This is a genomic window from Duganella sp. CT11-25, from assembly GCF_047302815.1.
Lineage (GTDB): Bacteria > Pseudomonadota > Gammaproteobacteria > Burkholderiales > Burkholderiaceae_D > Rugamonas.
In genome coordinates this window covers 1,604,420-1,662,090 of sequence record NZ_JBKBFD010000001.1, presented here as the reverse complement: position 1 = coordinate 1,662,090, position 57,671 = coordinate 1,604,420, and the positions used below count along the sequence as shown (strand labels likewise).

General features: G+C 65.6%; 44 protein-coding genes (2 of these 44 running past the window's edge). 25 read left to right on the top strand and 19 right to left on the bottom strand.

Annotated features, from left to right (window positions below):
* Together ACEN9F_RS06780 and ACEN9F_RS06775 are read right to left on the bottom strand one after the other, a co-directional pair.
* Window positions 1-391 carry the 5' end (the start) of a TonB-dependent receptor gene (locus tag ACEN9F_RS06780; protein ID WP_413419106.1) on the bottom strand. Its footprint begins 2,660 nt before the window's first position, so the window shows 391 of its 3,051 coding nt (coding positions 1-391); it begins with the start codon at window positions 389-391; its stop codon lies off the left edge, out of view.
* Window positions 392-509: 118 nt separating this feature from the next.
* The gene (locus ACEN9F_RS06775) at window positions 510-2,657 is read right to left on the bottom strand and encodes an alpha-glucuronidase family glycosyl hydrolase (protein ID WP_413419104.1); all 2,148 of its coding nucleotides are present in this window, start codon (window positions 2,655-2,657) and stop codon (window positions 510-512) included.
* Window positions 2,658-2,747: 90 nt separating this feature from the next.
* Between ACEN9F_RS06775 and ACEN9F_RS06770 the strand changes: the two genes are divergently transcribed.
* Window positions 2,748-3,869: an endo-1,4-beta-xylanase gene (locus ACEN9F_RS06770; RefSeq protein ID WP_413419102.1), complete on the top strand. Its 1,122-nt coding sequence runs from the start codon at window positions 2,748-2,750 to the stop codon at window positions 3,867-3,869.
* A 22-nt stretch (window positions 3,870-3,891) separates the two neighbouring features.
* On the opposite strand, the gene ACEN9F_RS06765 is transcribed toward ACEN9F_RS06770, so the two are convergent.
* From ACEN9F_RS06765 to ACEN9F_RS06755, 3 genes are read right to left on the bottom strand one after another with little or no spacing between them, the layout of a single operon-like run.
* On the bottom strand, window positions 3,892-6,729 hold the full coding sequence (locus tag ACEN9F_RS06765; protein ID WP_413419100.1) for a glycosyl hydrolase 115 family protein: 2,838 nt from the start codon (window positions 6,727-6,729) through the stop codon (window positions 3,892-3,894).
* Between the two features lie 35 nt (window positions 6,730-6,764).
* On the bottom strand, window positions 6,765-8,381 hold the full coding sequence (locus ACEN9F_RS06760) for a glycoside hydrolase family 43 protein (protein ID WP_413419098.1): 1,617 nt from the start codon (window positions 8,379-8,381) through the stop codon (window positions 6,765-6,767).
* Window positions 8,378-9,382, bottom strand: coding sequence for an SGNH/GDSL hydrolase family protein (locus tag ACEN9F_RS06755; protein ID WP_413419096.1), 1,005 nt, complete (start codon window positions 9,380-9,382; stop codon window positions 8,378-8,380). The genes ACEN9F_RS06760 and ACEN9F_RS06755 overlap by 4 nt, the downstream gene beginning before the upstream one ends.
* A 342-nt stretch (window positions 9,383-9,724) precedes the next feature.
* Between ACEN9F_RS06755 and ACEN9F_RS06750 the strand changes: the two genes are divergently transcribed.
* The 10 genes from ACEN9F_RS06750 to ACEN9F_RS06705 all read left to right on the top strand — a co-directional run bounded on the left by ACEN9F_RS06750 (window position 9,725) and on the right by ACEN9F_RS06705 (window position 22,434).
* Window positions 9,725-11,098: an enolase C-terminal domain-like protein gene (locus tag ACEN9F_RS06750; protein WP_413419094.1), complete on the top strand. Its 1,374-nt coding sequence runs from the start codon at window positions 9,725-9,727 to the stop codon at window positions 11,096-11,098.
* 36 nt (window positions 11,099-11,134) lie between these two features.
* Window positions 11,135-12,328, top strand: coding sequence for a fumarylacetoacetate hydrolase family protein (locus tag ACEN9F_RS06745; protein ID WP_413419092.1), 1,194 nt, complete (start codon window positions 11,135-11,137; stop codon window positions 12,326-12,328).
* A gap of 73 nt (window positions 12,329-12,401) precedes the next feature.
* Complete coding sequence (locus ACEN9F_RS06740; protein WP_413426990.1) at window positions 12,402-13,169, top strand: SDR family NAD(P)-dependent oxidoreductase; 768 nt, start codon at window positions 12,402-12,404, stop codon at window positions 13,167-13,169.
* Window positions 13,166-14,050: an SMP-30/gluconolactonase/LRE family protein gene (locus ACEN9F_RS06735; RefSeq protein WP_413419090.1), complete on the top strand. Its 885-nt coding sequence runs from the start codon at window positions 13,166-13,168 to the stop codon at window positions 14,048-14,050. The genes ACEN9F_RS06740 and ACEN9F_RS06735 overlap by 4 nt, the downstream gene beginning before the upstream one ends.
* The gene (locus tag ACEN9F_RS06730; protein ID WP_413419088.1) at window positions 14,047-15,822 is read left to right on the top strand and encodes an IlvD/Edd family dehydratase; all 1,776 of its coding nucleotides are present in this window, start codon (window positions 14,047-14,049) and stop codon (window positions 15,820-15,822) included. Before ACEN9F_RS06735 ends, ACEN9F_RS06730 begins: the two co-directional genes overlap by 4 nt.
* Window positions 15,823-15,873: 51 nt before the next feature.
* Window positions 15,874-16,875, top strand: a complete 1,002-nt coding sequence (gene xylF / locus ACEN9F_RS06725) for a D-xylose ABC transporter substrate-binding protein (RefSeq protein ID WP_413419086.1) — start codon at window positions 15,874-15,876, stop codon at window positions 16,873-16,875.
* 9 nt (window positions 16,876-16,884) lie between these two features.
* Window positions 16,885-18,408 carry a D-xylose ABC transporter ATP-binding protein gene (xylG, locus tag ACEN9F_RS06720; protein ID WP_413419084.1) on the top strand — a complete coding sequence of 508 codons (1,524 nt, stop codon included), beginning with the start codon at window positions 16,885-16,887 and terminating at the stop codon, window positions 18,406-18,408.
* A gap of 18 nt (window positions 18,409-18,426) precedes the next feature.
* Window positions 18,427-19,569, top strand: coding sequence for a sugar ABC transporter permease (locus ACEN9F_RS06715; protein ID WP_413419082.1), 1,143 nt, complete (start codon window positions 18,427-18,429; stop codon window positions 19,567-19,569).
* A 28-nt stretch (window positions 19,570-19,597) separates the two neighbouring features.
* Window positions 19,598-21,982, top strand: coding sequence for a glycoside hydrolase family 3 N-terminal domain-containing protein (locus tag ACEN9F_RS06710; RefSeq protein ID WP_413419080.1), 2,385 nt, complete (start codon window positions 19,598-19,600; stop codon window positions 21,980-21,982).
* 83 nt (window positions 21,983-22,065) lie between these two features.
* Window positions 22,066-22,434, top strand: a complete 369-nt coding sequence (locus tag ACEN9F_RS06705; RefSeq protein WP_413419078.1) for a response regulator — start codon at window positions 22,066-22,068, stop codon at window positions 22,432-22,434.
* 3 nt (window positions 22,435-22,437) lie between these two features.
* Here the strand turns inward: ACEN9F_RS06705 and ACEN9F_RS06700 are convergent, their stop codons facing one another.
* The 6 genes from ACEN9F_RS06700 to ACEN9F_RS06675 form a co-directional block, all read right to left on the bottom strand.
* On the bottom strand, window positions 22,438-23,607 hold the full coding sequence (locus ACEN9F_RS06700; protein WP_413419076.1) for an MFS transporter: 1,170 nt from the start codon (window positions 23,605-23,607) through the stop codon (window positions 22,438-22,440).
* Window positions 23,608-23,695: 88 nt separating this feature from the next.
* On the bottom strand, window positions 23,696-25,399 hold the full coding sequence (locus ACEN9F_RS06695) for an alkaline phosphatase family protein (RefSeq protein ID WP_413419074.1): 1,704 nt from the start codon (window positions 25,397-25,399) through the stop codon (window positions 23,696-23,698).
* Window positions 25,400-25,503: 104 nt separating this feature from the next.
* Complete coding sequence (locus ACEN9F_RS06690) at window positions 25,504-27,876, bottom strand: hypothetical protein (protein ID WP_413419072.1); 2,373 nt, start codon at window positions 27,874-27,876, stop codon at window positions 25,504-25,506.
* Between the two features lie 27 nt (window positions 27,877-27,903).
* Entirely contained in the window at window positions 27,904-28,653 is a 750-nt protein-coding gene (locus ACEN9F_RS06685; protein ID WP_413419070.1) for an ABC transporter permease, read from the bottom strand.
* Window positions 28,653-29,645 carry an ABC transporter substrate-binding protein gene (locus tag ACEN9F_RS06680; protein WP_413419068.1) on the bottom strand — a complete coding sequence of 331 codons (993 nt, stop codon included), beginning with the start codon at window positions 29,643-29,645 and terminating at the stop codon, window positions 28,653-28,655. The genes ACEN9F_RS06685 and ACEN9F_RS06680 overlap by 1 nt, the downstream gene beginning before the upstream one ends.
* A gap of 22 nt (window positions 29,646-29,667) precedes the next feature.
* The gene (locus ACEN9F_RS06675) at window positions 29,668-30,489 is read right to left on the bottom strand and encodes an ABC transporter ATP-binding protein (RefSeq protein ID WP_413419066.1); all 822 of its coding nucleotides are present in this window, start codon (window positions 30,487-30,489) and stop codon (window positions 29,668-29,670) included.
* 109 nt (window positions 30,490-30,598) lie between these two features.
* Here ACEN9F_RS06675 and ACEN9F_RS06670 point away from each other — a divergent pair, with 109 nt between their 5' ends.
* Window positions 30,599-31,336, top strand: a complete 738-nt coding sequence (locus tag ACEN9F_RS06670) for a GntR family transcriptional regulator (protein ID WP_413419064.1) — start codon at window positions 30,599-30,601, stop codon at window positions 31,334-31,336.
* A 6-nt stretch (window positions 31,337-31,342) separates the two neighbouring features.
* Here the strand turns inward: ACEN9F_RS06670 and ACEN9F_RS06665 are convergent, their stop codons facing one another.
* Entirely contained in the window at window positions 31,343-32,257 is a 915-nt protein-coding gene (locus ACEN9F_RS06665; protein WP_413419062.1) for a LysR substrate-binding domain-containing protein, read from the bottom strand.
* Between the two features lie 101 nt (window positions 32,258-32,358).
* Here ACEN9F_RS06665 and ACEN9F_RS06660 point away from each other — a divergent pair, with 101 nt between their 5' ends.
* Genes ACEN9F_RS06660 through pcaD form a run of 8 tightly spaced genes read left to right on the top strand, consistent with a single transcriptional unit; the run spans window position 32,359 to window position 39,207 of the window.
* The gene (locus ACEN9F_RS06660; RefSeq protein WP_413419060.1) at window positions 32,359-33,468 is read left to right on the top strand and encodes a muconate/chloromuconate family cycloisomerase; all 1,110 of its coding nucleotides are present in this window, start codon (window positions 32,359-32,361) and stop codon (window positions 33,466-33,468) included.
* Between the two features lie 13 nt (window positions 33,469-33,481).
* Complete coding sequence (gene catC, locus ACEN9F_RS06655) at window positions 33,482-33,772, top strand: muconolactone Delta-isomerase (RefSeq protein WP_413419058.1); 291 nt, start codon at window positions 33,482-33,484, stop codon at window positions 33,770-33,772.
* Between the two features lie 25 nt (window positions 33,773-33,797).
* Window positions 33,798-34,718 carry a catechol 1,2-dioxygenase gene (gene catA / locus ACEN9F_RS06650; RefSeq protein ID WP_413419056.1) on the top strand — a complete coding sequence of 307 codons (921 nt, stop codon included), beginning with the start codon at window positions 33,798-33,800 and terminating at the stop codon, window positions 34,716-34,718.
* Window positions 34,719-34,732: 14 nt separating this feature from the next.
* Complete coding sequence (gene benA, locus ACEN9F_RS06645) at window positions 34,733-36,106, top strand: benzoate 1,2-dioxygenase large subunit (RefSeq protein ID WP_413419054.1); 1,374 nt, start codon at window positions 34,733-34,735, stop codon at window positions 36,104-36,106.
* Complete coding sequence (benB, locus tag ACEN9F_RS06640; RefSeq protein WP_413419052.1) at window positions 36,103-36,594, top strand: benzoate 1,2-dioxygenase small subunit; 492 nt, start codon at window positions 36,103-36,105, stop codon at window positions 36,592-36,594. The genes benA and benB overlap by 4 nt, the downstream gene beginning before the upstream one ends.
* Before the next feature lie 25 nt (window positions 36,595-36,619).
* Window positions 36,620-37,645, top strand: a complete 1,026-nt coding sequence (gene benC / locus ACEN9F_RS06635; protein WP_413419050.1) for a benzoate 1,2-dioxygenase electron transfer component BenC — start codon at window positions 36,620-36,622, stop codon at window positions 37,643-37,645.
* A complete protein-coding gene (gene benD, locus ACEN9F_RS06630; protein ID WP_413419048.1) occupies window positions 37,642-38,439 on the top strand; it encodes a benzoate diol dehydrogenase BenD in 798 nt (265 codons plus the stop codon). The genes benC and benD overlap by 4 nt, the downstream gene beginning before the upstream one ends.
* Before the next feature lie 3 nt (window positions 38,440-38,442).
* On the top strand, window positions 38,443-39,207 hold the full coding sequence (gene pcaD, locus ACEN9F_RS06625; protein ID WP_413419046.1) for a 3-oxoadipate enol-lactonase: 765 nt from the start codon (window positions 38,443-38,445) through the stop codon (window positions 39,205-39,207).
* Window position 39,208: 1 nt separating this feature from the next.
* Here pcaD and ACEN9F_RS06620 read toward each other — a convergent pair whose 3' ends face one another.
* Both ACEN9F_RS06620 and ACEN9F_RS06615 read right to left on the bottom strand, forming a co-directional pair.
* On the bottom strand, window positions 39,209-42,766 hold the full coding sequence (locus tag ACEN9F_RS06620) for a pectinesterase family protein (protein WP_413419044.1): 3,558 nt from the start codon (window positions 42,764-42,766) through the stop codon (window positions 39,209-39,211).
* 31 nt (window positions 42,767-42,797) lie between these two features.
* On the bottom strand, window positions 42,798-43,370 hold the full coding sequence (locus ACEN9F_RS06615; protein ID WP_413419042.1) for a hypothetical protein: 573 nt from the start codon (window positions 43,368-43,370) through the stop codon (window positions 42,798-42,800).
* Between the two features lie 560 nt (window positions 43,371-43,930).
* Between ACEN9F_RS06615 and ACEN9F_RS06610 the strand changes: the two genes are divergently transcribed.
* The 5 genes from ACEN9F_RS06610 (at window position 43,931) to ACEN9F_RS06590 (ending at window position 51,499) form a co-directional block, all read left to right on the top strand.
* Window positions 43,931-44,437, top strand: a complete 507-nt coding sequence (locus ACEN9F_RS06610; protein ID WP_413419040.1) for a hypothetical protein — start codon at window positions 43,931-43,933, stop codon at window positions 44,435-44,437.
* A gap of 186 nt (window positions 44,438-44,623) precedes the next feature.
* Window positions 44,624-46,165, top strand: a complete 1,542-nt coding sequence (locus ACEN9F_RS06605; RefSeq protein ID WP_413419038.1) for an efflux transporter outer membrane subunit — start codon at window positions 44,624-44,626, stop codon at window positions 46,163-46,165.
* 25 nt (window positions 46,166-46,190) lie between these two features.
* The gene (locus ACEN9F_RS06600) at window positions 46,191-47,336 is read left to right on the top strand and encodes an efflux RND transporter periplasmic adaptor subunit (RefSeq protein WP_413419036.1); all 1,146 of its coding nucleotides are present in this window, start codon (window positions 46,191-46,193) and stop codon (window positions 47,334-47,336) included.
* Between the two features lie 12 nt (window positions 47,337-47,348).
* On the top strand, window positions 47,349-50,435 hold the full coding sequence (locus ACEN9F_RS06595) for an efflux RND transporter permease subunit (RefSeq protein WP_413419034.1): 3,087 nt from the start codon (window positions 47,349-47,351) through the stop codon (window positions 50,433-50,435).
* A gap of 8 nt (window positions 50,436-50,443) precedes the next feature.
* A complete protein-coding gene (locus ACEN9F_RS06590) occupies window positions 50,444-51,499 on the top strand; it encodes a diguanylate cyclase (RefSeq protein WP_413419032.1) in 1,056 nt (351 codons plus the stop codon).
* Here ACEN9F_RS06590 and ACEN9F_RS06585 read toward each other — a convergent pair.
* From ACEN9F_RS06585 to ACEN9F_RS06565, 5 genes are all read right to left on the bottom strand, one after another.
* The gene (locus ACEN9F_RS06585) at window positions 51,476-53,011 is read right to left on the bottom strand and encodes a class I SAM-dependent methyltransferase (protein WP_413419030.1); all 1,536 of its coding nucleotides are present in this window, start codon (window positions 53,009-53,011) and stop codon (window positions 51,476-51,478) included. The genes ACEN9F_RS06590 and ACEN9F_RS06585 overlap by 24 nt on opposite strands.
* A gap of 105 nt (window positions 53,012-53,116) precedes the next feature.
* Entirely contained in the window at window positions 53,117-53,692 is a 576-nt protein-coding gene (locus ACEN9F_RS06580; protein ID WP_413419028.1) for an NnrU family protein, read from the bottom strand.
* A gap of 28 nt (window positions 53,693-53,720) precedes the next feature.
* Complete coding sequence (locus ACEN9F_RS06575; protein WP_413419026.1) at window positions 53,721-54,617, bottom strand: MaoC family dehydratase; 897 nt, start codon at window positions 54,615-54,617, stop codon at window positions 53,721-53,723.
* A complete protein-coding gene (locus ACEN9F_RS06570) occupies window positions 54,614-56,005 on the bottom strand; it encodes a serine hydrolase domain-containing protein (protein ID WP_413419024.1) in 1,392 nt (463 codons plus the stop codon). The genes ACEN9F_RS06575 and ACEN9F_RS06570 overlap by 4 nt, the downstream gene beginning before the upstream one ends.
* Window positions 56,005-57,671, bottom strand: partial view of a TonB-dependent receptor gene (locus tag ACEN9F_RS06565; protein WP_413419022.1) — the 3' portion only. It continues 727 nt past the right edge of the window; only the last 1,667 of its 2,394 coding nucleotides appear in the window; its start codon lies off the right edge, out of view — the gene reads right to left on this strand; it ends in the stop codon at window positions 56,005-56,007. The genes ACEN9F_RS06570 and ACEN9F_RS06565 overlap by 1 nt, the downstream gene beginning before the upstream one ends.

Below are 57,671 nucleotides of genomic sequence, written 5' to 3'. Positions count from 1 at the left end.
GGTTGTCGGTGCGGCCGGTGGAGGCCACGGCGACCGGCGCGCCGTTGAGGAGTATCTTGGTGAAGCTGGTGCCCAGGCCGCGGATCTGGATGTTCAGGCCTTCGCCGTCGATCTCGCGCGAGATCTGGATGCCGGGAATGCGGTTCAGGGATTCGGCGATATTCGTGTCCGGGAACTTGCCCAGGTCTTCGGCGAAGACCGAATCCTGGAAACCGACGGCTTCGCGCTTGTCGCGGGCCGAGGTTTCAAGACTGGCGCGGAAGCCGGTGACCTGGATCTGCGTGATCGGTTCGGCCGGCGCCTGCTGCGCGTATGCCTGCGAAACCAGGCTGGCCATCGCCGTCAGGCCGAACAGGAACCGTCCAGCCCTCGCGTGCTGAGTATGCTTCATCGTAGTATCTCCTCTAGTTTTTAATATTTTTAGGTTGCGTTTAACAATGAGTAACATTCAATGTTAACGCAACCATTTGAGTGTAGAACTAGCGATAAGGCAAGTCAAACGGGTTTTTTCATCCTCGTCCGGGTGCGTACGGGTAGTGCAGCGCTTTGTATTTCTCCAGCGGCAATGCCGGCGGCTTGACGCCGGGTGGCAGCGGCAAGCCCGAAACGGACTGGAAATACGCGATGCAGGCATCGCGCCATAGCACGGCGTTGGCGATCTGGCGTGTCAGCCGCGCTTCGGTTTCTGCGTAGCGCTGCGCATCGATCATCGGCTTCAAGGCCGCCCAGCGCGCATGCAAATCTTTTGCATCGGCGACGCCTTTGTCGTATCGGCCCAACAGTTCGGCCCACAAGGTGCGGCCGGACGGCATCTGGTAATCCCATGGCAGGTGATGGAACCACAGCAGGTACTGCTGCGGCGTGGTGTGCGGGTCGGCGTACTGGCGCGCGATCTCCGGCGCGTACTGCGCCAGCGCGTTGGTGCCGCCGGCGGTGCGGTCGAAACCGATGCCGTTGCGGTCGGCGCGATGGTAGTAGACCGGGTTCCAGTCCGGCCGCTCCAGGTTGTCGACCCACGGCGCCGGGCCGTGATGGTGGCTGGTGCCCATCATGTGGTGCAGGCCCAGCGGCGTCATGTAGTCGACCACCGTTTCACGCGACATCATCATCATGTCGACCACCGGCGCGACCACGCGCGGGTCCGGGCTGAATGTCTGCGCGGCCCATTCGGTGGCCACGGCGCGCGCCGATGCCTGCGGGTTCCAGGCCATGCGGCCGTAGGCGTACCAGTTGGCCTGGTCGAAGTGCGAGCCGGTCCAGTTACGGTCGCTGCCGATGTTGGCCACGCCCGCCATGCCGCTCAGCGTTTTCGCAACCGTCGCGCCTTGCGGCGCGGTCTTGGTGTCGCTTTGCAGCGTCTCTTCAAACATCGTGCCCAGGTAGGCCATGTCGGTCGAGAAGCCGAGGTACTCCTTGGTGATCTGGAATTCCATCATCAACGGCGTCTTCGGCATGGCGCCGAACAGCGGATGGAACGGCTCGCGCGGCTGGAAGTCGATGGCGCCGTTCTTGACCTGCACCAGCACGTTGGCGGCGAAGGTTCCGTCCAGCGGCTTGAACTCGTCCCAGGCCTGCTTGGCGCGGTCGGTGGCCGGATCGGCGCCATGGGCGTAGACGAAGGCGCGCCACATCACGATGCCCTTGTGCGGCGCGACGGCGGCGGCCAGCATGTTGGCGCCGTCGGCGTGGGTGCGGTGATAGTCCTGCGGGCCGGGCTGGCCCTCCGAATTGGCCTTGACCAGGAAGCCGCCGAAATCCGGAATAGCCTTGTAGACCTCGTCGGCCTTGCGCTGCCACCAGGCGCGCACGGCGGGATCGAGCGGATCGGCGGTGGATGTTTCACGCAGTTCCAGCGGCGTCGAGAAGCGCGCCGACAGGTAGACCTTGATGCCATAAGGGCGCAGCACGTCGGCCACGGCGGCGGCCTTGGCGATGAAGGGTGCGGTCAGCACTTCCGGCTTGGAATTGACGTTGTTGAGGACCGTGCCGTTGATGCCCAGCGAGGCGTTGGCGCGCGCGTAATCGGTATAGCGGCGGTCCTTGATGTCGGGCAGCGCCCACCAGTCCCAGATCGACTGGCCCGAGTAGCCGCGTTCCACGGTACGGTCCAGGTTATCCCAGTGATTGAGCACGCGCAGTTGCAGCTTGGGCGCGGACGAGGCTTCCGGCGCGGCGCCGGTGGTTGCTGCGCGCAGCCAGGCATAGGCGCCATACAGCAGGCCGACGTCGCTGTTGGCGGCGATCAGCGTGACGTTGTGGCCTTGCAGGCGCGTGCGGCGCAGCAGGTAGCCTTCGCCGCCCAGCGCGGCCAGTTCCGCGCGCAGCGGCGACGAAGCGGCGGCCAGCTCCGGCAGCGAGGCCGGCGTCGCCAGCACCAGGGCGTTGTCCGCCAGCCTGGCCGATTGCGCGGGCGCGCGGCCCAGCATGCCGGCCAGGCCTCTTTGCAGTTCGCCGACGGCCGCCTGCGTGGTGGGCGAGGGCGCTCCGGTCAGGACGATGCTGCGGGCTTGCGCCTGCAGGCGCGCTTGCGCGGCGTGTTCCAACGGCCGGTAGCGCAGCCACAGGTCGTAGCCGTCTTCGTCGGCGGCCGATGCCTGCATCGGCATGACGAGCGACAGCAGCACGGTCGCCAGTGCGGTGGTGAGGAAAATGCGCATTCTGTCTCCATTACTTTGATAATTTATGGTTGCGTTACCTTTTTTATTATGACACGATGTTAGCGAACATTTTCCACTTGGAGTGTAACAATGACGATTTCCCGCCGTAGCGCTTTATCGATGCTGGCCGCCGGCCTGCTGCCCTTGAATGGTTTTGCCGCGGCGGATACGCCGGAGTCCCTGAAAGCGCTGGGCAAGCGCAAAGGCCTGAACGTTGGCAACGCCATCGGCGGCGGCAAATTCCGCGATCCGGCCTACCGCGCGCTGATGGCGCGCGAGTGCAATATGCTGGTGGCGGAGAACGAGGGCAAGTGGCAGGCGCTGGAGCCGCGCCAGGGACAGTACAACTTCGCACCCGCCGACGAGATGTACGCGTGGGCGAAACAGCAGGGCATGCTGATACGCGGCCATAACCTGATCTGGCAGACCGCCAAGTGGCTGCCGAAGTGGGTCAATGAGTATGATTTTGGCGCGCAGCCGGCGCGGGCGGCGGAGCAGCTGCTGCGCAAGCATACGGCGGCCGTGTGTGGCCACTTCGGCAAGGATATCCACAGTTACGACGTGGTCAACGAGGCGGTCGATCCGGCCACCGGCGGCCTGCGCGCGAATGTCTTCACAGAGCGCCTGGGCGCGCTGGAGCAGATCGACCTGTCGTTCCGGCTGGCGAAGGAGTATGCGCCGCATGCGCAACTGGTCTACAACGACTACATGCGCGCCGACGAGGGCAGCGCCAAGCATCGCGCCGGCGTGCTGAAACTGCTGCACGACCTGAAATCGCGCGGCGCGCCGGTGCATGCGCTGGGACTGCAAAGCCATATCGGCTCATGGGATGAAGTCAGCAGCACGCAGGGCGCGAAACACCAGCAGGAGTGGCGCAAGTTCCTCGACGAAGTCACTGCAATGGGCCTGGACCTGCTGATCACGGAGTTCGACGTCAACGACCGCAAGCTGCCGGGCGATATCGCCGTGCGCGACGCCGGCGTGGCGGAGCTGGCCAAGGACTACCTGGACGTGACTTTCAGCTACCCGGGCTGCCGCGACTTCCTGATGTGGGGCATGGCCGACAATGCCAGCTGGCTGATAGGCTGGGACGAGGCGCCGCGCCTGGACGGCCTGAAGATGCGGCCGACGCCGTTCGACAACGAGTTGCACGCCAAGCCGCTGCGTACCGCCATCGCCGACGCCATCAAGGCGATGCCGCCACGGGCCTGACCCGCGGCGGCTTGCCCGCGCCTTATTGGCGCGGGCTCTCCGGCGGCCCCAGATAGCTGCTGCGCTGGCCGCCGGCATTCACCACCAGCTTTTGCAGCACCAGTCCCGAATCCACCACCCAGAACTTGAGCGTGTGCTTGCCCGCCGCAGCGATGCTGTGCTTCGAGGTCAGCACCGTGGCGCCGTCGGATACGGTGCGCTCCCAAGCCTTCTCGGTGGCGTCGGCGTGGATGTTGACGATCTGCGGCGTTTCGTCGTCGAACGATACGGCATAGCGCAGGCCTTCGCCCGGCTTGAACTTCTGTGTCGGCGCCAGCGTGGCCTGCACTTCAACCTTGCCTGCGCTGAACAGGTTCATCTCGTATTCCAGGCGCATGCGCGGCTTCTCGTCGGCCGGCGCATCGACCGGCAATGACGTCATGCCGGACAGCGTGCGGCCGTGGTCGGGAATGTTCAGCCATGTGCGGCCATCGGCAGCCACGGCGCGCGTATAGTGTTCCGCTTCCATCGCGACCATGCCCTCGGTCTCGATGAATCCGGTCAGCGCCGCATTGCCGGCAGGCTTGCGCAACGGGACCTTGAGCGTGGTCTTGCTGTTGTTCGGGCCGGAGACGGTCAGCGTCGCATGGTCGGCGCCGTCCGGAACGTCGGCCCAGCGGGCATTGACGATCACGCGCTGCTCGCGTTGCACCTTGCCCTTGGGCTTGTCCAGCGTGATCCACGGCTCGCTGGCGGTTACCGTGTAGTCGAACGGCTGCTGGCCGCGGTTGAAGATATCGATGAAGCGGGCGCGTTTCTCAAACACGTCCAGCACCGGTAAGGCCAGTGTATTGCCGTTGGGACCCGGCCATACCTGATCGCTGCCTTCGACCGCGACGCCCATATCGGCGGCTTTCGGAACCTGCATCTCGGTCACCGGCGGCATGACGTTGCGCGGCGGCTGGTTCCAATAGGTGTAGCCGAGGTGCGTCTGTGACATCATGTGATTCCATTTGCCGCCGCTGGTGTCCTCGTGGTAGCGGCGTACCAGCTCCGCATCCTGCGCGAACAGGGCGCGGGTGCGCGCCGCCAGGTCGTTGGTGGATGCGCGGCCCTGGTAGCCATACAGGCGGTTCATGCCGGCGGTGACATACAACTCGTTGACCACCGCGCTGGCCTTGACCGGGTACAGCACCAGCTGGAAAAAGGCGTCGCGCTTGGCGGCCGGCAGCGCGGCGGATATTTTCTCCGCGCGCGCCGTGATGGCCTTGTACTCGTCGACGATGCGTGCGGCCTCGTTGTAGTTCACCAGGCTGTAGGTGTCGGGTTCCAGCTGCTCCGGCTTGCGGCGGCCGTTGTACTTGGCGTACTTGCCGACGATGTCGGCGATATCGTCGGCATGCTCGGGGCCGAACTCGCGCGCCGCCCACAGCTTCAGGTAGTCCGGCAGGCGTTGTGCCGGCCATGCGTCCGGGTTCCAGGCGTAGGTCAGGAAGAACTCGATCGGCACTTCCATCGGCTTCAGGTCGCCGACGTTGACGATCCACATACGGTCGGCCTTGTACTCCTTGGCCAGGTTCATCTGCTCCCAGACTTTCGGCAGCGGCGTGACGTTGAGCCACTTGTACGAGCGCGGACCGCCGACATAGTCGAAGTGGTAGTACACGCCGGCGCCGCCGGCGCGCTTGCGTTCCTCGGGCGTCGGCAGGCGGCGGATATTGCCCCAGTTGTCGTCGCACCACAGCAGCATCACGTCGTCCGGTACGCGCATGCCTTTTTCGTAGTAGTCCTGGACTTCCTTGTACAGCGCCCAGGCCTGCGGCACCTTGGTGACATCAGGATTGATTTCCTTGGCGATGATGCCGCGCTGGTCGGCGACGATGCGCTCCAGCAGCGAGACGTTGGAATCGCGCGACATCGGCTCGTCGCCATCGCCGCGCATGCCCAGCGTGATCATCTTCTCGTAGCCCTGCGAAGTGCGCAGGCCTTGCGTCCAGAAGTCGCGCAGCGCTTCGGCGCTGCGGTTGTAGTCCCAAGGCTTGCCGTCGCCATAGCGGCGCCATTCGTCGTGCGCGCGCATCATCGGCTCGTGGTGCGAGGTGCCGATGACGACGCCGTATTCATCGGCGGTCTTGCCGTTCAGCTTATCGTCGTCGTAGAAGGCTTCGCCCCACATGGCCGGCCACAGGTAGTTGCCGCGCATGCGCAGTATCAGCTCAAATACTTTTTCGTAGAACTTGTGATTGAAATCGCCGTAGCGCTGCTTGACCCAGTTGGTCAGCGCGGGCGCTTCGTCATTGAGGAAGATGCCGCGGTACTGCACCTTGGGCGCGTCGCTGACGGCGGCTGCGGCGGATGCGTAGACGCTGGCGTGCTTCTCCGCCGGTACATCGGCCCACCAGTTCCACGGCGAGACGCCGATCTGCTCGGACATCTCGTAGATACCGAAGATAGTGCCGCGCTTGTCGCTGCCGGCGATCACCAGTGCGCGCTCGACGCCGGGCAGCGGCTTGGCCAGCGTCTGCACATGCCAGCCTTCCCATTTGCCCTTGATGGACGAGACGTCCAGCGCGCCCGACTTGATAAGCTGGTCGATCAGGGCGCTCTTGCCGATGGTGCCGATGATGACGATGTCGGCGCCGGCCGGCTTGCCGCCCTTGGCCAGCACCGGCTGCGCCGCGCTGACGCGGGCGATATCGGCCTGCAGGTCGCCGGCCGCGCGGATCACGCCCGGATAGTCGGACGGATCGACGTACAGCCTGGCGGCGCGGCCGTTCTGGGCCAGCGCCACCGCGCCGGCGGGCGGATGATCGAAGTAAGCGAGTTTTTTCTGGCCCAGTGCCTGTGCGGGCATGGCCTGCGATAGCAGGGCCAGTAGCATGGCTCCCGCTGCAAGATAGCGATGTCTCATGTGTTTTATTTTTCCAGTGGCTGGTAGTCGAACCATGCAAAGTCGGCGACCGGCATGGCTTTGTGGTTGGCGCCTTCGGCATACATGCCGATGAAGACGCCGGTAAATCCGCCCGCCGATTCTGATGTCAGCGGTGCTGTGGGTACGGTGCCGAGCAGCTTGGCCGGTGCGCCGCCGCTGCTGTAGCTGAATTCATAGCGGTTGGCATGGGACTCGACTTGCAGCGTGACGGGGCCGGCCGCCAGCACGGCGCTGGCCTGCAGCGATGTCACGCCGCCGGCGCGCGCCACCAGCTCCAGCCGCCGTTGCCGCCGGGAGCCGGTGATGCGCAGTTCGTAGTAGTTGTTTTCATTCTGGCGCAGCACCAGGCCGGCGGCTTGCGCGGCCGCCGTCGGCTGGAACTCGACCTGTGTGGCCGCGCGCATGCGCATATGCTCCTGGCGGCGCGCGATGAAAGCCGGTTGTGCGACGTCGTTCATGGTGACGCTGCTGCCTTTGAGGCGCAGGAAGCCAGGCCGCTCGCTCAGCGACCACAGGCCGTCGCCGGGACCGCGCAGCTGCGACCACTGCAGGCCGAGTGCCGGCGCGCTGAATTCGTCGCGTACCGGTTCGGTGGGCCATGGCGCGGCGGGCGGCAAGCCTTCGGTCGGCATCTCCAACGCCAGCGGCTTGCCGTTGTTCACGGTCAGCCAGCCCTGGTCGTTCCATGCGACCGGCGTGAGCAGCGTTTCGCGGCCCAGGTGGTGGCGGTTCGCCTGCGGACGGATGCCGAGCAGCGTCATCCACCATTTTCCGTCCGGCGTTTGCACCAGGTCGCCGTGGCCGGTCGCCTGCAGCGGCAGGTCGGGATGGCCGCGATGCGTCAATATCGGATTGGCGGGGTTGGCGATGAAGGGACCCGATGGCGAGGCCGAACGGGCCATCGTCAGGCTGTGGTTGTAGGACGTGCCGCCTTCGGAGATCATCAGGTAGTACCAGCCGTTCTCCTTGTACAGGTGCGGGCCTTCCGGCCAGACGCCGCCGGTGCCGGACCAGATCAGGCGCGGCTGCTCGAGCAGCTTGCCGGCCTTGAGGTCGATTTGCGCCTGATATACGCCACCGTGCTCGCCGCCGCCGTGGCGCGTGTAATACACCTTGCCGTCATCGTCGAAGAACAGCGATGGATCCATGCCCCAGGTCTGGTCGTTCAGCCATACCGGTTCGGACCACTGGCCCGCGGGATCTTTTGTATGCACGTAGAAGGCGCCGCCGCCCTCCATATTGGTCGTGACCATGTAGAACACGCCGTCGTGGCAGCGCAGGGTAGGGGCGTAGATGCCTTGCGAGCTGCGGGTGTGCGCCATCGGCAATTGGCTGGCGCGCGTCAGCGCGTGGCCGATCTGGCGCCAGTGGACCAGGTCCTTGCTATGATAGATAGGCACGCCGGGGAAGTACTCGAAGCTGCTGGTCGCCAGGTAGTAGTCGCCGCCGACGCGGCAAACGCTCGGGTCGGCGTGGAAACCGCTTAGTATCGGATTGCTGTAGGTGGCCGGCGGCGCGGCATGCGCGACGGGCGCCAGCGACACGGCGGCCATCAGCGCGGCCATGCCGGTACGGACCGCCAATGCGCGGGCGGCCGTCATTTGGCGCTCCCGCACTGGCGGCGCAAGGCGGCCAGCGGCACCGCCTCGGCGATGGCGCGATAGCCGGCCAGCGATGGATGCAGGCCGTCGCCCGAGTCGTAGGCCTTGCTCAGGCGCTGAGGCTGGGCCGGGTCGCGCAGCGCGGCGTCGAAGTCGGCCACCGCGTCGAACACGCCGGAATGGCGTATCCATTCGTTGAGCTCCTGGCGGTCCGCCTCGTTTTCCGGTTCGGGATGATAGTACTCGCTGCCCGCGTACGGCGTGACGGTCGCGCCGATCATGCAGATGCCGTGAGCGTGCGCGCGTTCGGCCAGCTGGCGGTGCGCCATTTTCAGGTCCGCCAGCAGTTGCTGGCGGTCGGCCGGCAGGTCCGGCGTGTTGCGGTGCTGGCTGCCAAAGTCGTTCACGCCGATCAGCACCAGCGCATGGGTGATGCCGGCGCGCGACAGCACGTCGCGGTCGAAACGTGCAGCCAGGTTGGTGCCCAGGCCATCGCGCAGCATGCGTCCGCCGCCGATGCCGGCGTTGACGACGCCTAGCGCCTGTCCATTCTGCCGCAGGCGTGCCGCCAGTACGTCGGTCCAGCGGTTGTTGCCGTCGGTGGTCACACCGTAGCCGTCGGTGATCGAATCGCCCACGGCCACCATCGCGCCGGCGCCGCGCGGCGCCTGCACCTCGACGTCGCTCAGCGCATACCAGCGCGTGACCTTGCCCGGTTCGGTCCATACCGCATCCATGACGCGGTTGCCTTGGGCGAGGAAGCTGTTGGTGCGCGCGCCGGGATGGCCGGTCTGGCGCGCCGGCTCGCCCTTGAAATAGAGCGACACGGCCAGGTCGGCGGCCGGTTTCAGCTCCATCGACACGGTATCGCTATAGTATTCGGCACCCGCCGGGATCATGACTGTGGTGCGGCCGTCGAAGGTCAGCGGGCGCAGGGTAGGGGCGTCGACGTCGGCCTTGCCGGGCGCCTGGGCCAGCGCGACGCTGGCTCCTTCGAGCAATAATGGTGCAGTGCCATATGCATTGCTGATGCGGACCCTGAATCGCTTGCCGCCCAGAGTGAGATGGACGACCTGGCGCAGGCTCGCATCGCGCCAATATTCGGCCGCCAGTTCGTTCGCAGGCTCGGGTAATTGTTGCGCCGCACCCCAAGAGGCCACCCAGTGGTGGTTCGATTGCAAACTGTTGGTCGTTTCCGCAGCGGCGGCATTGAATATGCAGGCTGCCAGCAGAACCTTAAAACAGGTGCACAACGCGTGTTGACTTGATCGCATAAATCCTTCACACTCATGAAATGTTAGCGCTATTCATTTTAGGGTAAAGAGATGGTACATGCAACAAAAATGCCGGAATCCGCAGGGCCGGTCGTTACTGAGATGCGCGTCATTCCGGTGGCGGGCCACGATAGCATGCTGCTCAACCTGTGCGGCGCGCATGCGCCTTACTTCACGCGCAATCTGGTGCTGCTGAAGGATAGCGCGGGCCATACCGGCATGGGCGAGGTACCCGGCGGCGCAGGCATCCTGCGCGCGCTGGAGAACGCCGTGCCGCTGGTGGTGGGCACGCCGATCGGCCGCTATAACCGCACCTTGAACGGTATCCGCGCGGCGATCGCCAACAAAGACGTCAGCGGCCAGCAGTATCAGGTCACCTCCGCCGCCGAGGCGGAAGTGCTGAAGCAGCCGCACGAAATCAACCTGCGCCTGGAGAATGTGGTCACCGCCGTGGAAGCGGCGCTGCTCGACCTGCTGGGCCAGCACCTGGACGTGCCGGTGTGCGAACTGCTCGGCGCCGGACAGCAGCGCGACAGCGTGCCGATGCTGGCCTATCTGTTCTACATCGGCGACCGCACCCGCACCGACCTGCCATACCTGACGGGCGAGGGCGCATCCGACTGGTACCACCAGCGCAACCAGGAGGCGATGACGCCGGCCGCCATCGTGGCGCAGGCCGAAGCCACCGTCGCCAAATACGGTTTCCGCGATTTCAAGCTGAAGGGCGGCGTGATGCACGGCGCCGAAGAAATGGAAGCCATCGCCGGCATCAAGGCCCGCTTCCCCGACTCGCGCGTGACGCTGGATCCGAACGGCGCATGGTCGCTGCGCGAGGCGATCGACCTTTGCCGAGGCCAGGGTCACATATTGGCGTATGCCGAAGACCCTTGCGGTCCTGAAAACGGCTATTCCGGCCGCGAGATCATGGCCGAGTTCCGCCGCGCCACCGGCATCCAGACCGCCACCAACATGATCGCCACCGACTGGCGCCAGATGGCCCATTCGCACCTGCTGGGCGCGGTCGACATCCCGCTGGCCGACCCGCATTTCTGGACCATGCAGGGTTCCGTGCGGCTGGCGCAGTTGTGCGATGATTGGGGCCTGACCTGGGGTTCGCACTCGAACAACCACTTCGACGTCTCGCTGGCCATGTTCACCCACGCCGCCGCCGCCGCGCCGGGCAAGATCACCGCCATCGACACCCACTGGATCTGGCAGGAAGGCCAGGAGCGCCTGACGCGCGAGCCGCTGCAGATCGTCGGCGGCGAAGTGCGGGTGCCGAAGAAACCGGGCCTGGGCATCGAGCCGGACATGGACCGCATCGCAGCTGCACACGAACTGTATAAGAAAGTCGCCACCACGGCGCGCGACGACGCGATGGCGATGCGCTACTTAGTACCTGGTTGGACGTATTCCCCGAAAAAACCGAGCCTGGGACGCTGACCCGTACCCCTGGCCTCATGAGACAAAGGAAAAACCGTGAGCAATAATCTGAAGCACGCGCCAACTGCGGCGCATCTGCCGTCCGACTTGAATGACTCCCTGCTGGTAGGCCGCGTATGGCGTGCCGGCGACATCAACGGTCCTTGCGTGGTCGTTGTGCGCAACGGCGAAGTATTCGACATCACCGCCCAGGCAGGCACCATGGCCGACCTGCTGGACCAGAATGACGTCGCAGCCTTTGCGCGTTCGGCGCCGGGCGAATCGCTGGGCCGCGTCGAAGCGCTGATTGAGAACGCATTGAACGGCAACGCGGACGCACAGGCACCGCACCTGCTGGCGCCTTGCGATGTGCAAGCCATCAAGGCTTGCGGCGTGACCTTCGCGGTCAGCCTGCTGGAGCGCGTGATCGAAGAGCAGGCCGGCGGCGACGCCAGCCGCGCCGACGAACTGCGCGCCGCGCTGCTGAAGGATATCGGCGCCGACCTGTCGTCCATCAAGCCGGGCTCCCCGGAAGCGGAAAAACTCAAGCAGCAGTTCATCGAACGCGGGGCCTGGTCGCAGTATATGGAAGTGGGTATCGGCCCGTACGCCGAAGTGTTCTCCAAATCGCAGCCGATGTCGGCGGTCGGTTTCGGCGCGGACGTCGGCCTGCATCCTGAATCGAAGTGGAACAACCCTGAGCCGGAGATCGTCCTGGCTGTGAACAGCCGCGCTGAAACGGTCGGCGCCACGCTGGGCAACGACGTCAACCTGCGCGACATCGAAGGCCGCAGCGCGCTCCTGCTGGGCAAGGCCAAGGACAACAACGCTTCCTGCGGCATCGGTCCGTTCATCCGCGTGTTCGACGGCCGCTTCACCATCGACACCGTGCGCAGCGCCGAGCTGCGCATGCTGATCGAAGGCGCGGACGACGACTTCCGCCTCGAAGGCGCAAGCTTCATGCGTGAAATCAGCCGCGACCCGCTGGACCTGGTGTCGCAGACCTGCGGCCCGCATCACCAATACCCGGACGGCTTCATGCTTTTCCTCGGCACCATGTTCTCGCCGATCAAGGACCGGGGCGCGCCGGGCGCCGGCTTCACCCACAAGCTGGGCGACCGCGTCACCATCAGCAGCCCGTCGCTGGGCGCGCTGGTCAATCACGTACAACTGAGCGATGCCATCACGCCGTGGACTTTCGGCGTGCGTGCACTGTATCGCAACCTGGCGCAGCGCGGTTTGCTGGGCTGATATCACATATATGACAACGAACCAACTAAAGGACAACAAGATGGTGCAAGCAACGGCCGGCGAGAAGAAACCCATGGTTTACGCCACCTATCCAAGCCTGGCTGAAAAGCGCGTGCTGATCACGGGCGGCGGTACCGGCATCGGCGCCGCCATCGTGGACGCTTTCGTCAAACAGGGTGCGCAGGTATTCTTCATCGACATCGTCGCGGAGGCCTCGCGCGAGCTGGCCGAGAGCCTGAGCGGCGCCAAGTATCCGCCGAAGTACTTCCATTGCGACCTGACCGACCTCGATGCGCTGGCGAAGGTGTTCGCGCAGATCGAAAGCGATCACGGCGCGGTGGAGATCCTGATCAACAACGCGGCCAACGACCATCGCCACAACGTCCAGGATGTCACGCCGAAGTACTGGGACGACAGCCTGGCCGTCAACCTGCGCCACCAGTTCTTCTGTGCCCAGGCCGTTGCGCCGGGCATGAAGAAGGCCGGCGGCGGCGTGATCCTGAATTTCGGTTCGATCTCGTGGCACCTCGCGCTGGGCAACCTGACGCTGTACGTGACCGCCAAGGCGGCCATCGAAGGCATGACGCGCGGCCTGGCGCGCGACCTGGGCGTCGACGGCATCCGCGTCAACTGCGTGATCCCGGGTTCGGTACGCACACCGCGCCAGATGGCGTTGTGGCATACGCCGGAAGGCGAGCAGGAGATCCTGAACGCGCAGTGCCTGCACGAGCGCGTCGAACCGGAAGACATCGCCGCGATGGCGCTGTTCCTGTCCTCTGACAATGCGGGCCGCTGCTCGGGCCGCGATTACTTCGTAGACGCCGGATGGTATGGTGCATGAACCTGTATCAGCCTGAATGCATATGGTCGCTGGGCGCGACCCTGGGCGAGGGGCCTGTCTGGCATGCCGAAGACAAGGCTCTGTACTTCGTCGACATCAAGCTGCGTAACATCCACCGCTGTGCGGAGGACGGCAGCCGCCGCCAAAGCTGGACGCTGCCGGACGAAGTGGGATTCGCGCTGCCGGTGGCCGGCGGCGACTTTATCTGCGGCCTGCCGGGGCGCCTGTCGCGCTTCTCGTTCGAGACCGGCGCGCTGACCACCATGCAGGAGCTGGAGTCGGACCTGCCGGGCAACCGCATGAACGACGGCCACGTCGACCGCCACGGCTGCCTGTGGTTCGGATCGATGGACAATGCCGAGGTGGCGCACAGCGGTTCGCTGTACCGCCTGTGCGGCGATTCCCGCCTGCTGCGCAAGGACAGCGGCTACGTGATCACCAACGGTCCGTGCACCAGCCCCGACGGCCGTACCTTCTACCACACGGACACGCTGGAAAAGACGCTGTACACCTACGATCTTGATGAAAAGGGCAACCTGTCCAACAAGCGCGTCTTCCTCCGCACCGAGGGCGACGGCTACCCGGACGGCACGGCGGTGGACGCCGACGGCGCGCTGTGGGTCGCCATGTTCGGCGGCGCCCGCATCGACCGCTATGCGGCGTCCGGAGAACTGCTGGACTCCATCCCGATGCCGTGTTCGAATATCACCAAGGTCGCATTCGGCGGCGCCGACCTGCGCACCGTGTTCGTGACCACGGCCCGCAAGGGCCTGACCGACGAAGAACTCAGCCGGCAACCGCTGGCGGGAGGCTTGTTCAGCTTCCGCGTGGCGTCGCCGGGACAACTGCAACATCACTATTCACCAGGACAGGCATTATGACCACTCAACCGCGCCGCTTCCGCTCGCAGGACTGGTTCGATAACCCAGACCACATTGACATGACCGCGCTGTATCTGGAGCGCTTCATGAACTACGGGATCACGCCGGAGGAACTGCGTTCCGGCCGTCCCATCATCGGCATCGCGCAATCGGGCAGCGACATCAGCCCGTGCAACCGCATCCACCTGGAACTGGCCAAGCGCGTACGCGACGGTATCCGCGACGCCGGCGGCATCGCCATGGAATTCCCGCTGCACCCGATCTTCGAGAACTGCCGCCGTCCGACCGCCGCCATCGACCGCAACCTGGCCTATATGGGCCTGGTCGAGATCCTGCACGGCTATCCGATCGACGCCGTGGTGCTGACCACCGGTTGCGACAAGACCACGCCATCGCAGCTGATGGCCGCCGCCACCATCGACATCCCGGCCATCGTGCTGTCCGGCGGACCGATGCTGGATGGCTGGCTGGACGGCGAGCTGGTAGGCTCGGGCGCCGCCATCTGGAAGGGCCGCAGGCAGCTGGCCGCCGGCGCCATCAACGAAGAGAAGTTCCTGCAGATCGCCGCCGCCTCGGCGCCGTCGGCGGGGCACTGCAACACGATGGGTACCGCATCGACCATGAACGCCATCGCCGAAGCGCTGGGCATGTCGCTGACCGGCTGCTCGGCGATCCCGGCGCCGTACCGCGAGCGCGGCCAGATGGCCTATGAAACCGGCAAGCGCATCGTCGAGATGGCGCACCAGGACCTGCGTCCGTCGGCCGTGCTGACGCGCGACGCCTTCCTCGATGCGATCGTGGTCAACGCCGCCATCGGCGGTTCCACCAACGCCCAGCAGCATATCGTGGCGATGGCGCGCCATGCCGGCGTCGAACTGAAGTCCAGCGACTGGATGGAATACGGCCACAAGGTGCCGCTGCTGCTGAACATGCAGCCATCCGGCAAATTCCTCGGCGAGCGTTTCCACCGCGCCGGCGGCGTGCCCGCCGTGATGTGGGAGCTGGAACAGCAGGGCCGCTTGCGCTCGAACCGGATGACCGTCACCGGCGCCACCATGAGCGAGAACCTGAAGGACCGCGAGACCAACGACCGCGAAGTGATCTATCCGTTCAACGCGCCGCTGAAGGAAGATGCCGGCTTCTTCGTCCTCAAGGGCAACCTGTTCGACTTCGCCATCATGAAGACCAGCGTGATCTCGCCGGCCTTCCGCGCGCGCTACCTGAGCAAGCCTGGCGCCGAGAATATCTTCGAATGCCGCGCCGTGGTGTTCGAGGGTTCCGGCGACTACCACGACCGCATCAACGACCCATCGCTGAATATCGACGAGGACAGCATCCTGGTGATCCGCGGCGCCGGCCCGGTGGGCTGGCCCGGCTCGGCCGAGGTGGTCAACATGCAACCGCCCGATGCGCTGATCAAGCGCGGCATCACGAACCTGCCGACGCTGGGCGACGGCCGCCAATCCGGCACCTCGGACAGCCCGTCGATCCTGAACGCCTCGCCCGAGAGCGCGGTGGGCGGCGGCCTGGCCTACATCCGCACCGGCGACATCGTACGCGTCGACCTCAACGCCGGCACCTGCGACATGCTGGTCGCCGACGACGAGCTGGCCGCCCGCAAGGCGCAGGGTATTCCGGCCTTCCCGCCGAGCCAGACGCCATGGCAGGAGCTGTACCGCTCCACCGTCGGCCAGATGGAAACGGGGGCCTGCATGGAGCTGGCCGTTGAGTATCGCGGAGTGGGGCATACGCTGGCGCGGCACAATCACTGACCCTGGTCCAAGAATAAAAAAATCAATCAATTCTTAACGGAGACAAATATCATGAAGAAGACCTTAGCCGCCGCAGTCCTGGGCGCCATGCTGGCACTGAGCGGCGGCGCCGCCCAGGCCGACGCCAAGAACCCGAAGATCGGTTTTTCCATCGACGACCTGCGCCTTGAGCGCTGGGTACGCGACCGCGATTACTTCACCGCGGAAGCGGAGAAGCTGGGCGCCAAGGTCTACGTGCAGTCGGCCGACGCCAGCGAACAGCGCCAGATCTCGCAGATCGAGAACCTGATCTCGCGCGGCGTCGACGTGCTGGTGATCGTTCCCTACAACGCCACGGTGCTGAACAACGCCGTGCGCGAAGCGAAGAAGGCCAAGATCAAGGTCGTGTCCTACGACCGCCTGATCCTCAACGCCGACATCGATGCCTACATCTCCTTCGACAACGCCAAGGTCGGCGAGCTGCAGGCTTCCAGCCTGGTCGCCATCAAGCCGAAGGGTAATTACTACCTGCTGGGCGGCGCGCCGACCGACAACAACGCCAAGGTGCTGCGCGAAGGCCAGCTGAAGGTGCTGCAACCGCTGATCGACAAGGGCGATATCAAGATCGTCGGCAAGCAGTGGACCAAGGACTGGAGCGCCTCCGAAGCGTTGTCCATCGTGGAAAATGCGCTGACCGCCAACGGCAACAAGATCGACGCCGTGGTCGCATCGAACGACGCCACCGCCGGCGGCGCCATCCAGGCGCTGGCCGCGCAAAAGCTGAGCGGCAAAGTGCCGGTGTCCGGCCAGGACGCCGACCTGGCGGCGGTCAAGCGCGTGATCGCCGGTACCCAGGCCATGACCGTCTACAAGCCGCTGAAAGTGATCGCCACCGAAGCGGCGCGCCTGTCGGTGCAACTGGTGCGCAACCAGGCGCCGGGCTTCAACGCCAGCTACCCGAACGGCATGAAGAACGTCAGCACGCTGCTGCTGGCGCCTGTGGCGCTGACCAAGGCCAACGTCAATGTATTGACCGACGACGGTTTCTACACCAAGGCCCAGCTGTCGAACTAAGGAAACAGCATGGCCGAATATCTGCTTGAAATGAAGAACATCGTTAAGGAATTTAGCGGTGTTCGCGCGCTCAACGGCATTGACATCAAGCTCAAGGCCGGCGAGTGCGCAGGCTTGTGCGGCGAGAACGGCGCCGGCAAGTCGACCTTGATGAAAGTGCTGTCGGCGGTCTACCCGCACGGCACCTGGGATGGCGAGATCCTGTGGGACGGCAAGCCGCTGCAGGCGCAGTCGATCCGCGAAACCGAAGCCGCAGGCATCGTCATCATCCACCAGGAACTGATGCTGGTGCCGGAGCTGTCGGTGGCGGAGAATATCTTCCTCGGCAACGAGATCACGCTGCCGGGCGGCCGCATGGACTATGCGGCCATGAACCGCCGCGCCGAAGAACTGCTGAAAGAGTTGAACATCAACGACGTCAACGTGGTGCTGCCGGTGAAGCAGTACGGTGGCGGCCACCAGCAGCTGATCGAGATCGCCAAGGCGCTGAACAAGAACGCGCGCCTGCTGATCCTGGACGAGCCTTCGTCGTCGCTGACGGCTTCCGAGATCAAGGTACTGCTGAATATCATCCATTCGCTGAAAGCCAAGGGCGTCACCTGCGTCTACATCTCGCACAAGCTGGATGAAGTGGCGGACATCTGCGACACCATCGTGGTCATCCGCGACGGCCAGCACATCGCCACCACGCCGATGACGGAGATGAATATCGACCGCATCATCGCGCAGATGGTCGGCCGCGAGATGAACCAGCTGTACCCGCAGCGCACGCATACGCCGGGAGAGGTGATTTTCGAGGCGCGCAACATCAGCTGCTACGACGCCGACAATCCCGAGCGCAAGCGCGTGGACGACATCTCCTTCAAGCTGCGCAAGGGCGAGATCCTCGGCATCGCGGGCCTGGTCGGAGCGGGGCGCACGGAACTGGTGTCGGCCATCTTCGGCGCCTATCCCGGCCCGTGCGAGGCGGACGTCTGGCTCAACGGCCAGAAGCTGGACACCAGCACGCCGCTCAAGGCAATCCGCGCCGGCCTGGCGATGGTGCCGGAAGACCGCAAGCACCATGGCATCGTGCCTGACCTGGGCGTCGGCCACAACATGACGCTGACGGTGCTGAACGACTTCGCGCGCGCCACCCGCATCGACCAGCAGGCGGAATTGGCGGCGATCCGCCAGGAGATCAAGAGCGTCAAGCTGAAGACCTCCAGCCCGTTCCTGCCGATCACCGGCCTCTCCGGCGGCAACCAGCAGAAGGCGGTGCTGTCGAAGATGCTGATGACCAAGCCGAAGATCCTGATCCTGGACGAGCCGACGCGCGGCGTCGATGTCGGCGCCAAGTTCGAGATCTACCAGCTGATGTTCGACCTGGCCAAGGAAGGCATGTCCATCATCATGGTGTCGTCGGAACTGGCGGAAGTGCTGGGCATCTCGGACCGCGTGCTGGTGATCGGCGAGGGCAAGCTGCGCGGCGATTTCGTCAACGACAACCTGAGCCAGGAAACCGTGCTGGCTGCCGCGCTGGATGCGCATTGAATCTAATCTGGATCATCTATGAAAAGTAACAATATCAAACAACTGTTCACCCAGTACAAAATGCTGGCCCTGCTGATCGCGGTGGCCTTGATCTGGGGCTTCTTCAGCTATCACACCGACGGCGGCTTCATGACGCCGCGTAACCTGTCCAACCTGATGCGCCAGATGGCCATCACCGGCATCGTCGCCTGCGGCATGTCGCTGGTGATCATCGCCGGCGAGATCGACCTCTCGGTCGGTTCGCTGCTTGGCCTGCTGGGCGGGATCGCGGCGGTGCTGGATGTGACGCACCACCTGCCGCTGCCGCTGACGCTGATCGTGGTGCTGGCGGTGGGCCTGGTCATCGGCCTGTTCAACGGCTACCTGACGGCTTACCTGAGCATCCCGTCCTTCATCGTCGGCCTGGGCGGCATGCTGGCCTATCGCGGCATCGTGCTGGGCGTGACCGGCGGCACCACCGTCGCTCCGGTGTCGGATGACCTGGTGTACATCGGCCAGGCCTACCTGTCGCCGCAGCTGGGCGTGGCGCTGGGCGTGGTGCTGTTCGCCGTGGCCGCGTACCTGGTCTGGCAGCAGCGCCGCAGCCGCGCTGCCTACGGCCTGGAAGTCGCGCCGGTCTGGCGCGACGGCGCCAAGATCGTCGCGCTGGGCGCGGTGCTGGCGGCTTTCGTCACCACCTTCAATTCCTACGAAGGCATTCCGCTGCCGGTGCTGCTGCTCCTGGCGCTGCTGGGCATCTTCAGCTACGTGACCACGCAGACCGTGTTCGGCCGCCGCGTGTACTCGGTCGGCAGCAATATGGAAGCGACGCGCCTGTCCGGCATCAACGTCAAGTCGATCAAGCTCTGGATCTTCGGCATCATGGGCCTGATGTGCGCACTGGCGGGCATCGTCAACACGGCTCGCCTGGCGGCCGGTTCGCCGTCGGCCGGTACCTCCGGCGAGCTGGATGCGATCGCGGCCTGCTTCATCGGCGGCACCTCGATGCGCGGCGGTTCGGGCACCGTGCACGGCGCGCTGATCGGCGCGCTGGTCATGGCCAGCCTGGATAACGGCATGTCGATGCTGGACGTGGACACCTATTGGCAGATGATCGTCAAGGGCTGCATTCTGACTCTCGCGGTATGGGTGGACGTCAGCACCCGCGCAGGCAAGCGGTAAAAATATAAAAAATTCAAGGAGACTTTGCATGACCAACAACCGTAGGCAGTTCCTTACTTCCATGACCGGCCTGGCCGGACTTTCCGTGCTGCCGGCGTCGATGGCGCTGGCCGCCACCGCGCAGGCGCCATACAAGGACGCCGCGCTGCCGGTGGACAAGCGCATCGACGACCTGCTGGGCCGCATGACGCTGGAAGAGAAGGTCATGCAGATGCAGTGCACCTGGCAGGCCAAGACCGAGATGCAGGACGCCAAGGGCGAGTTCTCGGCGGCCAAGGCGCAGAAGGCCTACCCGAACGGCCTGGGCATGATCGGCCGTCCGTCGGACCGTCAGCTGGGCCAGGCCGCCGGCGCCGGCGACACCGGCGCCAACAAGAATCGCAATGCGATCGACACCGCGAACTACGTGAACGCGATCCAGAAGTGGGCGGTCGAGCAGACCCGCCTCGGCATCCCGCTGTTCATGCATGAGGAAGCGCTGCACGGCTACGTTGCGCCGGATGCCACCAGCTTCCCGCAGTCGATCGGCCTGGCCTCGTCGTTCGACCCCGACATGACGCAAAAAATCTTCAGCGTTGCCGCTCGCGAGATGCGCGCACGCGGCGCCAACCTGGCGCTGGCGCCGGTGGTGGACGTGGCGCGTGAGCCGCGCTGGGGCCGCATTGAGGAAACCTACGGCGAAGACCCGTACCTGTGCGGCGAAATGGGCCGCGCGGCCGTGATCGGCTTCGCCGGCACGGACAAGAAGCTGGCCAAGGACAAGGTCTTCGTCACGCTCAAGCACATGACCGGCCACGGCCAGCCTGAGAGCGGCACCAACATCGGCCCTGCGGAAGTCAGCGAACGCACGCTGCGCGAGGAGTTCTTCCCGCCGTTCGAAAAGCTGATCAAGGAAACCAACGTCGGCTGCGTCATGCCGTCGTATAACGAGATCGGCGGCATCCCGTCGCACGCCAACCACTGGCTGCTGCACAAGGTACTGCGCGAGGAGTGGGGCTTCAAAGGCTTGACGGTGTCCGACTACTTCGGCATCAATGAGCTGATCACGCGCCACAAGCTGGCCGCCACGCCGAAGGAGGCCGCTTACCGCGCCTTCAAGGCCGGCGTCGATGTCGAGACCCCGGACGGCCTGGCCTACAAGACGCTGGGCGAACTGGTGAAGGAAAAGCGCATCGCCGAAAGCGAGATCGATGTCGTGGTGCGCCGCATCCTGGAGATGAAGTTCCAGGCCGGCCTGTTCGAGCAGCCATACGTCGACGCCAAGATCGCCGACCGCCTGACCGCCACGCCGGACGCCGTCGCGCTGGCGCGCCTGGCCGCAACCCGCACGCCGGTGCTGCTGAAGAACGACAAGGGCCTGCTGCCGCTGAACGCCAAGAAGGTCGGCAAGGTGCTGCTGCTCGGCACCCACGCCAAGGACTGCCCGATCGGCGGCTATTCGGACATCCCGCGCCACGTGGTGTCGATCTACGAAGGCCTGCAGGCCGAAGCCAAGGCGCAGGGCTTTGCGCTGTCCTATTCGGAAGGCGTGCGCATCACCGAGGCCCGCGTCTGGGGCGCGGACGAGATCAAGTTCACGCCGCCGGAAGTCAACGCCAAGCTGATCGCCGCCGCCGTGGAAGCGGCCAAGTCGGCCGACACCATCATCATGGTCCTGGGCGACAACGAGCAGACCAGCCGCGAAGCCTGGGCCGACAACCACCTGGGCGACCGTGAAAGCCTGGACCTGATGGGGCAGCAGAACGACCTGGCCAAGGCGATTTTCGCGCTCGGCAAGCCGACCGTGGTGTTCCTGCTGAACGGCCGTCCGCTGTCGGTCAACCTGTTGGCGGAGAAGGCCGACGCGCTGATCGAAGGCTGGTACATGGGCCAGGAAACCGGCTTCGCGGCCGCCGACCTGTTGTTCGGCCGCGCCAACCCGGGCGGCAAGCTGCCGGTGTCGATCGCCCGCAGCGTCGGCCAGCTGCCGGTGTTCTACAATCACAAGCCGTCGGCACGCCGCGGCTACATCGACGGTTCGACCAAGCCGCTGTATCCGTTCGGCTTCGGCTTGAGCTACACCACCTTCGCGATTTCCGAACCGCGCCTGGCCAAGGCCACCATCGCGGCCGGCGAATCGACCAAGGTGGAAGTCGATGTCACCAATACCGGCAAGGTGGCGGGCGACGAAGTGGTGCAGATCTACATCCGCGACGACGTCAGCTCCGTCACCCGTCCGGTGCTGGAGCTGAAGGCGTTCAAGCGCGTCACGCTGCAGCCGGGCGAGAAGCGCACGCTGTCGTTCGACATCAAGCCGTCCGACCTGTGGTTCTACAACACGGAGATGGTGCGCGTGGTGGAGCCGGGCAGCTTCACGATCCATGCCGGACCGGATAGCGTGAACCTGAAGTCGGCCAAGCTGATGGTCAGCTGATTTCTACAGGGTGCGCTAGCGAACATACGCTGCGCACCCGCCTTGCTAGGATGCCTTACCGATTAAATAAAGGTGAGGCATCCATGGCAAGCGCTCAACAAGTACTGGTGGTCGACGATAATGTCGACGTGATTGAATCTCTTTCCGCCTTATTGCAGTGCCACGGCTATGAAACGGCCGCCGCGCACAACGGCTACGAGGCTTGCGACTGGGTGCGTGACGCGATGCCGAAGGCGATCATCATGGACCTGGGCATGCCCTGGATGGACGGTTTTGGCGCGGTGCGCGCGATCCGCCGCATGCCGGGCGCGCAGTCCCTGCCCATCATCGCGCTGACCGGTTCCGCCGACAGCGACTCGGCACGCAAGGCGGTCGCCGCCGGCTTCACACAGCATTTCTCCAAGCCGCTGAACTTCGAGCATCTGAACCAGTACCTGAATAGCTTGAGTTAATCCCTATTCGGTTGCGGCCAGCGCGCCACTGGCTTGTCTGGCGCCGCCGGCAAACACCAGCAGCAGGCCGGCGGCGGCCAGCGCGGCGCCGGCGACCGGAATCGCCGCGTAGCCAAGGCCGGCCGAGATCACGCCGCTGCCGACCGCCGCACCCAGCGCATTGCCCAGATTGAAGGCGCCGACATTGACCGACGAGGCCAGTCCCGGCGCTTCCGCCGCCGCATGCATGACGCGGATCTGCACCGGCGGCACGATGGCGAATGCGGCCGCGCCCCACAGGACCACGCCAACCAGCGCGCCCCAGTGGCTGGCGAACAGCAGGGGCAAGGCCAGCATGATGACGGCCAGCGCGCCGAGGAATATCTTGGTGGCGCCGTCCAGCGACCAGTCGGCCAGCTTGCCGCCGATGCCGTTGCCGATGGTGAAACCGACGCCGATCAGCATCAGGGCCAGCGTGATGAACAGCGCCGAGGCGCCGGTCAGCGTGGTCAGCACCGGTGCGATGAAGGTGTACAAGGTGAACATCGAAGCGGAGCCCATGACCGTGGTGGCCATCGCCATCAGCACGGTGGGGCGGGTCAGCACGCGCAGTTCCTTGCGGATGTCCGGCATGGCGCCGGCTTCGCCGCGCGGCAGCGCGAGCACCAGCGCCGCCATCGCCAGCAGGCCGAGAACGGCGGTGCCGCCGAAGGCCATGCGCCAGCCGATCTGCTGGCCGATCCAGGTGGCGGCGGGCACACCGCCGATATTGGCGATGGTCAGGCCCATGAACATGGTGGCGACCGCGCTGGCACGCTTGTCCGGCGTGACCAGGTTGGCCGCGACCACCGAGCCGATGCCGAAGAAGGCACCGTGATTCAGGCTGGTGACGAGTCGCGAGGCGAGCAGCGTCCAGTAGCCGGGCGCCATCGCCGACAGCAGGTTGCCGACGACGAAAATGGAGAGCAGGGCGATCAGCGCATGCTTGGCGCGCAGGCGAGCCAGCAGCAGCGTCATGATAGGAGCCCCGATCATGACGCCGAGCGCGTAGGCGCTGATCAGCAGCCCCGCGCTGGGGATGGAGACGTTGATGCCGGTGGCGATCACCGGCAGCAGGCCCATGGGAGCGAACTCCGTGGTGCCGATGCCGAATGCGCCAACGGCAAGGGCCAGCAGTGCCCAGGTGGGCTTCATCGTCGTATCCTTCACGTCGTACTTTCAGTTAGCCAAAGAGGCTAACTATATTAGATTTCAGGATTTCCCGCTTTAGCCCTTTGGGGGATCAGCGCGGCGTCTGCACCAGCGATTCGACCAGCACGCGGCCTTCGGAGCCAGCCGGCGGACGCACGCGCAGCAGGTTGGCCAGCGTCGGCGCGATGTCGACCACTTCGGCGTACTGACCGTAGTAGCCTGGCTTGATCCAGCGTTTGCCCATGATCATCAGCGGTACGTTGGTGTCGTAGGCGTACGGCGAGCCGTGCGAGGTGCCGCTGTTGCCGGTGCCGAAGTACCAGAACGGCTTGGTGATCACCATCAGGTCGCCCGAGGCTTCGCGGTTCCAGGCGCGGCGCATCAGCGTGGCGATATGCGTGCCTTGCACCGCGCCGCTTTCGAACTGGGTGCGGGTGAAGGCGTCGGCGATGCCGTTCTGCGCCAGCAGGAAGCTGGCGGCGGCGTTTTCCACGTCGGTGCGTTTCACGCCCAGTTTATCGATCTGCGCGTAGTCCAGGTGGATGTTCGGCAGCGAGTAGGCCTGTACCAGTTTGGCGCCGCCGAATTTATCGGTCAGCTGCTTGTCCAGCGCGGCCATCAGCTTGGCGCCGTCCAGGCGCTGGGCGTCGAGGTGCTGCGTCTGCGCGAACTCCGGCGTATTCGGGAAACCGTGATCGGCGGTCAGCACCACCAGCACGTTGTCCATGCCGATGCGCTTGTCCAGGTAGTTGAAGAAGTCGGCCACCATGCGGTCCAGGCGCTGCAGATGGTCGTGCGACAGCTTGCTCTCCGGGCCGAAGGCGTGGTTGACGTAGTCGTGCGCCGACAGGCTGACACCCAGCAGGTCCGGCACGCCGGCCGGATTGCGGCCGAGGTTTTCGCCTTCGACGGCGGCGCGCGCGAAGTCCAGCGTCAGCTGGTCCAGGTACGGACCGGTCTTCAGCAGGTTGTAGTAGCCGGCGTCGATCTCGCCGCTCTCGCTGTAATAGGTGAACGGCAGACGGTTGTGCGAGCCTGGCTTCGGCGCGTTCAGGTCTTCGCTGGCGTCGGCGGCGTAGGCGGCTTCCGGCAGCAGCGGCGCCCAGCTCTTGCCGTAGTAGCGGTCCTGCGGCTTGGTTGCCTGGTACTTCCGCACCCATTCCGGATGGTTCTTCATGTAGTAGGTGCTGCTGGCGAAGTTGCCGGTCTTGTCCATGTACATATAGGCGGCGCCGGTTTTGCCCGCCAGCAGGATCGCGCCGCGGTCCTTGCCGGAGATGGCGACCACCTTGCTGCGGCTGCCGGTGGCGTAGCGCAGTTCATCGCCCAGCGTGTTGACCTTCAGGCGCATGGGCGAGGTGCCGTCGCTCGGCTGGGTCTCTTCGCCGATGTAGGTGTAATTGGTGTCTTCGGTGCAGTAGACCGATTTCTTGGTGACCGGGTCGATCCAGTTATTGCCGATGATGCCGTGCACATAAGGGTAGGCGCCGGTCAGGATGGCGCTGTGGCCGATGGCGGTGACGGTCACGCCGTGGGCCTGGTGCGCGTTGCCGAACGTCGCGCCCTGGTCCAGCATGCGGCGCAGGCCGCCCTGGCCGAACTGGTCGCGATAGCGCTGCACCTGCTCGTTCGGCAGGCCGTCCACCACCAGTACCACCACCAGTTTGGGCTGCGCGGCGGCGCTCGCGGCGGCGGCCGGCGTCGCGGCGTGCGCCCAGTCGGCGGCCAGGCAGAGGGCTAAACAGGTGGCCAGGAGCCGCAGCGCGGGCAGGCTTGCCGATACGTTCTTTGTCATAGTTGCTCGTGTCAGGTTGGTGGAGGAAGCCCCCGCATGGCGCGGGTGGCGACCATGATACCCGAGCTGTGTGACGATGCGATGACAAAAAATCCGATGCCAGGCTAGCGCGGCGTCAGGAACAAGGCCGAGGTCCAGACCCGCGACTGGTCGCGCTGCCGCGCCGTGATGAACAGCGGATGTTCGCGTCCCGGCTCCAGCTTCAACTCCGCCAGCGGGATGGCGCCGGCCACCTCGCGCGGCAGGGGGCCGGCGCTGATGCGTTCGACCGCCACGCTCAGTTCCGCGCCCGGCAGCTTGCGTTCCACGGCAGTGGCGCCCAGCAGCTCGTCGCTGGCGATCGACAGCGCGATCTCCGGCGCGTGGACGTAGGCCTGCGGCTCCAGCGGGTCGCCGACCTTGATGTAGCTGTCGATACGCGAATGGACCTCGATGCGCGCCCCGGCCAGCGTCGACAGATCGAGTTCGATGCTGTCGGTGTCGCCGCTGGTGCTGGTGCGGAAGGCGATGGTGGTGGCGTCCTGGCGCCATACGGTCTGCTCGGGGTGATCCAGGCCATGGGCGCTGAAATCGCGCACCACCGCGCCGGTCACGCGGATGGTGCCGCTCCAGTAGGCGCCGCGATAGCGCTCGTGGACGCGCGCGCCGCCCAGGCGCAGGCGGATGCGGCCCGCCGCCAGTCCGGCTTCCTGGTGCAGGTTGCGGCTCCAGACTTCCCGCGCGCCGTCGTACAGCGTGACCGATTCCCAGCCCTGGTCTCCCAGCAGGCGGTAGTCCAGCTGAGCGTCGGCGCCGGCGGTCAGCACTTCACCCATCCAGTGGGAGCCGAGGCGCAGGCTGGCGTAGCTGCGTTCCCCGGTGGTGGCGAAGGTGCGGCGTGCGCGCAATGCGACCCCGACGCTTTCGCGGTCGAAGCGTTCGGCGATCACGCCGGTCAGGCCGCCGCGCGATCCGAAGACTGCGGTGGCCGGCACGCCGCCGCCGCAACGGCCCTGGTGCTCGTCGCTATTGGCGGCGGCGCCCATGCGGTAGCCCTTTTGCAGCGCGCTGGCGTACACCCAGTGGAACTGGCCCCAGGCAGACGCCACTTCGATCAATCGCTCCAGCTGCGGATGGTGCCAGTCCAGGTTGCAGCGGCGGCCGCCGATGTGCGGCATCATCAAATGGCCTTCCGGATCGTCGGCGTAGGCGGCGTACAGTTCGTCGACCGGCCATGCGCCCGGCTTCAAGGTGCCGGCGGTGAACTCGTTCCATTCGAAGGAGCGGACCAGGCGGCCCTTGTCGTCGAAGGGGAAGCGCGGTTTGCCGTCGCGCAGGAAGACGATGTTGCGGTCGCCGCCGGCGCTGGAGTTGCCGCACCATTCGGTACCCGGGTAGCAGACGAAGCGTCCCGGCTCGTTGAGCTCATGGATCAGCTCCACCGCCTTGTTCCAGCGGCCTTCCGTGATATTGAAATCGTTGGCGGTGTAGCCCAGCACATCGAGGCCGGCGACGTCGCGGCCATAGCTCAGGTTATAGCTGGTGTCGTTGGTGCCGACGGTGTCGTCCGAGTGGACGTGCAGGTCGGCGTACAGCGCGCGCAGGGCGCCGTTGCTGTCCTCCACGTTGATCCAGGCGCGCGCCGGCGCCAGCAGCTGGTTGCCGAGCGAGGCTTCGATGCGCCACTCGCCGTTGCGCGCCAGGCGCAGGCCGGCGGCGCGCACCACCGCCCACCCGCTTTCCGCCAGCGTGTAGGTTTGCTCGCGCACTTCGCCCTCGGGGCCGTGCAGGCGCAGCGTGCCGGCCAGCGGCAGGTTGCGGCAGGTGTTGCCCCAGGCGTCGTCGGCGCGCACGATGATGTCGAACGCCTCCTCGTTGCCGACCAGGCGCGGCGCCACGATCTGCAGGCCGGCCGGCGCGCCGGGCACGATGTCGATCAGGCTGTCGCCCGGGACCTCGGCGAATTTGGAGCTGCCAAGCGGGTCGATGAACATGCGGAAGCGGAAGTCCTTCTCGACGAAGCTCTGCACCCGCGTGCCGCCGCCGCCCTGGCGCCGGTCGCCCAGGCGGATGACGATGCGGTCGCCCGGATTCAGGTAGCCGTCGACGATGTCGATGATGACCGCCTTCTGGAATGGGCGCTCGTGGCCCTTCTGGTCGAAGCGTACCTTGAGCTGCTGCACCGTGGCCGCGCTCTGGCCCGGTACCAGTTCGCCGGCGTGGTATTCGGCCGAGACGAAATTGGCGGCGGAGGGATCGCTGGTCTGGAACAACGCCCAGTCGGAATAGAATTTGAAGGCCAGCTTGAGCCAGGCGCCGTCGGCCAGGCCGGAGCCGCCGACGGTGTAGACCAGTTGCAGCTCGGTCCATTCCCCGGCCACCAGTTCGGTGCGGGCGCAGGACAGGCTGCCGAGGAAGGGCAGGTTCTTGTTGCGTTCATACAGGCCGATGGGAGCGGTGTAGTCGCCGGCCTCGGTCTTCGGATCAAAATGTGGCAAAGCTATTCTCCTTGGGGTCTTCTTTATTTATGCGGTGCGCCAGTTTTCGTAGTGGCGCTCTATGCGGCGGAACACCAGCGTCTCCATCAGCCAGGCGATCAGGCCGATGATGGCGATGCCCAGCAGGACCTGGCTGCTGTTGCCGATCTGGCCGCCCATCGACACCATCCAGCCTATGCCCTTGCTGGCGCCGACCATTTCGGCGGCGACCAGCGCGCGCCAGGCCTGGCTGAAGCCGATGCGCAGCGCCGACGTCAGCACCGGCAATGCGGCCGGCAGGTACACATGCCGCAGCAGCTGCAGCGGCGAGGCGCCCAGCACGCGGGCGGCGCGCACTTCACCGCCGCGTATCGCCAGCACGCCTTCCTGTATGGTCACGGCCATCGGGAAGGCCGCAGCCACCATGATGACGACCATGATGGAGACGTAGCCCAGGCCGAAGATGATCATCGTCAGCGGCGCCCACGCCACCGGCGGAATCGCCATGAACAGGCTGTTGAGCGGGGCGACGAAGGCGCGGAAGCGCGGCGAGACGCCGGCGCTCACGCCGAGCAGCAAGGCGGCCACGATGGCGGCGCCGAAGCCGCCCAGTTCCTCCAGCAGGCTGGAAAGCAGGTGCGGTCCCAGGCTGCCGTCGCGTATCCAGCGCAGCGCCTCGGCCATCACGTCCCACGGCTGCGGCAGGATGTAGCTGGGGAAGCGGCTGGCGACCAGGCTCCACGCCAGCAGCAGGAAGGGCAGCGAGGCCCAGCTCCACGATGGCGACGGCAGGCGCATCACGGCACCGCGCGGCGCTGCCAGCTCAGGTCGACCAGTTGTTCGACCTTGAGCGGCTTGTTGATGAAGCCCAGCGACAGCGAGTAGTCCATCAGCCGCTGGATGAATTGCTGGTCGGCCGTTTCCAGTTTCGCCGACCAGCCCAGGCGCTTGCGGGCTTCCTTGACCACGGCGTCCGGCGCCACGGTCTTGCCGTCCACCGTCTGGACGGGGGCGATCTTGAAGGCGTCGACGATGATGCGGTTGGCCGCATCCGGATGCTCATTCAGGAAGATGACCGCCTTGCTGTGCGCGCGCAGCAGCTTGACGACATCGTCCGGCCGCTCGCGCAGCGTCTTCGGCACAGCCATGACGACGTACCATGGATAGTTGGGCAGCACCTTGTTCACGTCCAGCACCAGGTGCGAGCCGCCGCGCAGCAGCGCCTCGCTGACGAACGGTTCCCACGAAAACGCAGCGTCGACCACATGGCGGTCCAGCGCCGCGTTCATGTTCGCCGGCGGCATGGCGACGATGGAGATGTCGCGCTCCGGATCGAGCTTGGCGTGCTCTTTCAGCACGTAGCCGCGCAGCAGGACGTCCATGCCGCTGCCTTTGGCGACGCCGGCCAGCTTCTTGCCGCGCAGGTCGGTCACGGTTTGTCCCGGTACGTCGTTCGATGCGATGACGGCGGCCTGGCCGTAATTGACCTTGGCCAGTATCTTGCCTTCCAGCCCGCGCGAGAACCACTGGTACACCGGCGGCGCGCCGACGTAGGCGACGTCGATCTCGCCGGCCGCCACGGCCTGTTGCAGCAGCGGGCCGTCGCCGAAGGACTTGAGTTCGACCTTCAGGCCTTCCGCCGCGAACAGGCCTTGCTGCTCGGCGACGATGGCCGGCGCATTGGCCATCGCGTACACCCAGCCCACCCGCAGCGGTTCGGCGGCCCGCGCCAGCAGTGCGGAAAAAGACAGGGTGCCCAGCAGCAGGGCGGATGCTAGTTTGTTGCGCATGTAAGCTCCGTATTCAAGTGGTTCAGGCGGACTGCGTGGCCAGCGTGATCTGGTCCATTAGGTCGTTGCGGTAGTCGGCGAAGCGCGGCAGGCGGCGGGTGGCGGCCAGGCTGCGCGGACGGGGAAGATCGATATCGACGATGCCGCGGATGCCGCCCGGCGCCGGGTCGAGCACCACGACGCGGTCGGCCAGGAACACCGCCTCGTCGATGTCGTGCGTGATGAAGATGGTGGTCTGCCCCAGCTTGGACCACAGCCGCAGTGTCTCTTCGTTCATGGTGTTGCGGCTGATGGCGTCGAGCGCGGCGAACGGTTCGTCCATCAGCAGCACGCTGGGCTCCAGCACCAGCGTGCGCGCCAGCGATACGCGCTGCTGCATACCGCCGGACAGCTGGTGCGGCAGCTTGTTCCCGGCGTCCGCCAGGCCGACCAGCGCCAGGTAGGATTGCGCCCGCTCGATCTGTTCGGCCGGCGTCAGCCGCTGTTCCATGCGCAGGCCGAAGCGCACGTTATCGAGCGCGCTAAGCCAGGGGAACAGGTTGGGCGACTGGAAGACGTAGCCCAGTTCCGGCATCTCGGGCCGCACCGCGTTGCCGTTGATGCGAATGCCGCCGGCGGCCGGCTGCTGGAATCCGGACAGCAGGTTAAGCAGCGTGGATTTGCCGCAGCCGGAAGGGCCGAGGATGGCGACGAATTCGCCGGCGCGCACTTGCAGCGACAGGTCGCTGAACACTTGCTGGCCGCCCGGCCACGCGAACGACACGCCGTCCAGCGACAGTGCGGCCGCGTGCGCGGCAGGCGGCTGCGGCAGCGCGGGGAGGGGTGGAATTTTATTGTTCGTCATGGTCGGAAATCCCTGTTTTTTTTCAGCATAGAGGTGATAATACGTTTTAATACAAGTTGTAAGAACTGACATTTCCGCATTTGCTTATCTGTTCTGTGATTCGGCCACCATGCACCTGATACGAGAAAACATCGCTTCGCTGTACGCACAAATCGCCTCGCTGCTCGGCGAGGAAATCAAACAAGGCAGCTTTGAGCCAAGCGGCAAGCTGCCGTCCGAAGCGGCGCTATGCGAGCGCTTCGGGGTCAGCCGCGTGACGGTGCGGTTGGCGTTGGACCGGCTGGAGGCAGACGGCGCGGTCGAGCGCAAGCAGGGCAAGGGAACTTATGCGACCGGCAAGCAGCTGCGTCACGGACTGGATCACCTGCGCAGCTTCCACGAATCGCTGCTGCTGCAAGGCTTGAAGGCCGAGATGCGGCTGCTGTCGCGCGAGATCGTCGACGCGCCAGGCGGCGCGCCGAGTCTCATGGGCGACGAGCAGGGAAGTTGCCTGCGGCTGGAGCGCCTGCACCTGGTGGACGGCGAGCCGCTGGCGGTGGGCCGCAACTATCTGCCGTTATTGATGGGGGAAGCCGACTGGGGGCGCATGGAGCGCCAGCCTGCCTACGCGATCCTGCGCGAGCTGACCGGCCAGGATGTGGCGCGCGCCGACCTGGCGATCAAGGTCGGGCTGGCCGATGCCGCGCTGGCGATGGCGTTGAAGGTGGAGCTGGGCGCGCCATTGCTGGTAATGGCGCGCAGCTCCTATTTTGCGGACGGCGCATGCTGCGACAGGTCGCAGTTCTACATCCGTCCCGAGCGATACGAGTTCTCGATCAAGACCTCCTTCGCACCGGCCGGCGGATAGACCGGCCTACAGCGTCTCGCGCACGTAGGAGATGCCGTTGCTGTCGTAGATGTCGTAGATCGTCGCCAGCATGTTCTTCAGTTCTTCCGACGTATCCATCTTGCGGACGCTGAACATCACCGGCGATACCGCATTGCGGTCGGTGAGGGCGCGGTAGGCGACGTTGTTGCGCTTCATGCCCTGCACGCTGTCCGGCACCACGGCCACGCCTTCGCCGGCCGCCACCAGGCCGATGGCGATCTGCAGCTCGCGCACCTCCATGATCTTGTGCGGCATGATGGCGCGGTCGCTGAACACCGCCAGCACCTGGTCGGCAAAGCTGGGGCGCGGCGCCTTTGGATAGACGATCAGCGTTTCCATCAGCAGGTCGACCAGGCCGAGCGCGTTGCCCGACGCCGCCAGCGGATGGCCGACCGGCAGCGCCACGATCAGCCGCTCCTCGCGCAGCACGATGCGGCGGATGTTCGGATCCTCGCTCTTGACGCGGCCGAAGCCGACGTCGATCACGCCTTCCTTCAAGGCCTTCAACTGCTGCATGGTGGTCATCTCGTGGAAGGTCACTTCCACCATCGGGTACTGCTCGCGAAAGTGGCGCACGATGTCCGGCAGCAGGCCATACAGCGTCGACGCGACAAAGCCGATCGACAGCGTGCGGTCTATCTTGCCGACCCGCTGCGTCATGCTCTTCAGCTCCGCCGCCTTGGCCAGCAACTCCTGCGCGTGCGCGTGAAAAAAGCGCCCGGCCTCGGTCAGCCGCAGCGGCCGCGATCCCTTTTCGATCAGTTCGACGCCCAGTTCCTCCTCCAGTTGCTGGATCTGGCGGCTCAGCGGCGGCTGGGCGATGAACAGGCGTTTGGCGGCCCGGGTAAAGTTTTTCTCTTCGGCAACAGCTACGAAGTAACGCAGGTGGCGCAGTTCCATATCATACCTATTAAGTATCGAGGCCATACCAACTCAGTGTTGGACGACCCTGTTTGAACGGCATATTGTGTATTCATCCCGACCCATTATACAAATTAAATATGATCACGAACATAGAAGTCATCCTCGCCGACGTGCCGACCATCCGTCCGCACAAGCTGTCGGTAGCGACGATGAACACGCAAACGCTGGTGCTGGTCCGTGTGCAGTGCGCAGACGGCATCGAGGGCTGGGGCGAGGCCACCACCATCGGCGGCCTGAATTACGGCGAAGAGAGCCCGGACAGCATCAAGGTCAATATCGACACCCACATCGCGCCGCTGTTGATCGGCATGGAAGCGAGCCAGGTGGCGAAGGCGATGGCGAAGATCCGCAAGATCATCCAGGGCAACCGCTTCGCCAAGTGCGCGATCGAGACCGCGCTGCTGGATGCGCAGGCGCGCCGCCTCGGCGTCCCGCTGAGCGAGCTGCTGGGCGGCCGCGTGCGCGACGCGCTGCCGGTGGCCTGGACGCTGGCCAGCGGCGACACCGCCAAGGACATCGCCGAGGCGCAGATGATGCTGGAGCTGCGTCGCCACCGTATCTTCAAGTTGAAGATCGGCGCGCGCGCCGTGGCCGAGGATGTGGCCCACGTGCTGGCGATTAAAAAAGCGCTGGGCGACGCAGTCAGCGTGCGGGTCGACGTCAACCAGGCCTGGAGCGAGCTGGAAGCGGTGCAGGGCATCGCCGCGCTGGAGGCGGGCGGCGTCGATCTGATCGAGCAGCCGGTCAGCGCCGGGAACACGGCGGCGATGGCGCGGCTGGCGCAGCGCTACGCCGTCTCGATCATGGCCGACGAGGCGCTGCACGGCCCGCAGGATGCGCTGGCGATCGCCAATGCGTCGGCGGCCGATGTGTTCGCGGTCAAGATCACGCAGTCCGGCGGCTTGATCCCGGCGGCGCAGGTGGCCACGGTGGCCCAGCTGTCCGGCGTCAGCCTGTACGGCGGCACCATGCTGGAGGGCGGCGTCGGCACGGCGGCATCGGCACATCTGTTCTCGACCTTCGGCGACCTGTCGGCCGGCACCGAGCTGTTTGGCCCGCTGCTGCTGACGCAGGAAGTGCTGCGCACGCCGCTGGTCTACAAGGACTTCATGCTGCAGGTGCCGACCGGCCCTGGCCTCGGCGTCGAAGTCGACATGGACAAACTCAATCACCTGCGCCGCAAATAAGAGGAGACTTCACATGCTGTTCCACGTCAGGATGGATGTTCAGCTGCCGCCGGCCATGCCGGCAGAGCAAGCCGACGAACTCAAGAAGAATGAACGCGAGCTGGCGCAAAGCCTGCAGCGCAGCGGCAAGTGGCGCCACCTGTGGCGCATCGCCGGCCAGTACGCCAACGTCAGCATGTTCGACGTCGAAAGCGTCGAGGAGCTGCATGCGCTGCTGATGTCGCTGCCGCTGTTCCCATACATGAAGATCGAAGTAATGCCGATGTGCCGGCACCCGTCGTCTATCCACGAAAACGACGCTTAATCATTACCCCCAAAAGGAGACTAGCATGACCCATAACGAAATCGACACCCTGGTAAAGAGCTGGATCATCGACACCGCCACCGGCCCGGTCAACCCGCGCGTGCAGGAAGTGGTGTTCGGCCTGGTGAGCGCGCTGTGCAAAACCATCGAGGACCTGGACATCCAGGCGACCGAATTCTGGAGCGGCCTGGAATACCTGCGCGAAGCCGGCGTGCGCAATGAGCTCGGCCTGCTGGCGCCGGGCCTGGGCCTGGAGCGCTTCCTCGACATCCGCGCCGACGAAGCGGAAGCCAAGGCCGGCCTGGTGGGCGGTACGCCGCGCACCATCGAGGGCCCGCTGTACGTGGCCGGCGCGCCGGAAAGCAAGGGCTTCGCCCGCCTCGACGACGGCAGCGAAAGCGACAAGGCCGAAGTCCTGTTCATGCAGGGCACGGTGCGCGACGAGCAGGGCAACCCGGTTGCCGGCGCCAAGGTCGAGGTCTGGCACTGCAACCTGATGGGCGGCTATTCCTTCTTCGACCAGACGCAGACGCCATTCAACCTGCGCCGCACCATCATCGCCGACGGCGAAGGCCGCTACCAGTTCCGCAGCATCCTGCCGGTCGGCTACAGCTGCCCGCCGGACGGCACCACCCAGCGCCTGCTGGACCAGCTGGGCCGCCATGGCCATCGCCCGGCGCACATCCACTTCTTCATCAGCGCCGAAGGCCAGCGCAAGTTGACCACGCAGATCAATATCGACGGCGACGAGTTCCTGTGGGACGACTTTGCCTTCGCCAGCCGCGAAGGCCTGGTGCCGGCGGTGAACAAGATCACCGATACGGCCGCGATCAAGGCCAAGGGCCTGGATAAGCCTTACTCCGAGATCGACTTCGACTTCCGCCTGTATGCGGAACGCCAGGCGGCACCGGCGGCCGAAGTAGAGCGCGTGCGCGCCGCAGCATAAAGAAGAGGTGCGCCATGATCCCGATTCACGCCGTCAAATCGTCCGGATTGAAAAACCTGGACCACTACCTGGTTGAAGACCACGAGAAGGGCGACTACCGCCTGCATCGCAGCGCCTTCACCGACCCCGCACTGTTCGAGCTGGAGATGAAGCATATCTTCGAGGGCAACTGGATCTACCTGGCCCACGAAAGCCAGATCCCGAACAACAACGATTACTACACGACGCATATCGGCCGCCAGCCGATCTTCATCGCCCGTAACCGCCAGGGGGAACTGAACGCCTTCATCAACGCCTGCACCCATCGCGGCGCGCAGCTGTGCCGCCACAAGCGCGGCAACAAGGCGACCTACACCTGCCCGTTCCACGGCTGGACCTTCAACAACAGCGGCAAGCTGCTGAAGGTGAAGGACCCCGAGGACGCGGGCTATCCGGAGTGCTTCAACAAGGAAGGCTCGCACGACTTGAAGAAGGTGGTGCGTTTCGAGAACTACAAGGGCTTCCTGTTCGGCAGCCTGAACGAGGACGTGCTGCCACTGCCGGAATTCCTCGGCGAGGCCGGCAAGATCATCGACATGATCGTCAATCAGTCGGCCGACGGCCTGGAAGTGCTGCGAGGCTCGTCCACCTACACTTTCGAAGGCAACTGGAAGCTGCAGGCGGAGAACGGCGCCGACGGCTACCACGTCTCGGCGGTGCACTGGAACTACGCGGCCACCACCAACCACCGCAAGGAACAGGAAGCAGCTGCGCGGCCGGACAATATTCGCGCCATGGATGCAGGCAAGTGGGGCAAGCAGGGCGGCGGTTTCTACGCCTTCGAGCATGGCCACCTGCTGCTGTGGACCCAGTGGGCCAATCCGCAGGACCGGCCCAACTATCCGCGCCGCGACGAGTATGCGTCGCAGTTCGGCGGCGCCACTGCGGACTGGATGATCGGCCGGTCGCGCAACCTGTGCCTGTATCCGAACGTCTACCTGATGGACCAATTCGGCTCGCAGATCCGCTTGTTGCGCCCGATCTCGGTCGACAAGACCGAAGTGACGATCTACTGCATCGCACCGAAAGGCGAATCCGACGAGGCGCGCGCCCGCCGCATCCGCCAGTATGAAGACTTCTTCAACGTCAGCGGTATGGCGACGCCGGACGACCTGGAAGAGTTCCGTGCCTGCCAGCAGGGCTATAACGGCATCGCGCTGGAGTGGAACGACATGTGCCGCGGCTCGACCCACTGGGTACAGGGCGCCGACGCCGCCGCGCGCGAGATCGGCCTCAATCCGGTGATGAGCGGCGTCAAGACCGAGGACGAAGGCCTCTACACCATCCAGCACCGTTATTGGCTGGACGTGATGAAGCAGGCCATCAAGACCGAAGGAGCGGCGGCATGAGCAATCCAGGCATAAACGATATCTGCGCCTTCCTCTATCGCGAAAGCCGGCTGCTGGACGACGAACAGTGGGACGAGTGGCTGGAGTGCTACCACCCGGACGCCCAGTTCTGGATGCCGTCATGGGACGACGACGATCAGCTGATCACCGATCCGCAGCGCGAGATCTCGCTGATCTACTACCCGACCCGCCAGGGACTGGAAGACCGCGTGTTCCGCATCAAGACCGAGCGTTCCAGCGCGACGATGCCGGACACCCGTACCAGCCACAACATCGCCAACGTGGAAATCGAAAGCGTCGAAGGGCAGCGCTACACGGTGCGCTTCAACTGGCACACGCTGAGCCACCGCTACAAGGCGAATTTCAGCTACTTCGGCATGTCGCGCTACGTCATCGATTTTTCCGGCGAGCGCCCGCTGATCCTTAACAAGTACGTGGTGCTCAAGAACGATTACATCAACCAGGTAATCGACATCTATCACCTGTAATCCACCACAAGCAGGAGACACGACGATGAGCTACAACATCGCCCTTCAATTCGAAGACGGGGTGACCCGCTTCATCTCATGCAATGAGAATGAAAAGCTGGCCGACGCGGCCTACCGCCAGAAGGTCAATATCCCGCTGGACTGCCGCGACGGCGCCTGCGGCACTTGCCGCGGCTTCTGCGAGTCGGGCCGCTACGACATGCCGGAATCGAGCTACATCGAGGACGCATTGGACCCGGCCGATGCGGCCAAGGGCCATGTGCTGGCCTGCCAGATGAAACCGACCTCCGATTGCGTGGTCAAGATACCCGCCACCTCCAAGGCATGCAAGACCGGCGTGTCGCGCTATACCGGCAACCTGGGCCGGGTGCGCCAGCTCTCCAGCACCACCATCGGCTTCTCGATCGAGCTGGATGCGGCCGCGCAGCTGGAGTTCCTGTCCGGCCAGTACGTCAATGTCGACGTGCCGGGCACCTCGCTGACGCGCTCCTATTCGTTCAGTTCCCCGCCGGGTGGCAAGCAGGTCGATTTCGTCGTGCGCAACGTGCCGAACGGCTTGATGAGCAGCTTCCTGTCGCAGCAGGCGCAGGCCGGGCAGGCGATCAGCTTCTCGGGGCCTTACGGCAGCTTCTACCTGCGCGACGTACAGCGGCCCTTGCTGCTGCTGGCGGGCGGTACCGGCATCGCGCCGTTCCTGTCGATGCTGGCGGTGCTGGCCGCGCAGGGTTTCAGCCAACCGGTGCGCATGGTGTTCGGCGTGACCAACGATGTCGATCTGGTCGAGCTGGAAGCGCTGGAGCGCATCGCCGCCGCGCACCCGCAGTTCAGCTACCGTACCTGCGTGGCGTCCGACGGCAGCGCCCATCCGCGCAAGGGCTACGTTACCCAGCATGTGGACGGCGAATGGCTCAACGGCGGCGATGTCGATGTCTACCTGTGCGGCCCGGTACCGATGGTGGACGCGGTCAAGCGCTGGCTGGCGGAATGCGGCGTGACACCGGCGAACTTCTATTTTGAAAAATTCTCGGCCAGCAGCGAGGTGGCGGCATGAATCGGAATCAGACCCGCGCGCAGCGTTTTGCAGGGCAGGTCGTCATCGTCACCGGCGCGGCGCAGGGCATCGGCCGCGGCGTCGCGCTGGCGGTGGCGGAAGAGGGTGGCCAGCTGGTGTTGGTCGATCGCTCGCACCTGATCGAGGAAGTACTCGCCGAGGTGCGCAAGGCCGGTGCGAAGGCGATCGCCGTCAGCGCCGACCTGGAGACCTGGGCCGGCGCCGAGCAGGCGGTGAGCACCGCGCTGGCGTCATTCGGCCGTGTCGATGTGCTGGTCAATAACGTCGGCGGCACCATCTGGGCCAAGCCCTTTCAGGAATACAACCCGGAGCAGATCGAGGCCGAGATACGTCGCTCGCTGTTCCCGACCATGTGGTGCTGCCGCGCCGTGCTGCCGCATATGATCGAGCGCAGGCAGGGTGCGATCGTCAACGTCTCGTCGATCGCCACCAGCGGCATTTACCGCGTGCCGTATTCGGCTTCCAAGGGCGGCGTCAACGCGATGACGGCCAGCCTGGCGATGGAACATGCGCAGGACGGCATCCGCGTCAACGCCGTGGCCACCGGCGGCACGGAAGCGCCGCCGCGCAAGGTGCCGCGCAATCCGCAGCCGCTCAGCGAGCAGGAACAGAGCTGGTACAAGGGCATCGTCGACCAGACCATCGCCAGCAGCTGGATGCACCGCTATGGCTCGATCGCGGAGCAGGTCAACGCGATTTTGTTCCTGGCATCCAGCGAAGCGTCGTATATTACGGGTACGGTGCTGCCGGTCGGCGGCGGAGACCAGGGATAGACTATGCCGCTCGCTAACGGAATCTATTACGAGACCTCCGGGTCGCCGGACGCGCCGGCGCTGGTGTTTTCCAATTCGCTGGGCACCAGCCTGGAGATGTGGGACGCACAGGCCGTCGCGTTCAGCAGGGATTTCCATGTGATCCGCTACGACACGCGCGGCCATGGACGCTCATTCAGCCCCGCCGGGCCGTATACGCTGGCGCAGCTGGGCGGGCATGTGCTGGCGCTGCTGGACTTCCTGCGTATCGACCACGCGCATTTCTGCGGCCTGTCGATGGGTGGCATCACCGCGCAATGGCTGGGCATCCATGCCTACGATCGTATCGACAAGCTGGTGATCGCCAATTCGGCGGCCCGCGTCGGCACGGCGGACGGCTGGACGCAGCGCGCGCACGACGTTCGCAGCGGCGGCTTGAACGCCATCGCCGACGGTGCGCCGGGGCGCTGGTTCACGCCGGGGTTCATCGCGCGCGAACCGCAGACGGTGGAAGCGCAGGTGGAGGCCATGCGCAGGGGGAATGCGGAAGGCTACGCGGGCTGCTGCGAGGCCTTGGCCGAAGCCGATCTGCGGGAGCAGATCCACACGATACCGAATGCCACGCTGGTCATCGCCGGGCAGCATGACCCGGTGACGACCGTGGCGGATGCCGTCTTCATGCAGCAGAGGATCAAGGATGCCGCGCTGGTGACGCTGGCGGCATCGCACATCTCCGCAGTGGAAGCGCCAGCGGCCTTCAATCAGGCGCTGGCGGCCTTCCTCGCCTGATCTACGGTTGCGGATTCCAGCCCGCGCCGCCGCCATAGGCGGCAAACACCTTGGCGCGGTCGGCAAATCCGGCCGCGACATCGGCTGCGCTCAGCTGGAAACCGCCGACGCGCACGGCCAGGTTGATCGCATCGCCGGCCAGCGTGGTGCTGCCGTATTCGCGCCAGCCACTGGCGGCGGTCGCCACCGCCGGATTTGGCGCCGGCTGGCTGTTGACACCCGCGCCGGCCCAGCCGACGGTGGCGATGTGCGCATCCATCTTCGTATTGATGAAGGCGATGTTGTCCCATGCGGTGGCATTGCCGGCGCTGCGCGCCAGGTAGGTCGCGCCGGCCGGAACGTCGCCATGCAGCGGACCGGGACCGGCGCCGTGCGTCAGGCTGCTGTTCAGGAAGACATAGCCCTTGTCCGTTGCGTTGGCCGCGCGCGCCTGCAGGATGTAGCCGCCGCTGCTGGAACTGCTGGTATCGCCGACCGAGCGGATTTCGCTTTCCTCGAACAGCGCGGCGCGGCTGCTACCCCAGATGAAGTCCACGTTCCCCGCCACCAGCGTGCGGTAGAACCACGCATAGCCCTTCAGGTTCAACGTATCCTGCTCGCTGTAGAAATTGGCGTTCCTGGCCACCAGGCGGCCGCTGTCGTTGTTGAAGTACAGCGTCTCCGCCTGCGACGAAATGCCGCTGGAGCGCAGCGTGGTGTTCTTCAAGGTCAGCGTATCGATGGCCAGCATGTCCGATCCCTCGACCAGCATGACCGAGCGGCCGCCGGCCGGCGCGGCGCTGTCGCCATTGGGCTGGCTGGCGCCGGTGCCGGTGTTGACGGAATCGTAGTTGGCGTACTGGATCACCACACCGTCGCGGCTTTCGCCAACCAGCGTGACGTTGTCCTTGCCGCGCAGGTAGAGCAGCTCGTTGTAGACGCCGTTGCGCAGGGTGATGGTCAGCGGGGCGGCTTGGCCCAATTCCTTCATCGCGTAATTGAGCGCGCCTTGTACGGTGTTGAAGTCCACGTCGTCGCCAGGACCGACCACCAGGCTGCCGGCGCCCGATGCCGGACCGCTGGCACGGGTGGTGAACGACCAGTCGCCCAGCTTGCCGATGCCGACGAACGGCACGCTGCCGAGCGTGACGCCGTTGAACACGCCGTTCGAGATGGCGACATAGTATTCGGTGCCATACGCCAGCTTGTTGCTGTGCGGTTTGATCGTCACCGTATTGCCGCTGATGGAGATGGGCGTGGTGTTGACCTTGCGGATGGTGGCCTGGCCCGCATAGCCCAGTACATCGCTCTCGCCGGACAAGCGGATCACGTCGATCAGCGCATCGTCGGCCTTGCGGAAGATGCGGATGCTGCCGCCGGAACCCAGCGTCGGCGCATTGTCGAAGGTCAGTTTCAGCGAGGCGTCGATGTTGGCCGCAGCGGCGTGGGCGGCGGGCAGGGCGGCGCCGGCCAGCGTGTAGCCTTGCGTGGGCTGGATGAACTGCGGGCTGATGGTGGCGGCCAGCGTGCGCTGCAAGGTCGGATCGGATTCACTGGTGACCGTGATGGTGGCGTTGCCGCTGCCGACCGGCGTCACCGTCAGCACGGTGCCGTTGATGGATACCGCGGCCACGGCCGGATTGCTGGACGTGCCGCTGAAGCCGTCCAGCGTACCATTCGGCTTGACGGCGGTGACGCCGATCGCCAGCGGCGTATCGCCCACTTCGGCGGTGTAGCTGAGCGAAGAAGGGGTGAGCGACAGTTGTGAAGGCTTCAGCGATGGATCGCCGATGCGCACGTCGTCGATCTGGAACGACTTGTTGGCGGTGTACAGTCCCACCAGGCCACGCTCCGCGAACGAGGCATCGGTGATGGTGCCCAGCGCTTCGCCGTCGAGGTAGATGGTCAGCGAGGAACCGATCATTTCAAAGCGCACGGTGTAGAACTGCGCGTCCATCTGGATCGCCTTCTTGACCTGCTTGGGGCGCGTCAACGTGCCGTTCAACATCCTGGCGATCTCCACCTGCGTGCTGGCGGTGCTGCCCTGCACATTGAGGGCGCCGGCATACCAGTTGCCGGCGTCCTTGTAGCGCGTCAGCAGGTACAGCTGCTTGTTGCCGGTGGTGCTGTTGGTCATCGGCTTGATGCGCGCTTCGACGTAGTAGTCGCCGGACGGTATGGCGGCCAGCGCCGCCGGCTTGAGCAGCGCCAGCACGCCACCGGTGGTGCCGGCCGTGTACTGCATCACCACGTTGGCGGCGCCGATGCTCTCGGCCTTGACGCTGAAGCTGCCGTTCGGGCCAGCGACAGGCAGCAGGTTCCAGTTGGCCATGCTGCTGTTCTGGAAGTCGTCGCAGAAGTACAGGCCGGATGGTGGACAGGTCAGCGTGATGGAGGTGTCGGGCGTGACATTGCCACTGCCGCTGATGGCGGAAGTCAGCTTGCCGCCGCCGGCCTGCGCCAGCGCATTGGCCTTCACCAGCGCCAATGGCCGCGCGGTGTACGCATATGGCGGCGTGAAGGCGACGCTGCCCGGCGCCGGGCAGCCGGTCAGCGCAGCGCCGTTCAGCGTCGATCCCGTGTCCTTGAACGCGCCCGGCACGGTGCCGCCGATAGGCTGTACCACCTCGTCGCAGCGGGTGACGCCGGCGATCTCGAACACGTTGTTGCTGGACAGGATCTGCGATGCGTGACCGACGCCGACGGCGTATTCGAAAGGATAGGCCGGCTGCGATTTGCTGCCGACGAAGTAGTTGTTGACCAGATGGACCTGGCCGTAGCGCACGCGCGGCGCGCGGCTGACGATGTCGCGGAACACGTTGTTGCTGAAGCTGACGCGCAGCTTGCCCGTGTCGGCGGTGGCGGTATCGCTGGAGCCGATCAGGTTGTTCTTGCGATGCTGGCCGAAAGCGTTGTACGACACCGTCACGTAGTCCGAGGCGTTGGTGACATCCAGCGCGCCGTCATGGCATTGCTTGACCTGGCCGTTCTCGATCGGCAGCAGGTCGTCGGTCATGGCGCCGTCGGTAAAGGTGTTGTGGTCGACCCAGACGTGGTCCGAGCCCGATACGCCGATGCCGTCGAAGGCCGAGTTCCAGTTGCCCAGCGCACCGTCGGTCGGGTCCCAGATCGGGCCGACGTCGCACGGATTGACGATCTTCAGGTTGCGGATGATGATCTGCGAGACGTTGGAGACGACGATATGGCCGTTGACGATGCCCGCGCCCGGCCCGGCGCCGATCAGCGTGGTGTTGCTGGGCAGGCGTATCAGGCCGCGTATGGCCTGGTCGCCGGTATTCGCATACGGCACGCCTTCTGTCATGTCGATAGTGCCGCTCAACTTGATGATCTTGGCGTTGGCGCCGCCGCGCTGGATCGCCGCCAGCAGCTGCGGGCGCGTGGCGACGCTGTAGATCTGCGACGACAGCGCCGCCGCGCCGCCGTTGGTGCCGCCGGCCTGGCCGGCAAAGCCGTCGGCGGGTGCGGTTTGCAGTGCTGGATCGACGGCGGCCAGCGCGGCGGCCGGTATGGACAACAATAGGGACAGGCGTAGCGCCGCCCTGAAACGGTTCTGTTTCATCTGGTGCTCCTTGAGTTGTGTGGGCGGCGGTTTAGCGGCGGCGGGGCAGCAATCGCATGGCTGCCAAACCTGCCAGCAGCAGCCAGGCGGCGGCCGGTTCCGGCACCGGCGCCACCGGACCTTGCAGCGAGATCGCAGCCTGCAGCGGATTGAAGTCGCCGTTCCATTCCACCGCGCCCAGGTCGATGGCGATGGTGTGGGCGTTGACGACGGTGAGCACCGGGGTGCCGGAGGTGAGGCCGGAAGCGGTCACGCTGAAACCGGTGATGGCCGCACCCAGCGTGGCGCCGAAGTCGAAGCTGGCGCTATAGGCGCCGGCGGGTATGGCGCCGTTGTTGTAGATGGTCAGCGTGCCGCTGGGCGAAAAGTCGAAGGCGAACAGGTAGTCGCCGGTCAGGAATTCCGCGCTGGTGTCGAAGGGATCGAGCGCGCTGACATTGCTGCCGGCTTCATCGGCGTAGCCGTGGTCGCTGCCCAGCATGCCGCCGCCGCTGTAGCTGGCGGTGATCAGGGCGGATCGCAGCGGTTCGATAGCCGCGTGTGCGGTGCCGGCGGCCGCCACCAGGCACGCCACGGCGGCGGCTTTGCGTATACAGGTAATCATTTTGTCTCCAGATAGTTTGAGTGACAACGCCGGTCTGCGCCGGTCGCCGGTCGGCACACCTCGCGTATGCCGTGCCACTGGGAGGAAGGCGCCGGGGAGGGCCGAGCTCGCAGTTGGTCAAAAATCTGTGATGCGGGAAGATAAAGCTGTTTGCTTTTGGTTTGACCAATTCTACGGTGGTCTGACCAATTATGCAATGCGTGTTGTAACGGAGATAATCGTCGACTCTGAAGCCAGTTCGGAAGGAAATGCCGTTGTCGGCAGGGTGTTGATGGCAAAAAACTATTGGAAGCTCTGCTTGATTAATATTGGCAATTAAAAATGTTCCTGAGAGAAAGTTTTTCGTGGGAAAAAGACACTTTTTGATCTGGAGACCCGCATAAAATAGTGACTGTTGCCAAAACACTGATAGAATTCAGGGGTGAGGAATCTTCCTGCAGGAGTTGATTATGATTATGGTGAACAACATTGGTGGTGCCACCCTTTCCGCAGCCGTGGTTGCGGAGAAGTCGCTTGAACCGAAAAAAATCGCCACGCCCAACGAGAGCACAAATGCGGACATGAGCGCTTCTGTCGCCGCGTATTTGTCGCTGCCGGGCTTCAATGGTCCAAGCCCCCTGCAGACAGACACCGGCAACGCGGTCAGCGCGGCCGACCGTGCCAGCGCCGTCGTCAAGGCGGTCGCGGAATCGGACGACGACGGCCTCAAGCTGGCGCTCAAACAATTCGATGATGGCCTGAAGAAACTGGCCGAACGTCCTGAAACCCAGATCTTCCAGGCGCGCATCGGCGCCAGCAGCGCTGACGACGCGGATGCGCCGGCGCCGCTGCGCTTGCCGGGCGTGGGCGAAGATGGCTTGCTGGGCGCCGTCAGCAAGGAAGAGTTTGCCGCCGACACCAACAAGGACGGCAAGATCAGCGAAGACGAACGCCGCCGCTATCAACTGCCGATCACCTATCGGGTCACCGAACATGCGGCCGACGCACTGGTCGATGGGCCTTCCGCCTTTTCGCTGACCGAAGCCAACCGCGCCTACGGCGTGGTCGCCACTGCTGAACTGGTTTGAGTGTTTGCGCTGCGCGCAGCGATCCGATTGAAACGGGCTTTGCCTTCAGGCAAAGCCCGTTTTTTTTCGTCCGCACACAGCCATAAAAAACACACCTGATCCATAAAAAATGCGAATATGTTAGCTAATGTATATTTAATTTAACTTTCGGTGATTTTTTTGTGAAAGTACAGCGGGAGTCTGTCAGTGAAAAACCAGAACTTCAAGCACTTCCATGCGCTGGCCTTGCGGGCCGGCGTCGCGGCGATCATCGCCGCCGGCCTGGGCGGATGCGCACTCGGCCCCAACTTCAAAACACCACCGGCTCCGGCCATCGCAGGCGACCGCTACACGCCCACGCCGCTGCCCGCGCAAACCGCATCGGCGCCCGGCGCCGGCGGCGCTGCCCAGCAGTTCGCGTTCGGGCAGGATATCCCGGCCCAATGGTGGACGGTGTTCCGCTCGCCGGCGCTGGACCAGCTGATACGCGGCGCGCTGGAACAGAATCCCAATATGGCGGCGGCCGAAGCCTCGCTGCGCCAGGCGCAGGAAAACTATAACGCGCAGGCGGGCAGCCTGGTCTATCCGGCCGTGACCGGACAGCTGGGCGCGGCGCGGCAGAAGACGTCCACCGCCACCAGCGGCGCGGCGGCCGGCGTGTTCAACCTGTATAACGCCTCGGTCAACGTCTCCTACACGCCGGACGTCTTCGGCGCCACCCGCCGCACGCTGGAAAGCGCGCAGGCCGTGGTGGACTACCAGCGCTTCCAGGTCGAGGCGACCTACCTGGCGCTGAGCGCCAACGTGGTGACGACGGCGATCCAGCAAGCCTCGCTGCGCGCGCAGCTCAGGGCCACGCAGGAAGTGCTGGACGCGCTGAGCAAGCAGCTGGGCGTGATCGAGAAGCAGTTCGAGTACGGCGCCATTCCGCGCACCACGGTGCTCAGCCAGCGCAACCAGGTGGCGCAGATCGCCGCCACCATCGCGCCGCTGGAAAAGGCGCTGGCGCAAAGCACCCATCAACTGTCGGTCCTGGCCGGCAAGCTGCCGGGCGAGGGCGGCATGCCGGCATTCGCGCTGGAGTCGCTGACCCTGCCGGAGCAATTGCCGGTGTCGCTGCCGTCGGCGCTGGTGCGCCAGCGGCCCGACATCCGCGCCAGCGAGGAGCTGCTGCACCAGGCCAGCGCGCTGGTCGGCGTGGCGACGGCGGCGCAGTATCCGCAATTCACGCTGAGCGGCAGTTACGGCTCGTCCAGCCAGACCTTCGGCAAGCTGTTCGATTCCGAGAACACCGCCTGGAGCCTGGCGGCGGGATTGACGGCGCCGATCTTCAACGGCGGTTCGCTGAGCGCCAAGCGGCGCGCGGCGGAGGCGGCGTATGACGCGGCGGCGGCGCAGTACCGCGCCACGCTGCTGACGGCTTTCCAGAACGTGGCCGACAGCCTGCGCGCGCTGGACGCCGACGCCTCCGCGCTGAAGGCGCAGGCGGAAGCGGAAGCGCTGGCGGCCGAATCGCTGGCGCTGGCCGAGCAGCAGTACAAGCTGGGCGGCATCAGCTACCTGGTGCTGCTCGACGCGCAGCGCAGCTACCAGCAGACCCACATCAGCCTGGTGCAGGCGCAGGCGGCGCGCTATGCCGATACGGCGGCGCTGTTCCAGGCGCTGGGCGGCGGCTGGTGGAACCGTGCCAACGGCGCGCCGGCGGCGACCGCGGTATCCGCAGTACCTCAATACGGCAAGACCCAATAACATCAAAACAGCAGGAGATAGCTTCATGACCAAACGTATGCTCATCATGGTAGGGTGCGTCCTTTTACTGGTCGCCGTACTCGCATTCGGGAAGTACATGCAAATCCAGAAGCTGATCGCCAGCTCGCCCAAGCCGGGCGCGCAAGTGGTCACCGCGATCAAGGCCCAGGTCTCCGAATGGCAGCCGCAACTGACCTCCGTCGGCACACTGGCGCCGGTGCGCGGCGTCGACGTCACCACCGAGATCGCCGGCCTGGTGCGCGCGGTGCGCTTCAAGTCGGGCGACGAGGTCAAGGCTGGCCAGGTGCTGTTCGAGATGAACGCCGATTCCGACGTCGCCCAGCTGCGCGCGCTGCAAGCCTCGGCCGACCTGGCGGCCACCACCCTCAAGCGCGACAAGCTGCAACTGGCGGCGCAGGCCATCAGCCAGGCGCAGGTCGACAGCGATGACGCCGACCTGAAAAACCGCCAGGCCCTGGTCGCGCAGCAGAAGGCGCTGGTCGACAAGAAGACCATCCGCGCGCCGTTCGCCGGCAAGCTGGGCATCACCGCCGTCAATCCGGGCCAGTACCTGAACCCGGGCGACAAGCTGGTGACCCTGCAGACCATCGATACCGTGTATGTCGATTTCTTCGTGCCGCAAAAGCAGCTGGCCGGCCTGTCCATCGGCCAGAAGCTCAACCTGAGCAACGACGCCTATGCGGGCGTGGCTTTCCCCGCCAAGGTCACCTCGATCAGCCCGAAGATCGACGCCGCCACGCGCAACGTGCAGGTCCAGGCCACGGTGCCCAACGCCAGGCGCCAGCTGTTGCCCGGCATGTTCGCCAACGTCAGCCTGGAACAGGGAGACAAGAAAAAATACCTGACCTTGCCGCAGACCGCCATCACCTACAACCCGTATGGCTCGACCGTGTTCGTGCTGGCGGCGCCGGCGGCCGGCGCCAAGGATGCGCTCAAGGATGACAAGGGCAATGCCCACCTGGTGGCGCAGCAGGTGTTCGTCACCACCGGCCCGACGCGCGGCGACCAGGTGGCCGTGCTCACCGGCGTCAAGGAAGGCCAGACCGTGGTCACCAGCGGCCAGCTGAAGCTGAAGAACGGCACGCCGGCCGTGATCGACAACAAGATCCAGCCGGCCAACAGCCCGAATCCGACGCCGCAGGAACACTGAGGATAACGCGCCATGAACTTCACCGATATCTTCATCAAGCGCCCGGTGCTGGCCAGCGTGATCAGCCTGCTGATCGTGGTGCTGGGCCTGCGTTCGCTGTTCAGCCTTCCGATCAACCAGTATCCGCGCACGCAGAACGCGGTGGTGACCATCTCCACCACCTACTACGGCGCCGATGCGGCCACCGTGGCCGGCTTCATCACGCAGCCGCTGGAATCGGCCATCGCGCAGGCGCAGGGCATCGACTACCTGTCCTCGTCGTCCAACAGCGGCGTGTCGACCATCACCGCCACGCTGCGGCTGAACTATGATTCCAACCGCGCGCTGACCGAGATCACCACCCAGGTCAACTCGGTCCGCAACCAGCTGCCGCAACAGGCGCAGCAACCGGTGCTGACGGTGCAGACCGGCCAGACCACCGACGCCATGTACATGGGCTTCTACAGCGATACGCTGCCGACCAATAACGTCACCGACTTCCTGGCGCGCGTGGTCAAGCCCAAGCTGGACTCGATCCAGGGCGTGCAGACCGCCGAGCTGCTGGGCGCGCGCCAGTTCGCATTGCGCGCCTGGCTGGACGCCGGCAAGATGGCGGCGCACGGCGTCACCGCGACCGAGGTCAGCGCCGCGCTGGCGGCCAACAACTACCTGGCCGGACTGGGTTCGACCAAGGGCCAGATGGTGACCGTGCCGCTGACCGCCGGCACCGACCTGCACACGGTGGAGGAATTCAAGGCGCTGGCCGTCAAGCAGGAGGGCGGCGCCATCGTCCACCTGGAGGATATCGCCACCGTCACGCTGGGATCGGAAAACTACGACTTCAACGTCGCCTTCAGCGGCGTGCGCTCGGTGTTCATCGGTATCAAGGTGGCGCCGGACGCCAACATCCTGGACGTCGCCAAGCGCGTGCGCGAGGCCTTCCCGGCGATCCGCGACCAGTTGCCGGCCGGCCTGACCGGCGAGATCGTCTACGACTCGACGGAATTCATCAACACCTCGATCAGCGAAGTGGTCAAGACGCTGGTGGAGGCGCTGATCATCGTGACGGTGGTGATCTACCTGTTCCTCGGCAGTCTGCGGGCGGTGATCGTGCCGGTGGTGGCGATGCCGCTGTCGCTGATCGGCACCTTCTTCGTGATGCTGATGTTCGGCTATTCGATCAACCTGCTGACGCTGCTGGCGATCGTGCTGGCCATCGGGCTGGTGGTGGACGACGCCATCATCGTGGTGGAAAACGTCGACCGCCACATGAAGGCCGGCATGAGTCCCTACGACTCGGCCATCGTCGCCGCGCGCGAGCTGGGCAGCCCGATCCTGGCGATGACGGTGGTGCTGATCGCGGTGTACGTGCCGATCGGCTTCCAGGGCGGCCTGACCGGTGCGCTGTTCACCGAGTTCGCGTTCACGCTGGCGGGCGCGGTGGCGGTGTCGGGCATCGTCGCGCTGACGCTGTCGCCGATGATGTGCGCCTGGTTCTTCGACGTCAAGCAGGACGAGGGCAAGTTCGTCAAGGCCATCGACCGCGTGTTCGACAAGGTCCACAACGGCTACCTGCGGGTGCTGCATAGTTTGCTCAACACCTGGGCGGTGCTGATCGTGTTCGGCGTGATCGTGTTCGCGTTGCTGGCGCTGATGTTCAAGATGTCGCAGTCCGAGCTGGCGCCGGAAGAGGACCAGGGCATCGTGCTGTCGCAGGTGGTGGGCGCGCCCACCGCCACCTCGGAACAGATGCAGATCTACGCCAAGCAGATCTTCGACGTCGCCAAGGAGCTGCCGGAATATGCGCAGATGTTCCAGATCACCGGCGTGCCGACCGTGAACTCCGGCATCGGCGGCGTGCTGTTCAAGCCCTGGGACCAGCGCGGCCGTTCGGCGCACGAGATCCAGCAGGAGCTGCAGGCCAAGTGGAACAACATCGCCGGCGGCCGCGTGGCGGCGTTCCAGTTCCCGGCGCTGCCGGGCAGCTCGGGCCTGCCGGTGCAGTTCGTGATCACCACCACCGAACCGTTCGAGAACCTGAACACGGTGGCGCAGGCGGTGCTGGACAAGGCGCGCAAGGACAACAAGTTCTACTTCGCCGACGTCGACCTGAAGATCGATTCGCCGCAGGCGCGGGTGGAGGTGGACCGCGACAAGCTCAGCACCCTGGGCCTGACGCAGCAGGACTTCGGCAACGCCATGGCGGCGGCGCTGGGCGGCGGCTACGTCAACTACTTCTCGATCTCCGGCCGTTCGTACAAGGTGATCCCGCAGGTGCAGCAGGTCGACCGCCTCAACCCGGACAATGTGCTGGACTTCCACATCAAGACGCCGGGCGGCGACATGATCCCGGCCAGCACCGTGGCCAGCATCAAGTACAGCGTGCAGCCGGAATCGATCACCCGCTTCCAGCAGCTTAATTCGGCGACCATCGCCGGCGTGACCGGTTCGTCGCAGGGCGACATCCAGCAGTACCTGCGCGACACGCTCAGGGAAGTGGCGCCGTCCGGCTACACGGCGGACTTCTCGGGCGAATCGCGCCAGTATGCGGCCGAATCCGGCGGCTTCCTGGTGACCATGCTGTTCGCGGTGATCATCGTGTTCCTGGCGCTGGCGGCGCAGTTCGAAAGCTTCCGCGATCCGGTGGTGATCTTGTTCTCGGTGCCGATGGCGCTGTTCGGCGCGATGACCTTCATCTTCCTCGGCTTCGCCTCGATCAACATCTACACCCAGGTCGGGCTGGTGACGCTGATGGGCCTCATCTCCAAGCACGGCATCCTGATCGTGGAAGTGGCTAACCACCTGCGGGCGGCCGGCAAGAGCAAGCGCGAGGCGATCGAGGAGGCCGCCGCCACCCGCCTGCGTCCCATCCTGATGACCACGGCGGCCATGGTGTTCGGCGTGGTGCCGCTGGTGATCGCTTCCGGCGCCGGCGCGGCGGGGCGCCATGCGATGGGCCTGGTGATCTTCACCGGCCTGTCGATCGGCACCCTGTTCACGCTGTTCGTGGTGCCGGCCATGTATATGTTCCTGGCCGGCGAGCACAAGGCGGAAGCCACGCCGGCCGGCACGGAGCCGGCCCCGGTATCGCCGCAGCCGTCCGGCCAGGGCGCCCACTGAGCGCCGCCGTGCCGGACACGGATCAGCCCCGGGCGGAGGTCGGGGCAGGGGGCGGCCGCTGGCGCTGGCTGGCCGGCGACCGCAAGCGCGGCAAGGAGGAGATCATCCTCATGCTGCTGTGCGCGCTGACCATCGTCAGCATCCTGCCTTTCGGTATCTACCGCCTGACGCAGGGCAGCTGGCTGTCGGCCGCGGTGGACATGGCGCTGGTGCTGGCCATGCTGGCGGTGATCGTCCACGTCCGGCGCACCGGCCGCTACAAGATGGCCAGCCTGGGCGTGACGCTGTTCTACTCGGCCGGCATGCTGGCCGTGGTCTACCTGCGCGGCGTGTCGCTGGTCTACTGGGTCTATCCGACCGCGATCGCCGCTTTCTTCGTGCTGCGCCCCAGCGTCGCGCTGGCGATCAACAGCGTCGCGCTGGCGGTGCTGGCCGGGATGCTGCTGGCGCAGCTGGAACTGGTCAACCTGCTGACCATCGTGGTGACCACGGGGCTGGTCAACCTGTTCTCGTACATCTTCGCCTATCGCACCGGCTTGCAGAACAAGGAACTGCACACGGCGGTGGAGCTGGACTTCCTGACCGGCGTCGGCAACCGCCGCGCGCTGGAGCGCAAGCTGGCCGACCACGCGCAGGAGCGCAGGCCGCAGCTGGAGGCGAGCCTGCTGTTGCTGGACCTGGACCACTTCAAGCAGATCAACGACCGCTACGGCCATCCGGCCGGCGACCAGGTCCTGATACGGCTGTGCGAGTTGATGCGGCGGCACACCCGTTCGTCGGACCGCCTGTTCCGCTACGGCGGCGAGGAGTTCGCGGTGATCGCCAGCGGCGCCGGCCTGAGCGCGGCCAGCCGCCTGGCCGAAGGCTTGCGCGCCGCCGTCGCCGGAGCGGCGCTGATGGACGGCCATCCGATCACGGTATCGATCGGCGTGGCCTTCATGGACAAGGACGCGGCGCCGGCCGACTGGCTGCTGCAGGCCGACAAGATGCTGTATGCGGCCAAGCAGGGCGGCCGCAACGCCGTCTGCGTGGCCGGGCCGTCAGAGCACGCCGAGGGCGCGTAGTATCGCCAGCCGCTCGTCGCGGAAGACGGTCGCCTGTCCGACCAGTTCCGCCAGGTTGGCGTCGTCGCCTTCCAGCAGCTTGCCCTCCTTGAGGATGGACTGCTGCTGCGATTTCAGGATCTCCCACGCATAGCGGGCCCAGTGTCCCACTTCGGTCTTGCCGGCGCCGATGGCCAGGATGAACAATTGCGAGAAGCGCGGCACCACAACGCCGCTGCCCAGCACCGGGCTGACCAGGTAGTTGATGTCGGCGCTGCCGCGCGCGCGGTCGAGCAGTTCGCGGTTGAGCTGCTCGACCTGCGGCCGGCAGTGCGCGATCATCTGCTCGTCGTTGGCCGGCGCCATCGCGGATTTTTCCGTCAGCACCATCAACGCCTGGTGCAGGTGGGCCATCGAAATGTTACGCCCTTCCAGCGCCTGCCCGATCTCGCCGATGCTGCGCACCTTGTAGTCGCTCATCAGTTCCAGGATGGGCTGGTACACCGCATCGGACAGCGTGGCCGATCCCAGCACGCCGTTGATGGTCAGCGTGACGCTGGCGCGCGGCGCCGTCATGACCATGCGCGTGGCGCGCAACTGCTCCTGGTACTCCAGCGTGTTCAGGCTGCACGGCCCCTTGATCCAGTAGTCGCGCCGGAACTGCTGGTTCAGCATGAAGTCGCGTACGCTCTGGCGGAACACCGGATCGGGCAGGTCGTCGATGAAGCTGCGCTGTTCCTGCGTCAGGTGCACGGCCGGCACGTGGTCGAGATAGGTGGCCGAGCAGGCGAATTCGATCTTGGCCGGTTCCAGCCAGCCGGCCATTTCGGCAAACGACATCGGCAGCCAGTCGCGGTTGAAGTACTCGTGCGCGACATAGTGGCGGTCCTGGCCGGCGATTTTCTTGATCCGTTCCCCGATCTGCGGATTGGCCTTGGCGAAAGTGGGATTGAGGGCCCATAGCCTGGTGGCGAAGTCCAGCGCGCCATCGACGCGGGCGACCACGCCGGCGCCCGGCGCGGCCATCATGTCGGCGTGCTGCGCCAGCAGGTCGCGCACCGGCACCATGGCCGCCCATCCTGGCTGGGTGTTATAGCTGACGTAGAGGATGCCGCCGACCTTGAGCTTGCGCCGCACGAAATCGACGATGATGGCGCGGTTCTCGTCGGATACCCAGCTCCAGATGCCGTGCAGGCCGATATAGTCGAAGTCCGGCAAGTCGCTGCGGGAGCAGAACTCGTCGAAGGACTGGTCGAACAATTGCGGGCCGTTGGCGAAAGTCTGCGCCAGGCGCTGGGCGAAATTGGCCTGGGAAGGGTTGAAGTCGTTGCCGTACCAGCGTGTGGCGGAACCCGCGGCGTGGATGTTGGTGCTGACCCCCTGGCCGAAACCGAGTTCGCAGGCGGTGCCGTTTTCGGGCAGCGCCAGCCTGGCGTTCAACAGCGCGAGCCTGGCGTGCAGCGGATTGAGCTCAGCGTAGTAGCCATAGGTATAACCGATATCCGCGACGTAGCCGCTGGTCCAATCTGTCATGCTGTCTCCTTAGCTGCCCGAGTGAAGTATCGGAAGATTGTAGATCACTTTTGGCCCGAAGGATATCAAGAATGAAATGTTGTGCCGCGGCGTGTGGCGATGCGGTCAGAACGGCCGCACGCCGATCAGCGGGCCGTGCAGCCACAGCGCGAAGATGACGGCGCCGGCCAGGCCGGCGGCGATGGTGAGCGCGGTGGCGCCGCCGGTGCCCGCCGGGTAGACCGTGCCGGCCGCCGCGTCGCGCTTGCGGGCCGAGCGGAACAGCAGCACGGACCACAGCAGGAAGCCGCCGAACAGGATGATGTCGTGCAGCGTGCCGTTGGCCAGCAGGTGCGCCAGCGCCCAGACCTTGACGCCCAGCGTCATCGGATGGTGCAGGCGCGCCTTGATGCCGTTGCGCGGCACGTAGGCCGCCGTGATGAACACGAAGGAGACGCACACCAGCAGCGCGGCCAGGTGGCGCGTGAACGGCGGCGGCGTCCATACCGCCACCGGCGCTTGCCGCGCCAGGCCGTAGCCCCAGATGATCAGCGCGAAGCCGGCCAGCGAGACCACCGAGTAGAGGCCTTTCCAGGCCTTGTCGCCCAGCCGCGCGCGCATCCGCGTGCGCCAGTCGTCGGCGAAGATGCGGACCGAGTGCAGTCCCAGGAAAATGATCAGGCCCAGTATCAGTATCGTCATTGCGGTTGTCCTCGTCAGGTGGGTGGCGTCAGCGCAGGCGGCCGGCCAAGTGTACCGCATCGCCGCCGCCGGCCAGCCGCAAGGCGCGCCAGCCGTCGGCGTCGGCGCTGCCGGCCGGCGCCACCTGCACCGACAGCGCGGCGCAGGGCAGCGGCACCGGGCGCACGAAGCGCACGTCGATTTCAGTGAAACTGCCGGGCTCCAGCGCCTCGTAGCTGCGCACCAGGCTGCCGAAACCATGCAGCACCATGCCGCCGAAGACCGAGCGCCGCGCCAGCGGGCCGCACCAGTGTATCGGGTTGAAGTCGCCGGTCAACAGTGCGAAGCGCAGGCCGTCGTCGGCATCGGCGTGCCACAGGCCGGCGGTGCGCCATTGCGGCTCCGGCGGCCGTTGCTGCGCCGCCCTGGGCGCGCGCGGGCCCGGCGGCAGGAAGCTCATATGCAGCCTGGCCTCCAGCAGGTTGGCCTGGCGCGCGGTGCCGGTGACGATGGCCACCACCACCTTGATGCGGCCGGCGGTGTGTTCGATGCTGTCGACAGCGGCGCTGACGATCAGCGGCGTGTTGCGCGGCAGCGGGCCGTGCGCCCGCAGCGAGGCGCCCTGGTTGATCACGCTGGCCAGCCGGTAGGGCATCCGCAGCAGCAGTTCGCCCACCAGCGGCAGGCTCCATTGCGACACCATGTGCGGCGGCAGCTCCTGGTCGTAGCGGCCGGTGTCGCCGGCCCAGGCGCAGGCCCAGGCGATGTAGTGTTCGACCAGCTCTTCCGGCGGCGCGTCGATGGTGCGCGTTATCGGCGCGATGGGCGCCGGCGAAGATGCCGGCCGCAGCGCGCGCCGCGCCGCGTGCATCAGTATCTGTCCGCTCATGCGGAGCATCGCGCCCTGATGGCGCAGCAGGCCGTACCGCACCTGGGACGCCGTCATTCGACCGCCTTGGCCACGGCGGCCAGCAAGGCCTGCGGCTGGTACAGCAGCCGGTGCGGCGTCAGTCCAAGCCGCACCACCACCAGCTGTTTGGACGGCACCACGGCGATGCTCTGGCCGTCGTGGCCTTCCATCCAGTAGGTGTCGGCCGGCAGCTGGAAGCGCTGGTCGGGATCCTGCCCTTCGGGCGTATCGCCGGACGGGCCCCAGCGCCACAGCTGGCCCTGGCCGTACTGGCCGCCCGACGCCGGCGCCGGCTGCCGCATGGTTTCGACGAAGCCGGCCGGCAGGATGCGCTTGCCTTGCCAGACGCCGTCCTGCAGCAGGAACTGGCCGAAGCGCGCCCAGTCCTGCGTGTTCGCGTACATATAGCTGGAGCCGACCAGGTTGCCGCGCGCATCGGCCTCGATCACCGCGCTGCTCATCCCCAGCGGCGCAAACAGGCGGTCGTGCGGCAGCGACAGCACGGCGGCCGAGGCGGCGTCGCGCGCGTTGCCGGCGGCAGCGCGCTGCCAGATGCGCGACAGCAGCACCGTGGTGCCGCTTGAATAATTCCAGGTGCTGCCCGGCGCCTGCGCCAGCGGCTGGCCGGCCGTGTAGGCCGCCATGTCCGGCTCCAGGTACAGCATGCGGGTGACGTCGGAGACGTCGCCATAGCCTTCGTTGAAACGCAGGCCGCTGCTCATCGCCATCAGCTGCGCCAGCGTGATGCCGGAACGGGCGTCGCCCTGGTCCGGCCAGAAACCCTTCTGCTGCATGGACAGCTTGCCGTCGCCGACCTGGATGCCGATCAGCGCCGCGCTGACGGTCTTGGTCATCGACCAGCCCAGCAGCGGCGTGGCGGCGTTGAAGCCGGCGCCGTAGCGCTGCGCGATCAGACGTCCGCGATAGATGACGGCGATGCCGCGCATGCCTGGGCCGGCCAGCCTGTCCTGCTCCAGCAGTTCCTGCACCACGGGCGAGACTTCAGGCAGCGATCCGGTCGGCCAGGCGACGTTGGGCGAGGGCGCCCAGATCTTCAGCGGGGCATACTGGTATTGGCCCGCTTGCGCGGTGTCGCCGTCCGGCGCCACTGCGCAGCCGGTGCCGGGGCGGTACAGCGCCAGGCCGTCGCCGATGAAGCCGAGGAACTGGGTGCGTACCAGCTTGCGGGCCTGGTCGACGCGCACGTCCAGGTATTTGAGTACGGGATGGCCGGGCGCCTGCACGTCGTCGGCCAGCACGGTCCGGGCATCGCGCCCGGCCAGGAATACATTCGAACAAACGATCTTGGCGCCGTAGTTGGCGCCGACCCGCAACAACTCGGGTGGGCGTACCGCGAGCACCAGCGCACCGCCGGCCACGACCAACGCAACTGCCGCCGCAGCCAGGGTGAGCTTGGACGCCATTACATGCTGGCCCTGAACTCGACCGCGATCGCGCGCGGCGGCGTGATGTTGGCATACGGCGCGCCGTATTGCTCGGTCTGGCCCGCCAGGGTTTGCACGTAGCGCTGGTCGAACACGTTGTTGACGATGACGGCCACGCCATAGCGCGAGCTTGGGCTGTCCCAGCCGAGGCGCAGGTCGAACTTGCTGGTGGCGGTGCCGGTCTTCAGCTTGGCAGTGCGCAGGCAACTCAGGTCAGCCGTGTCGCTGTTGCAGCGCGTCGCGGTGGCGTGGGTGCCCTGGAAGTTGACGCTGGCGCGGCCCTCGGCCATTTCCCAGTTGAGGTTCACGCCGGCCATCGCGGTCAGGCGCGGGGTGCCGACCGGCTGGCCGCCCAGGTCCAGCGTGACGTGGCCGTCGGCGTCCAGGCGCTGGTAGCGGGTGTAGGTCTGGTCGATGTATTCCATGCCGCCGAACACCGTCACGCGCGGCGTGATGCGGATGCGGCCGTCGAGATCCAGGCCGTGCGCCTTCTGGTCGCTGGAGACCACGTTATAGGTCGGCAGCGTGCCGACGCTGTACAGCTGGATGTCCTGCAGGTTCTTGAACTTGTAGGCGAACAGCGAAGCGTTGACGGTGGCGTTGTACTGCGGCAGCACCATCTTCAAGCCGGCTTCGAAGTTGGTCATCTTTTCCGGTTCGAAGCTCGGGTCCTTGCCGGTGTTGGTGGCGGAGGCCGGATTCGGCGGCGTGAAGATGTTGAAGCCGCCGGCCTGGTAGCCGCGCGACAGGGACGTGAACAGCATCGTGTCCTTGTTCAGCTTATGGTCCAGCACCAGGCGCGGGCTGAAGTCGGTCCAGTCCTTCTCGCGGCTGACCGGCGACGACGCCAGGCGCGCGGCGGTGTCGAAGATGACATTGGACGGGAACGAGGCCGCGTTCAGGCCGGCCAACGGGCCGAACATATTGAGGAAGTCGTCCAGCTGCGGCGACACCCGGCCCGGCACATACCAGGTCATGCGCTTCTTGTCCCTGGTGTAGCGCAGGCCGACGGTGGCGTTGGTGGTGGGCGTCAGGTGCCAGATGGTGTCGCCGTAGACCGAGGCCGACTTGGTCTGGACATCGCTGTAGTGCGTCTCGTCCCAGGTGAACACGCTGTTGGCGTTGATGCCGCCGACGCCTGCCGCGCCCAGGCCGCCGAACAGCATGGCGAAATTGGGCGCGCCGCCGGCGAACTGGCTCAGGGTATCCAGCGTGCCGGTGGTGACGTAGGCGCCGGCGTCCTGGTGCTCGTTGTTGTGGTAGAAGCTCAGGCCCGCGATCCAGTCCAGCCGGTCGGTCTTGCCGGACAGCTTGAACTCCTGCTGGAAGCTGTGGGCTTTCTTGGCGTCCTGCGTGGTCAGGTGCAGGTCGGCACGCGCGCCGCCGTCGTTGTCGGTCAGGTTGTAGGTCTCGAAGCGGCGGTAGGCGGTGGTCGAGTTGAAGGTCAGGCCGGCCACCGGCGCTTCGAAGCGCAGCGTGGCGCCGTCGAACTTGCGGCCTTCGCTGCCTTGCTGGTCGTTGGCCAGCGGCGCGTCGAGCGGGTTGACGAAGTTGGCGGTATAGGCGGCGTCGTACACGCCGCGGTAGCCGCCCAGCGGCAGCGCGGGATTCTTGATCACGCCGAAGGCCGGACGGCCGTCCTGGT

Bases quoted from the DNA above. Each gene is read 5' to 3' on its own strand.
- ACEN9F_RS06685 (WP_413419070.1), bottom strand. From the start codon at position 28,653: ATGCGCCTGCCGTCGCCATCGTGGAGCTGGGCCTCGCTGCCCTTCCTG.
- ACEN9F_RS06665 (WP_413419062.1), bottom strand. From the start codon at position 32,257: ATGGAACTGCGCCACCTGCGTTACTTCGTAGCTGTTGCCGAAGAGAAA.
- catA (WP_413419056.1), top strand. From the start codon at position 33,798: ATGACCCATAACGAAATCGACACCCTGGTAAAGAGCTGGATCATCGAC.
- ACEN9F_RS06620 (WP_413419044.1), bottom strand. From the start codon at position 42,766: ATGAAACAGAACCGTTTCAGGGCGGCGCTACGCCTGTCCCTATTGTTG.
- ACEN9F_RS06600 (WP_413419036.1), top strand. From the start codon at position 46,191: ATGACCAAACGTATGCTCATCATGGTAGGGTGCGTCCTTTTACTGGTC.
- ACEN9F_RS06595 (WP_413419034.1), top strand. From the start codon at position 47,349: ATGAACTTCACCGATATCTTCATCAAGCGCCCGGTGCTGGCCAGCGTG.
- benB (WP_413419052.1), top strand. From the start codon at position 36,103: ATGAGCAATCCAGGCATAAACGATATCTGCGCCTTCCTCTATCGCGAA.
- ACEN9F_RS06585 (WP_413419030.1), bottom strand. From the start codon at position 53,011: ATGACAGATTGGACCAGCGGCTACGTCGCGGATATCGGTTATACCTAT.
- ACEN9F_RS06610 (WP_413419040.1), top strand. From the start codon at position 43,931: ATGAGCGCTTCTGTCGCCGCGTATTTGTCGCTGCCGGGCTTCAATGGT.
- ACEN9F_RS06675 (WP_413419066.1), bottom strand. From the start codon at position 30,489: ATGACGAACAATAAAATTCCACCCCTCCCCGCGCTGCCGCAGCCGCCT.
- ACEN9F_RS06570 (WP_413419024.1), bottom strand. From the start codon at position 56,005: ATGGCGTCCAAGCTCACCCTGGCTGCGGCGGCAGTTGCGTTGGTCGTG.
- pcaD (WP_413419046.1), top strand. From the start codon at position 38,443: ATGCCGCTCGCTAACGGAATCTATTACGAGACCTCCGGGTCGCCGGAC.
- ACEN9F_RS06775 (WP_413419104.1), bottom strand. From the start codon at position 2,657: ATGCGCATTTTCCTCACCACCGCACTGGCGACCGTGCTGCTGTCGCTC.
- xylF (WP_413419086.1), top strand. From the start codon at position 15,874: ATGAAGAAGACCTTAGCCGCCGCAGTCCTGGGCGCCATGCTGGCACTG.
- ACEN9F_RS06710 (WP_413419080.1), top strand. From the start codon at position 19,598: ATGACCAACAACCGTAGGCAGTTCCTTACTTCCATGACCGGCCTGGCC.
- ACEN9F_RS06660 (WP_413419060.1), top strand. From the start codon at position 32,359: ATGATCACGAACATAGAAGTCATCCTCGCCGACGTGCCGACCATCCGT.
- ACEN9F_RS06615 (WP_413419042.1), bottom strand. From the start codon at position 43,370: ATGATTACCTGTATACGCAAAGCCGCCGCCGTGGCGTGCCTGGTGGCG.
- ACEN9F_RS06680 (WP_413419068.1), bottom strand. From the start codon at position 29,645: ATGCGCAACAAACTAGCATCCGCCCTGCTGCTGGGCACCCTGTCTTTT.
- ACEN9F_RS06580 (WP_413419028.1), bottom strand. From the start codon at position 53,692: ATGACGATACTGATACTGGGCCTGATCATTTTCCTGGGACTGCACTCG.
- catC (WP_413419058.1), top strand. From the start codon at position 33,482: ATGCTGTTCCACGTCAGGATGGATGTTCAGCTGCCGCCGGCCATGCCG.
- xylG (WP_413419084.1), top strand. From the start codon at position 16,885: ATGGCCGAATATCTGCTTGAAATGAAGAACATCGTTAAGGAATTTAGC.
- ACEN9F_RS06750 (WP_413419094.1), top strand. From the start codon at position 9,725: ATGCCGGAATCCGCAGGGCCGGTCGTTACTGAGATGCGCGTCATTCCG.
- ACEN9F_RS06705 (WP_413419078.1), top strand. From the start codon at position 22,066: ATGGCAAGCGCTCAACAAGTACTGGTGGTCGACGATAATGTCGACGTG.
- benC (WP_413419050.1), top strand. From the start codon at position 36,620: ATGAGCTACAACATCGCCCTTCAATTCGAAGACGGGGTGACCCGCTTC.
- ACEN9F_RS06770 (WP_413419102.1), top strand. From the start codon at position 2,748: ATGACGATTTCCCGCCGTAGCGCTTTATCGATGCTGGCCGCCGGCCTG.
- ACEN9F_RS06670 (WP_413419064.1), top strand. From the start codon at position 30,599: ATGCACCTGATACGAGAAAACATCGCTTCGCTGTACGCACAAATCGCC.
- ACEN9F_RS06575 (WP_413419026.1), bottom strand. From the start codon at position 54,617: ATGACGGCGTCCCAGGTGCGGTACGGCCTGCTGCGCCATCAGGGCGCG.
- ACEN9F_RS06730 (WP_413419088.1), top strand. From the start codon at position 14,047: ATGACCACTCAACCGCGCCGCTTCCGCTCGCAGGACTGGTTCGATAAC.
- ACEN9F_RS06760 (WP_413419098.1), bottom strand. From the start codon at position 8,381: ATGACGGCCGCCCGCGCATTGGCGGTCCGTACCGGCATGGCCGCGCTG.
- ACEN9F_RS06735 (WP_413419090.1), top strand. From the start codon at position 13,166: ATGAACCTGTATCAGCCTGAATGCATATGGTCGCTGGGCGCGACCCTG.
- ACEN9F_RS06715 (WP_413419082.1), top strand. From the start codon at position 18,427: ATGAAAAGTAACAATATCAAACAACTGTTCACCCAGTACAAAATGCTG.
- ACEN9F_RS06695 (WP_413419074.1), bottom strand. From the start codon at position 25,399: ATGACAAAGAACGTATCGGCAAGCCTGCCCGCGCTGCGGCTCCTGGCC.
- benA (WP_413419054.1), top strand. From the start codon at position 34,733: ATGATCCCGATTCACGCCGTCAAATCGTCCGGATTGAAAAACCTGGAC.
- benD (WP_413419048.1), top strand. From the start codon at position 37,642: ATGAATCGGAATCAGACCCGCGCGCAGCGTTTTGCAGGGCAGGTCGTC.
- ACEN9F_RS06700 (WP_413419076.1), bottom strand. From the start codon at position 23,607: ATGAAGCCCACCTGGGCACTGCTGGCCCTTGCCGTTGGCGCATTCGGC.
- ACEN9F_RS06765 (WP_413419100.1), bottom strand. From the start codon at position 6,729: ATGCTACTGGCCCTGCTATCGCAGGCCATGCCCGCACAGGCACTGGGC.
- ACEN9F_RS06740 (WP_413426990.1), top strand. From the start codon at position 12,402: ATGGTTTACGCCACCTATCCAAGCCTGGCTGAAAAGCGCGTGCTGATC.